This is a genomic window from Amycolatopsis sp. NBC_01307 (genome assembly GCF_035975215.1).
GTDB lineage: Bacteria > Actinomycetota > Actinomycetes > Mycobacteriales > Pseudonocardiaceae > Amycolatopsis.
The window spans coordinates 281,676-337,860 of sequence record NZ_CP108403.1 but is presented as its reverse complement, the minus strand read 5'-3'; the positions used below and the strand labels follow the sequence as shown (position 1 = coordinate 337,860).

The window sequence follows — 56,185 nt, the reverse complement described above, 5'->3', positions numbered from 1 at the left end:
CGCTGTGGCTGCACGAGCTCGCCGAGGAGGCCGGGCTGCCGGCCGGGACCTGGCAGATCGTGCTCGGCCGCGGCTCGAAGATCGGCACTGCGCTGGTCGAGGAGTCGGACTACCTGTGCTTCACCGGGTCCACGCCGACCGGCAAGGAGCTGGCCGGGCAGGTGGCGAAGCGGCTGACGTCGTACTCGCTCGAGCTCGGCGGCAAGAACCCGATGATCGTGCTGCCCGACGCCGACGTCGCGAAGGCCGCGACGGGCGCGGTGACCGCGTGCTTCTCCTCGGCCGGGCAGCTGTGCGTGTCGGTCGAGCGGATCTACGTCCACGAGTCGATCCGCGAGGAGTTCACCCGCGCGTTCGTGGCCCGCACCGCCGCGGTGAAGCTGGGCGGCGCGCTGGACTACCACGCCCAGATGGGCTCCCTGACGTCCGAAGACCAGCTCGAGACGGTGTCCGCGCACGTCGAGGACGCCCGTGCGAAGGGCGCGTCCGTGCTCACGGGCGGCCGCGCCCGGCCCGACCTCGGCCCGCTGTTCTACGAGCCGACCGTCCTTTCCGGCGTCACCGCGGAGATGGTGCCGTTCGCCGCGGAGACGTTCGGGCCGGTCGTCTCGATCTACGGCTACACCGACGTCACCGAGGCCATCGACCGCGCCAACGACACGCCGTTCGGGCTCAACGCCAGCGTCTGGTCGCGCAACGGCCACGCGGGCTGGGAGGTCGCGGCCCGGCTCAAGGCGGGCACGGTCAACGTCAACGAGGGCTACGCGGCGACGTTCGGCAGCGTCGGCGTCCCGATGGGCGGCATGAAGGACTCGGGCGTCGGCCGCCGCAACGGCGCCGAAGGCCTGCTGAAGTACACGGAGTCTCAGTCGATCGCGCTACAGCGTGGCCTGGCCCTGCGCCCACCGCGCGGAATCTCGGGTTCCCTGTGGTCCCGCGGCATGACGCTGGGCCTGAAAGCCCTCCGCCGCCTCCCCCGCTGACCCGTAACTCGCGTGATCCGGGCCGGATCTCGCGTGATTGAAGCCGTGACGGCCCCGATCACGCGAGTTCCGGCTTCAATCACGCGAGTTACGCGTTTTGGCCTGCGGTGGGGGCTGTGAGCAGGCCTCGGTCGTAGGCGATCGCGACCGCTTCCGCGCGGCGGCTCGCGCCGAGTTTCGCCATCACCCGGGACAGGTGGACGCTGACCGTCTTCTCGCTGATGTACAGCTCTTCGCCGACCTGGCGGTTCGTGCGGCCCAGGGCCACGCGCTCGAGGACGTCGCGCTCGCGGTCGGTCAGCGGGTCGACGACCGCGCGGGCCGGGGCCGCCGGTTCGACGCCCGGCAGGTCCACCCGCGCGCGGTGCGCGAGGTCGCGGACGGCGTCCCGCAGCGGGATCGCGCCCAGCCGGGTCGCCACCGCGTGGGCCGCTTCCAGGGCGGTCCGGGCCTGGTCGACGTCGTCGGCCAGCAGCAGGGCTTCCGCCTCGTGCCGGCGGCAGATCGCCTGCTCGTACACCGCGCCGTAGCCGAACGCGGCCGCCGCGGCCGCCCACTTCTCCGGGTCGCCCTTGCCGCTCAGGCCGGACGCCGCCGCTTCCAGCCGGGCCAGCCAGGCCCGGCCTTCCGGCCCGAGCGTCCCCGAGCGCGGCTGCCCGACGATCGCGCACATCCGGCCGTGCGCCAGCATCCGCTCCCCCGCCGCCAGCGCGGCGTCGACGGCCGCCGCGTCGCCGCGGATCCGGGCCTCGGCGGCCAGCGCGGCCGCGGCGGTCGTGCCGAGCGCGGCCACCCGGATGCCGGGCAGCAGACCGGGTTCGATCCGTTCGAGCCAGCCGATGAGGTCTTCCGCCTGCTTCACCGCGGCTTGGTGATCACCACGCCAGTAGGCCAGCTCGATGCCGGCGTCCCCGGCGGACAGCGGGATCTGCATGTCCGCCGTCCAGTGCTGCCGCAGCCCGGCGACGAGCTTCGCGGCCTCGTCGAACCGGCCGCGGGCGACGACGAACAGCGACCAGATGGCGAGGATCCGCGCGGCGACCGCGCCGGACACCCCGCGCCCGGCGCGGCCGGCGCTCTCGTCCGGCCAGTCGCCCATCAGGTACCGCAGGGTCATCTGCCGCGCCCGCAGCTCCAGGCCGTAGACGCTCCAGCTGAGCCCGGACTCCTCGGCCCGGGCGAACCCGCGTGAGGCGTGTTCGAGCGCCTCGGCGAACTCGGCCTGGTCGTCGTGGCTCAGCGCGAGGAAGTAGGTCGCGCGGATCTCGGTGTTCAGCGCCCCGGAGTCACGCGCCTTGCGCTCGGCCTGGCGCAAACGTTCGCGGGCCTCCGCGGCGTCGCCCGCCGAGTCGGCCAGCGTGCCCAGGGTGACCAGCGCCGACGCCTCCGCCCCGGCCGCGTCGACCTCCTGCGCGTCGGCGACCGCGGTGAGCGCGCTGTCCAGCGCCGCGTCCGGCTGGTCGAGCAGCCGCAGGAACCCGGCGCGGCTGGCCAGCACCCACGCGCGGGTGCCGCTGGGTTCGGTGTCCTTGACCAGGTCCCACGCGCGGTCGATCGCCGCGACGGCCTCGTCGAGCGTGCCTTCCAGCGCCAGCAGCGCTTCCGCCAGCCGCCGCCACGTCTTCGCCGCGCTGTCGGCCGGGCTGTCGGCGGTCAGGGCCTGGGTGGCCGAGCGGGCGAACGCGGCGGCCCGCTCGGGCTCGCCGGACGTGCCCGCGAAGTACGACGCCTCGTGCAGCAGCCGCAGCTCGTCGAACCCCTCGGGCCGGTCGGCGGCCGGGACGGCGTCCCAGATGGACAGTGCCTGCTCGACGTGCCGCAGCGCCGACCCGGGCGCGCCCAGCTTCTCGGCCTCGTCCATCGCGCGCAGCAACGCCGGCAGCGCGGTGACCAGGTCGCTGCTCTGCATCGAGTGGTAGGCCAGCTTCGCGTCGTGCCCGCGACCCTGCGGCCGCGACCGGATCCGCGTCGCGTAGGCCGCGTGCGTGCGCGAGCGCTCCCCCGGCAGCAGGTCGCCGTACACCGCTTCCTGCAGCAACGCGTGCCGGAACCAGTAGGCGCCGTCCGGCATCACCACCAGCACGTGGTGCTGGACGGCCTCGCGCAGCGCTTCGTCCAGCTCCAGCTCGCCGAGCGCGGAGATCTCGGCGAGGGCCGCGTGCATCACCGGCTCGTTCGCCACCGATACGACGCGCACGACGCGACGGGCGTCCGGCGAGAGCCGCTCCAACCGGGAGAGCAGCACCTCGGCCAGGCCCGCGGGCAGGTCGTTGCACTCGGTCTTGGTGGCGAGCAGCTCCTCGGCGAAGAACGGGTTGCCCTCGGAGCGGCTGACGATGTCGGCGACGACATCCGCCGGGAGCGGCTCGTCGGCCAGCGCCTCGACGAACGTGCGCGCGTCGGCGGTGCCGAACGGCTGCAGGTCCACGCGCTCGACGGTGGCGAGCCGGAACAGCTCAGAGAGGAGGCCGCGCAGCGGGTGGCGCCGGTGGACGTCCTCCTCGCGGTAGCTGCCCACGACCAGGAGCCGTTGCGCGCGCAGCCGGCTGAGCAGGAACGAGAGCAGGTTGCGGGTCGAGGCGTCGGCCCAGTGGAGGTCCTCCAGCAGGATCACCACCGGCCGGGACTCGGCGATCTCGGTCAGCACCCCCAGTACCGCGTCGAACAACTGCAGCTGACCGAGATCCTGCTCCGGCCGGGGACGCACCATCGTCTCGCGGTCGTTCGAGGTCATCGGGGCGTGCTCGGCCGCCCGGGGCTCCTCGAGGCCCTGGCCCTGCGGCAGCAGCCGGCCGAGCGCGGGCCGGGCCCGCACGGCGGCGGCGATCGCCGGTTCCGTCGCGGTGCCGAGCGGGGCGAGCGCTTCGGCGAAGGGAAGATAAGGAAGACCGCCTTCGCGGACGTCGATGCAGCGTCCGGTGAGCACCAGCGCACCGGACGCGGCGACGTGCTCGGCGAGCGCGGTCAGCAGCCGGGTCTTGCCGACCCCGGCGTCCCCCGAGAGCAGCGCCGCGCCGGCTTCGCCCCGGTCGGCCCGGGCGAAGGCGGCGCGGAGCCGCCGCATCTCGTGGGTACGGGCGACGAGCGGGATTCCGGAGCCGAGTCGGGGCACAAGCAGCATTGTTGCTCACCCCACCGACAAGTTCCGCACGCTTATCGCCTTGGACACCATCACCCGCCCCTTACCGGGCGGTCTCGCCGACGGCCGCGGTCTCCCGCGACACCTCCCGGCGCTCCTGCGCCGGCACGTCGACGACGCTGCGCCCGGCCCGCACGTGGCGGACGGCGCGGCGGGCGCGGGCGGCCCAGGCGCTGCGCCCGGCCTTGTGGAGTTCCTCGGCCCGGTAGGCCGCTTCGGCCCGGACCGCGTCCAGAAGCAGATCGCTGTGCATCGTGTTCACCTTGTTCCTGAGGTCACCGGTTGGTAGCACTCAGAGTCGTCCTGAGGGGATCCCTCAGGCATCGGGTGATCACGTACCCCTGACGCGCAAAGACCCCTTACTCCCGGCCGAGCCCAGCTCGGCGGGGGTAAGGGGTCTTCGAAACCGCCTCAGTCTTCGAAACGCCTCAGTCTTCGAGATCGCCTCAGTCGCGCGCGGGGCCGTCCGGCCGCACCGCGGCCAGCAGCCCCCGCCAACCCGACGCGGGCAGGCGGAAAGCACCACCTTCGGGGTCTTTCGAGTCGCGCACCGCGGCACCCCCGGCGACGAACGCGACCTCGACGCAGTCGTTGCCGCCGCCGCTGTGGCTGCTCTTGCGCCACCGCGCGCCGGAAAGCTCTCCGGAAAGCTCGGATTCCATGGTCCCCAACTCCCTCACTGTGTCCTCGGATCCAGATGGTGCACTGCCGCCGGAACGGCCGCCCGTTCGGCGAACCGTCCGGCCGCCTCGGCGATCAGCTCCACCGAGTCGTCCGGTTTGAGTGCCGCCGCGCGCAGATGGTCGAACATCAGCCCGTAGCGCCGGACGTCTGTGGGTTCCTCCAGGTAGAGGCCGCTGGACGTGCTGTCGTCGACGTAGACGACGTCCGGGTCGGCCTGCTCCGGGAACCCCATGATCAGGAACGGGCCTTCCATCCCGGGGTGCGCGCCGGCGTGGAACGGCACCACCTGGATGGTCACGTTCGGCTTCTCGGCGACGGCGACCATCCGGTAGAGCTGCTCGGCCATCACCTCGGGGGTGTCGACGACCCGGTGCAGCACGGCCTCGTCGATGACGGCCCAGTACTCCGGCGGCGGCGTGTCCGACAGCAGCTCCTGCCGCGCCATCCGCGCGGCGATGCGGCGGCGGATCTCGGCTTCCTCGGCGTCCGGGCGCAGGGCCCGGATCACGGCGCGGGCGTACCGCTCGGTCTGCAGCAGGCCCGGCACGAGCAGGGCCTGGAACGCGCGCAGCGAGCTCGCGTCGGCTTCGAGCCCGACGAATGTGCCGGTGAAGACCTCGTTGTAGGCGTGCCACCAGCCGCGCTTGCGGGCTTCGCGGGCCAGCTGGACGAGCGCCTCCTGCTCGTCGCCGATGATCCCGTAGAGCGCCAGCATGTCCCGCGCGTCACGCGGGGTGACCCCGACGTGGCCGGTCTCGATCCGGCTGATCTTCGACGCCGAGCACTCGAGCTTCTCACCGACCTCGTCGATGGTGAGGTCCGCGGCCTCGCGGAGCCGGCGCAGCTCGCCGGCGAGCCTCCGGCGGCGAACCGTGGGGCTCTGTCCCCTGGCCATTCGGCACCTCCGGATGTCGACGGCGTCGTAGCCGTTCGCTTGCTCCCAGTATCTAACCAGGACAGTGGAGCATTAACACCGCACCGATTCCCGACCCGTCGCGCGCGTCGAACCTGCAATTTGCAGAATGCTCTTGTATCCTCGCACTCTGCACTGCGACAGGACGCGGCACGGGCCCGGGTCGTTCGGCCCTCAGGCCCGGTCCGGCCTGTTGAGCAGCGTAGACGATGACTTCGCGGTCCGCCGCGTGGTCATTCGGAGAAGGGGTCCGGGGCCGTCCCCCGATCGGTCCCGGCCCCCTTCCCCGCCCCGAATGCCCCATTCCGACGATGAATACGCCGACTATTTGTCGCCCGTAAGGGTGATTTCCCGTCCGCGTTCAGAGGACGCGCAGGAGTCCTTCTTGGACGACCGTGGCGATGAGGGTGCCGTCCGCGCCGAAGAACCGGCCGGTGGCCAGACCGCGCGCTCCGGAGGCGGTCGGTGACGCGCTGTCGTAGAGGAACCACTCGTCGGCGCGGAAGGGCCGGTGGAACCAGAGCGCGTGGTCGAGGCTCGCGCCGAGCACCTTGTCGGTGTCCCAGTAGACGCCGTGGCGCGCGAGGACCGAGTCCAGCAGCGTCATGTCGGAGGCGTAGGTCAGCACGCACACGTGCAGCAGCTGGTCGTCGCCCAGCTTGCCGTCGGCCCGCATCCACACCTGGTTGCGGGCGGGCGGCTCGCCGGTCTGGCGGGTGACCCACGGCGGGTCGTTGACGTAGCGCAGGTCGATCGGCCGCGGCCGGCTGTGCGCGCCGATCGCGTAGCCCTCGGCGCGTTCCATCAACGTCGGCAGCGACTCCGGCGCGGGCACGCCCTCCGGCATCGCCTCGGCGTGGTCGATGCCCGATTCGTCCTTCTGGAAGGACGCCGAGAGCGAGAAGATCGCCTTGCCGTGCTGGATCGCCACGACCCGGCGGGTGGTGAACGAGCGGCCGTCCCGGATCCGGTCGACCTCGTAGACGATCGGCACGCTCGGGTCGCCGCCGCGGATGAAGTACGCGTGCAGCGAGTGGACCCGGCGTTCGTCGGGCACCGTGCGCCCGGCCGCGACCAGCGCCTGCCCGGCCACCTGCCCGCCGAACACGCGGACCGGCGAGTGGGCGGGCGAGACGCCGCGGAAGAAGTTCTCCTCGAGCTTCTCGAGGTCGAGCAACGCCACCAAGCGGTCCAGCACCGGCTGGCCGCCACCCGGGATCTCCAGCTCGGTGGCGGCCGCTCTGGCCATTTCAGTCATGGCCAGACCCTATGTGGTCGACGTCCCCGACGTCCCTTACGCGTGGTCGTCTTCACCAAGGCGGTGGACGTGGATCAGGTTGGTCGACCCGACGGTGCCCGGCGGGGAGCCGGCCACGATGACGACCAGGTCGCCCTTCTGGTACTTGCCCATCTCCAGCATCGAGTGGTCGACCTGCTGGATCATCTGGTCCGTGGACTCCACCCGCGGCACGATCTGGGTGGTGGTGCCCCAGGTCATCGAGAGCTGGCTGCGGACGCAGTCCTCGGGCGTGAACGCCAGCAGCGGCAGCCGCGTGTGCAGCCGGGCCAGGCGGCGCACGGTGTCGCCGGACTGAGTGAAGGCGACCAGGGCCTTCGCGTTGAGCCGCTCGCCGATGTCGCGGGCGGCGTAGGAGATCACGCCGCGCTTGGTGCGCGGGACGTGCGTCAGCGGCGGGACGACCGGCGAGTCGGTCTCGACCGCCTCGATGATCCGGCCCATCGTCTGGACGACCTCGATCGCGTACCGGCCGACACTGGTCTCGCCGGACAGCATCAGCGCGTCGGCGCCGTCGAGGACGGCGTTCGCGACGTCGGAGGCCTCGGCGCGGGTCGGCCGGGAGTTGTTGATCATCGACTCGAGCATCTGCGTCGCGACGATGACCGGCTTCGCGTTCTCGCGGCAGATCTGGATGGCGCGCTTCTGGACCAGCGGGACCTGCTCCAGCGGCAGCTCGACGCCGAGGTCGCCGCGGGCGACCATCACCGCGTCGAAGGCCAGCACGATGGCTTCGAGGTTGTAGACGGCCTCGGGCTTCTCGATCTTCGCGACGACCGGCAGCCGGCCCTTGCCGACGCGGTCCATCACCTGGTGGACCAGGTCGATGTCGGCCGGCGAGCGGACGAAGGACAGCGCGATGAAGTCGACGCCCAGCTCGAGCGCGAACTCGAGGTCCTCGATGTCCTTCTCGGACATGGCCGGGACGGAGACGTCCATGCCGGGCAGCGAGACGCCCTTGTTATTGCTGACCGGGCCGCCTTCGGTGACCTCGCAGACCACGTCCTGGCCGTCGACCTCCTTGACCACCAGGCCGACCTTGCCGTCGTCGACCAGCAGGCGGTCGCCGGGCTTGGCGTCCTTGGCCAGGCCTTTGTAGGTCGTGGAGACCCGGTCGTGGGTGCCGGCGACGTCCTCGACGGTGATCCGGACGATGTCGCCGGTGTGCCACTCGACCGGCCCGCCGGCGAAGGTGCCGAGGCGGATCTTCGGGCCCTGCAGGTCGGCGAGGATGCCGACCGCCCGGCCGCTCGCGGCGGCGGCGTCCCGGATCAGGTCGTAGACCTGCTTGTGGTCGCCGTGGCTGCCGTGGGAGAAGTTCATCCTCGCCACGTCCATGCCCGCGTCCACGAGTGCCCGCATCTTCTCCGGGGTGGCGGTGGCGGGGCCCAGGGTACAAACGATCTTCGCGCGTCGGCTCACGTTCGCATAGCGTAGACCCTGTCGGCGCGTTCGTCTGTACCGATCCCGAAAAGTTCAGAGAAACGGTTCAGAAACCCTGGGGGTCAGCGGCGCGGCTGCTCACTGGGTCCGACCCGGTCACGGGCCCATTCGTTGAACTCGCGCAGCTGCCGCCACGACTTCCGCACCCGGTCGAGGGCACCGCGCTCGTGCAGGACGTCGTCCGGCTCCCAGGTGCGCACCGCGTACACCGAGCGGTAGCGCAGCAGGTCGAGGCGCGGGTGCTCGGCGTCGAAACCGCGCGGCTTCGACTTCAGCCGGTCGCCGGCGACCGTCCAGCCGGCGCGCTCGAGCTTCTTGATGATCTTCTGGAGCGCCTCGCCGTGCAGGTCCGTGTCGACGGCCTGGCGGAACCGGGCGAGCTGGTCGGACGCGAGGTGGAAGCACCCGCCGCCGACGCGCAGGCCGTCCGGCCCGACCTCGACGTAGTAGGCGCCGCCGCCGCGGCCCTGTTCGAGCACGCCGCCGCAGTGGGTCTTGTAGGGCGTCTTGTCCTTGGCGAACCGGACGTCCCGGTACGGGCGGAACACCTTGGGCTCGCCGAGGCCGTCGCCGAACTCGCCCTTGAGCTCGTCGAGCAGGGCCTCCATCGGCGCCCGGACGTCGGCCTTGTAGACGTCGACGTGGTCGTCCCAGTAGGGCTTGGAGTTGTCCTCGACGAGGCCGTCGAAGAAGTCGACGGCGTACTCGCCGAATCCGCTGAACGTCACGGCGGGAACGATAATCGGGGGGACCGACGGTTTCCCGCCGGTCCCCCCGCTGTCGAAGCCCCTTACTTCGCGACGGCCGTGATCAGCTCGCCGTTGGTGGTGTCACCCGAGAGCTCCCAGAACATCGCGCCGCCGAGGCCCTGGGTCTTGGCGTAGCTCACCTTGCCCGCGATGGTCGAGGGGGTGTCGTAGCTCCACCAGTTGCTGCCGCACTTGGCGTACGCGGTGCCCGCGACGGTGCCGGTCGCCGGGCAGGACGTCTTCAGCACCTTGTAGTCCTCGATGCCCTGCTCGTACTTGCCGGGCGCCGGGCCGGTCGCGGTGCCGCCCGGGGCGGCCTGGCTGACGCCGGTCCAGCCGCGGCCGTAGAACCCGATGCCCAGCAACAGCTTGCCCGCCGCGACGCCCTTGCTCTTGAGCTTCTGGATCGCGGCGTCGGAGTAGAAGCCGGCGGTCGGGATGCCCGAGTAGCTGTTCAGCGGCGAGTGCGGGGCCGTCGGGCCCTGCGCGGCCCAGGCGCCGAAGTAGTCGTAGGTCATCACGTTGTACCAGTCGACGTACTGCGCGGCGCCCGCGTAGTCGGCGGCGTCGATCTTGCCGCCGCTGGTGCCGTCGGCCGTGATCGCCGCGGTGACGAGCTTCGAGGAGCCGAACTTGGCGCGCAGCGCGGCCATCACGTTCTTGTACGCGGCGGCCCCGCTGGTGTCGCAGGTCAGGCCGCAGGCGTTGGGGTACTCCCAGTCGATGTCGATGCCGTCGAAGACGCCGGCCCAGCGCGGGTCGTTGACCAGGTTGTAGCAGGAGTTCGCGAACGCCGTGGGGTTCTTCGCGGCCTGCGCGAACCCGCCCGACCAGGTCCAGCCGCCGAACGACCAGATCACCTTCAGGCCGGGGTGCTTGGCCTTGAGCTTCTTGAGCTGGTTGAAGCTGCCGGCGAGGGGCTGGTCCCAGGTGTCGGCGACGCCGTCGACGCTGCCCGCGGCGTCGTAGGTCTTCTGGTAGTCGGCGTAGGCGTCGCCGATCGCGCAGCCGCCGTTGGTGACGTTGCCGAACGCGTAGTTGATGTGCGTCAGCTTGCTCGCCGAGCCCGACGTCTCGATGTTCTTGACGTGGTAGTTGCGGTCGTAGACCCCCCATTCGGTGAAGTAGCCGACCACCTTGCCGACGGAGGCTTCGGTCGCGGCCGTCGCGGTGGCGGTGACGGCGGGGACCGCCGAGCCGGCCGCGATGAGACCCGCGGCGGCCGCCAGGGTCAGCAGCGCAGAGAAGCTCTTCCTGCGGAAACGGGACATGCCTTCTCCCTCGGAGAATTACTGACAACCAATGGGGACAACGTGGTGGAGACCACACTTACCGTAAGTGGACTAGACCACTAGGTCAATGGTTCAGACCAGCTGCCCGACGAGAGTAGGTGCGCATTCCTTGACAGGCATATGCCTGCCGGGGCACATTTCCGGGGTGATGCAGACCTTCGACGTCCTCGCCGAACCCCGCCGGCGCACCATCCTCGACCTGCTCCGGGACGGCGAACGCTCGGTCGGCGAGCTCGTCGAGGAGCTGGCCCTCAGCCAGCCCGCGGTGTCCAAGCACCTGCGGGTCCTGCGCGAAGCGGGGCTCGTGACGGTCCGGATCGCGGCCCAGCGCCGGTGCTACGCGCTGCGCCCGGAACCGCTCGCCGAGGTGGACGCCTGGCTCGCCCCCTACCGTCGCTTCTGGACGGACCGCCTCGACGCGTTGGAGCGACGGCTGGACGAGACGCCCTAGCCCGCCGGCGGCGGCTCGAACGTGATGCCCGCGGCCGCCGCGCGGCGCTCGCCCCACTCGTAGAGCGCCGTGAGCGCCGGGCGCAGCTCCTCCCCCACCGCCGTCAGGTGGTACTCGACGTGCGGGACGCGGCCGGCGCGTTCCTCGCGGCGGACGATGCCGTCCGCCGCCAGCTCGCGCAGCTGCTGGGTCAGCATCTTCTCGCTCACCCCCGGCATCCGGCGGCGCAGCTCGCCGTAGCGGTGGGCGCCCTCCTTGAGGTGCGCGAGGATCACCGGCTTCCACTTGCCGCCGATCAGGTCGACCGCCAGCTCCGTCGCGCAGTGGTAGCGCTTCATCCCGTTCCCCCTGCGCACCGGAAAGTACGTGGTTGCCCGACCGGGCCGCCGCTGGTTGCCTTGCCCGGTGATCGTGCCAGAAAACCCGCCCGCCACGCCCACCCTCTACGAGTGGGCGGGCGGCCACGAAGCCCTCGTGAAGCTCCTCACGATCTTCTACGGCCACGTCCTCGAAGACCCGCTGCTCGAGCCCGTGTTCCGGCAGATGGACCCGCAGCACGCCGAGCACGTCGCGGTCTGGCTCGGTGAGGTCTTCGGCGGCCCGGCCGCCTACTCGGCCGGCCACGGCGGGCACGCCCACATGATCGGCCGCCACCTCGGGCGCGGCATCACCGAGCCGCAGCGCCGCCGCTGGGTCACGCTGCTGCTCGACGCCGCCGACGAGGCCGGCCTGCCGGGCGACCCGGAGTTCCGCGCCGCGTTCGCCGGCTACCTCGAGTGGGGCAGCCGGCTGGCCGTGATCTTCTCCGCGCCCGGCGCCGAGCCGAACCTGCACGAGCCCGTCCCGCACTGGGACTGGCCGATGCCGCCCTGGCCGCCCGCGCCGTCCTAGCCCCACCGGCGTCCTAGCCGCATAGTGAGGGCAGTCGAAAGGAGGCTGCCCTTGATCCGGGTGGACGGTCGGACCCTGCGGTGCGCGGACGTCGTGACGGCGGCGCGCACCGAGGGACCGCTGGGTATCGACGTCTCGATCGCCGCGCTGCGCGGCGCCGAGCACGCCTGGAAGCTCGCCGAGGAGCTCAGCACGCGGCGGGTGGTCTACGGCCGGACCACCGGCGTCGGGGCCAACAAGGACGACACGGTCACGAGCTCGAAGGAACACGGGCTGCGCCTGCTGCGCAGCCACGCGGGCGGCAGCGGCGACCCGATGCCGCCCGGCCAGGTCCGCGGGATGATGCTGATCCGGCTCAACCAGCTCCTCGCGGGGCGGTCCGGGATCAGCCCCGAGCTGATCGGCGCGCTGGCCGAGGCCGTCCGCACCGGCGCGCTACCGCTGGTGCACCGGCTCGGTGCGATCGGCACCGGCGACCTGGCGCCGCTGGCCGAGACGGCGCTGGCGCTCACCGGCGAACGCGACTGGCTCACCGGGCACGTCCCGCCGGTACCGGTGGTCGCGGGCGACGCGCTGGCGTTCATGAGCAGCAACGCCGCGACGCTGGCCGAGGCGACCTTGGCCGCGATGCGGCTGGACACCCTGACCCGGGCCAGCCACGCCATCGCCGCGCTGACCTACATCGCGCTCGACGGCAACCCCGAGGCGTACGCGACACCGGTGCACGAGGCGCGCCCGCACGCCGGGCAGGTCGCCTGCGCGGCGGAGATGCGGCGGCTGCTCGGCATGCACCAGACGCCGAAGCCGGGGCGGCGGATCCAGGACCCGTTCGGGCTGCGGGCGTTCCCGCAGGTCCAGGGCCCGGCACTGGACGCGATCCACTACCTGCGCGACGTGCTGGCCGTCGAGATCAACGCGAGCACCGAGAACCCGATGATCTCGACGGTGCACGGCGACGCCTACCACCACGCGCACTTCCACACGGCGTACGTGTCGACGGCCCTGGACCAGGCCCGCGCGACCGTGCACCAGGTGGCGGAGCTGTCGGTGGCACGCCTCGGCGACCTCGTCGAGCCGGAGTTCACCGGCCTGCGCCCGTTCCTGGCGGCCGGCCCGGCGGGCAGCTCGGGCGTGATGATCCTGGAGTACGTGGCGCACGACGCGCTCACGGAGCTGCGTCAGGCGGCGCTGCCGGCGACGCTCGGCACGGCCGTCGTGTCGCGCGGCATCGAGGACCACGCGAGCTTCTCGACCCAGGCGGCCCGCGCGGCGACGGCGGCTTGCACGTCGTACCAACAGGTGCTGGCCTGCGAGCTGGTCGCGGCGGTCCGCGCGCTGCGGATGCGGGACGCCGACCTGGTCGACCTCCCGGTCCGCGACGCCTTCGACGTCGCGTCCGAGGTCCTGGACGAGAGCACCGACGACCGCCCGCTGACCGACGACATCGCCCGCGCGATCACGGTCCTGGACACCCTGGCCCGCATCTAGCGCCCGCATCCGAAAGCCGTGAAGGCCTCCTTCCCGGCCATAAGAGCCGGTAAGGAGGCCTTCACGGACGAACAGGCTGCTCAGCCGAAGAAGACTTCGGCCTCTTCGTAGCGCTCGGTCGGGACCGTCTTCAGCTCGGCGGTCGCCTCCGAGAGCTTCACGCGGACGATGTCGGTGCCCTTCAGGGCGACCATGACACCGAAGTCGCCGTCGGCCACCGCGTCGACGGCGTGCAGGCCGAAGCGGGTCGCGAGCACGCGGTCGTACGCGGTCGGCGTGCCGCCGCGCTGGACGTGGCCCAGCACGACCGCGCGGGACTCCTTGCCGGTGCGCTTCGCGATCTCGTCGGCCAGCCAGGTGCCGATGCCGCCGAGGCGGACGTGCCCGAAGGCGTCCTTCTCGCCGGTGAGCAGGCTCTCCTCGCCGCCCTCGGGCAGCGCGCCCTCGGCCACGACGATGATCGGCGCGAACTCCTTCTCGAAGCGGCGCTCGACCCAGGAGACGACCTGGTCGACGTCGAAAGCCCGCTCCGGCACCAGGATCACGCTGGCGCCGCCGGCCAGGCCGGAGTGCAGCGCGATCCAGCCGGCGTGCCGGCCCATGACCTCGACGACCAGCGCCCGGTGGTGCGACTCGGCGGTGGTGTGCAGCCGGTCGATCGCCTCGGTCGCGATGGAGACCGCGGTGTCGAAGCCGAACGTGTAGTCGGTGGAGCCCAGGTCGTTGTCGATCGTCTTGGGCACGCCCACGACGCCGACGCCGTCGTCGGTCAGGCGCTTCGCGACGCCGAGGGTGTCCTCGCCGCCGATCGCGATCAGCGCGTCGACGCCCTGCTCGGCGAGGACCTTCTTGATCTGCTCGACGCCGCCCTCGACCTTGTACGGGTTGGTCCGCGACGAGCGCAGGATCGTGCCGCCACGGGTCAGGATGTCCTCGACGTCGTTCAGGCCGAGCGGGCGGCTGTCGCCCGTCAGCGGGCCGTTCCAGCCGTTGCGGAAGCCCACGAAGTCCCAGCCGTGCACCTCGATGCCCTTGCGGACCACCGCGCGGATGACCGCGTTGAGACCCGGGCAGTCGCCGCCGCCGGTCAGCACACCGACACGCATGAGAATCCTCCGTTTGTGTTCGCTGGAGATGACAGTCACATTTCGCCAGGGCCAAGCGTAGCTGGCTTCGTCTGGATCGGTGCAGCCCGTACCACCTGCCGAATCGGTCCGCGCCGTCGTTGTGCTAACTTGGTCACGTGCAGCGCTATTACTGGTTTACGAAGCCGGCCCCGGGTGGGCACGGCGGCGTGAACCTGCGCTGACCTCCACCCCCGAGCCGGATTCTCCTACCGGCTCGGCGAGGGTCCCCCGCGCGGGTCGGTGTCCATCAGGAAGGAACACCCCCGCCATGACGCTCTCCGCAGGCCCGGCCGCCATCGGTGACCTCGACGCCGCGCGCACCACGTCGATCAGTCCGCTCATCTCGCCCGCCATGCTGCGCGAGGATCATCCGGTCGACGCCGCCGTCGCGAAGGTCGTGCAGCACGGACGCGCCGAAACCGTCGACATCCTCGAAGGCCGCGACGACCGGCTGCTCGTCGTCGTCGGCCCGTGCTCGGTGCACGACCCCGAAGCCGCCCTCGACTACGGCCGCCGTCTCGCCGAGAAGGCCGAAGAGCTGCGCGGTGAGCTGCACGTCGTGATGCGCGTGTACTTCGAGAAGCCGCGCACCACGCTGGGCTGGAAGGGCCTGATCAACGACCCGGACCTCGACGGCACCTTCGCCGTCAACAAGGGCCTCCGGATGGCGCGCCGGCTGCTGCTCGACGTCTCCGAGCTGGGCCTGCCGGTCGGTTGTGAGTTCCTCGACCCGATCACGCCGCAGTTCATCGCCGACATCGTCACGTGGGGCTCGATCGGCGCGCGGACCGCGGCCAGCCAGGTGCACCGCCAGCTGTGCAGCGCGCTGTCGATGCCGGTCGGCATCAAGAACTCCACCGAGGGCGACGTCCAGGTCGCGGTCGACGCGACCCGCGCGGCCGCGGCGAGCCACGTGTTCCCCGGCATCAACACCGACGGGCTGGCGGCGCTGCTCACGACGTCGGGCAACCCGGACTGCCACGTGATCCTGCGCGGCCACGCGGGCGGCCCCAACTACGACGCCGAAACGGTCACCGACACCCTGGCCCGGCTGGCGAAGTCGGGCCTGCCGGAGCGCGTGATCATCGACGCGAGCCACGGCAACAGCGGCAAGGACCACATCCGCCAGGCGGCGGTGGTCCGCGAGCTGGCGGCGCGGATCGGTGCGGGCGAGCGCGGCATCGCCGGCCTGATGATGGAGAGCTTCCTCGCGGGCGGCCGCCAGGAGCTGGACCTGGGCCACCCCGAGCAGCTGACCTACGGCCAGTCGATCACGGACGCCTGCATGGCCTGGGACGACACCGCTCCCCTGCTGGACGAGCTGGCCGAGGCGGTCCGGGCGCGCCGCTGACAGTCCGTGAATGCCACATCCAGGGACGCTATGTCCCTCGATGTGGCATTCACGGCCTTCCAGCAATCCTCAGCGGCGGGGGAAGTACGACTCGATGACGTCCCAGCGGGCCAGGTTGTGCTTGGCGTCCGCGAGGGCGTCGTGCTGGTCGGTCGGGGCCGCCGGGAGCTTCGGCTTGCCGGCGTCCTCCCAGCGCTGACGCAGGTCGCGGGTGAACCGCGGCAGCTGTCGCGGCAGGGCGGGCATCGGGCCCCACAGCTGCGCGAGCGCGACGTGGTCGTAGGCGGCGAACCAGGCCCACAGCTCGATCCCGCCCGGTGGCTTCCCGAAGAACTCCAGCAGGTCGGCGCGGATCTTCTCGCGGCTGCGCCAAGCCGGGTCGGCGGGAGAGGGCAGCTTCGGCAGCACGTTGTCGCGGACCCACGCCCCGGCACGAGCCGGGTCGAAGTCCGTGGAGACCGCGTAGAACTCGCGGCCACGCTCGTCAACGACACCGATCGACACCAGGTCGATCGTCACGCCGTCCTCGATGAACTCGGTGTCGTAGAAAAAACGCACCGGTGAACCCTAGTGGGCTAGCCGACCTTGCTGTCGGGCACCCGGGTCGCGTCCCGCGCGGTGGGCTGCGCCGGCACCTTCGGCTTGGCTCCGGCGGCCTCCGCGGCGAGCAGTTCCTTGGCCTTCGCCGCGTAGATGTCGACGTACTCCTGGCCGGACAGCTCCATCAGCGCGTACATGATCTCGTCGGTGATCGACCGCTCGATGAAGCGGTCGCCCGCGAGTCCCTCGTAGCGGGAGAAGTCCAGCGGCTTGCCGAAGCGGACCTCGAGGCGGCGCGGCCACCACATCTTCGAGCCGATCGGGTTGACCTTGTCGGTGCCGATCATCGCCACCGGGACGACGACGCCGCCGGAGTCCAGGGCGATCCGGGCGACGCCGGTCTTGCCCTTGTACAGCCGGCCGTCCGGGGAGCGGGTGCCCTCGGGGTAGATGCCGAGCAGGTGACCGGCCTTGACCAGCCGGGTCGCGGTGTCGAGCGCGGCCTGGGCCGCGTTGCCGCCCGAGCGGTCGATCGGGAACTGGCCGACGCCGGTGAAGAACCACTTCTTGAGCAGGCCCTTGAAGCCCGGCTCGGTGAAGTACTCGGACTTGGCCGGGAAGGTCACCTTGCGCTTGACCCGCAGCGGCATGAAGAACGAGTCGGCGACCGCGAGGTGGTTGCCCGCGAGGATCGCGCCGCCGGTCTCGGGGATGTTCTCCGCCCCGACGACCTTGGTCGGCCACAGCGTCTTGAGCAGCGGACCGATGAACACCCACTTCATGAGCCAGTACAGCACCGGTGCCTCAGTCCTCCATCGCAGCTCAGCCCCTGTCACCCGCGTCGACCAGACTACGAAGCCGGGTGGCCTCCGCACAACGGCGACCACCCGGATACCCGCCGGGCAGCGATCGATCTCACAGAGAATTACGGGTCCGGGCGGACCCCCACAACGCCCTCGACCCGTGAGAGCATGGACGGTCTACACCGCTCACACGGAAGGCGATCGCATGGGCGTGCTCGCCGGCGCGGAACCGTTCGGCCACACCGGTTCGGCCGAGACCGGGTTCCTGCTCTGCCACGGGTTCACCGGTACCCCCGCGAGCATGCGGGCCTGGGGGGACCACCTCGCCGAGGCCGGGTTCACCGTGCGCTGCCCGCTGCTGCCGGGCCACGGCACCCGCTGGCCCGACCTCAACCGCACGACGTGGCAGGACTGGTACGGCGCGATCCGCGAAGCGCTCCTCGAGCTGCTGTCGACGTGTAGGACGGTCTTCGTCGGCGGGCTCTCGATGGGTGGGACGCTCACGCTGCGCCTGGCCGAGGAGTTCGGCGACCGGATCGCCGGGATCGTCCTGGTCAACCCGTCGGTGACGCGGCTGAAGTGGGACACGAAGCTGCTGCCCGTGCTGGGCAAGATCGTGCCTTCGGTGCCGGCGATCGCGAACGACATCAAGAAGCCGGGCGAGACCGAGCTGGCCTACCCGCGGACTCCGGTGCGGGCCGCGGCGAGCCTGGCGAAGCTGTGGGCGCTCGTGCGCGCCGACCTGCCGAAGGTGACGCAGCCGGTGCTGCTGCTGCACTCGGCGGTCGACCACGTCGTCGAGCCGGAGAACTCGCGGCTGGTGCTGGCCGGGATCTCGAGCGCCGACGTCACCGAAGTCGTGCTGGAGAACAGCTATCACGTGGCGACCCAGGACAACGACGCGGAACTGATCTTCACCCGCAGCGTCGAGTTCGCGAAGGCGCACGCCGGGCAAGCGGAGGAGACCGCATGAGCCGAGGGAAGGACGGGCCGGAGGACGTCGACGCGACGTTCGCCGAGATCGTCGCCGACCTGCGGGCCGGCGGGTTCGGGCTGCCCGAGCTGGACACCGCCGACACCGCGGACAACGCCGACAGCGCCGGTGGTGCCGCCGGCAGTGCCGCGGGCCGCGGGGTGGCCGAGGAGAGCGAGCCTCGCAAGGCCCCGGACCGGCCGGCCGAGCCGAAGCCGCCCGCCGCGGCCGACCCGCCGGACACCGGCTGGCGGTCGGGCGGCACCACGTGGGACAGCACGATGTTCTCCGACGACCCGGCGGCGGACGACGAGCACTTCGTCCCGCCGGACCCGCCGCCGTTGCCGCGGCCGAAGATGGGCGCGTTCCTCATCCTGCTGCTGTTCCTGGCCGGGCTGTTCCTGCTGATCCTGCCCGGCGTGATCGGCGTGGGCCCGACGGTGGCGACCCCGCTGGGCATCCTCGCGCTGGCGACGTCGATCGCGTTGCTGCTGCTCCGCGTCCGGCAGGGGCCGCCGCCGGGCGCCGACCCGAGCACCGGCGCGCAGGTCTGACCGGACGTCGATGACCATCGAATTCACGCCTTCGCGGCGCTCCACCGTCGGCGTGGAGTGGGAGCTGGGCCTGGTGGACCGGCGCAGCGGCGACCTGTCCTCGACCGCCGAGCGGATCCTCGACGCCGTGCGCCCGGACGGCGAAGCCGAGCACCCGAAGATCAAGCAGGAGCTGCTGCTCAACACCATCGAGATCATCACCGGCGTCTGCGAGACGATCGGCGAGATCAAGGCGGACCTCAACGAGTCGCTCGACGTCGTGCACGGCGTCGCCGACCCGCTCGGCGTCGAGATGTTCTCGGCCGGCACGCACCCGTTCTCCAACTGGTACCAGCAGAAGGTCACCGACAAGGCGCGCTACGCCAAGCTGATCGACCGCACCCAGTGGTGGGGCCGGCAGATGCTGATCTACGGCGTCCACATCCACGTCGGGCTCGACCACCGCGAGAAGGTCCTGCCGGTGCTCGACGCGCTGCTCAACTACGCGCCCCACCTGCAGGCGCTGTCGGCGTCGTCGCCGTACTGGGGCGCCGAGGACACCGGGTACGCGTCGAACCGCGCGCTGATCTTCCAGCAGCTGCCGACCGCCGGGCTGCCGTTCCAGTTCCGGAAGTGGGCCGAGCTCGAGAACTACGTCGACGACATGTTCACCACCGGCGTGATCGACAGCTTCTCGGAGATCCGCTGGGACATCCGGCCGTCACCGCAGCTGGGCACGATCGAGATGCGGGTCTGCGACGGCCTGCCGACGCTGGAGGAGGTCGGCGCGATCGCGGCGCTGACCCAGTGCCTGGTCGACGACTTCAGCGAGCGCCTCGACGACGGCGAGATCCTGCCGTCACTGCCGCCGTGGCACGTCCAGGAGAACAAGTGGCGCGCGGCGCGCTACGGCACCGACGCGATCGTCATCCTGGACGCGGCCGGGCGCGAGCGGCTGGTCACCGACGACGTCGCCGACCTGCTGGACCGGCTGCAGCCGGTGGCGCGGCGGCTGGGCTGCGAGGCCGAGCTGCGCGACGTCGAGACGATCCTGGAGTACGGGCCGAGCTACCAGCGGCAGCGGGCGGTCGCGACGCGGCACAAGGGCAGCCTCAAGGCCGTCGTCGCGTCGCTGGTCGCGGAGATGCGCGACGGGATCCTCAAGGATTGAGCCGGTCCAGCTGGGTCCGGAGCGTGCCGGGGCCCATCGCGGACGCGCCGAGCGCTTCGACCCGGCCACGCAGCTCGCGGTCGGCCGTCGCGACGAGGACCTTCGCCTCGCGGTGCTGCCCGGCGACCTCGACGATCTTCGTGTCGCCGTCGGTGTCGGCCGGCACGACCTCGACGCCCTTCGCCGGCTGCACCCCGCCGGCCTTGCCCTCGACCACCAGGATCACCCGCGGCCACCAGGTCAGCGCGGGATCTTCGGGGTCTTCGAGGCCGGTTTCGGCGAGCCGGGTGAGCTGGTCGCGCAGGCGCTCGGTGGCGCCGTGGCGGTCGCGCCACCAGCCGTCCGGCCGCGAGCCGACGACGTTGGCCGCGTCGACGACCAGCACCAGCTCCTGCCCGACCCGCGGCCGCAGCGCCGGCCAGGCCGCCGCGAAGTCGCGGTGCAGCCGGAAACCCGGGACGTCGTCGGGGTCCACCCAGCGCACCTCCGCACTTTCGGGGTTCGCGACCTTGGCGTCGATGTCGCCGGCCAGCGCGAGAACGGTCGTGTAGCTCCAGTCGCCATGGTCCACCACGGAGGCGGAAAGCGCCCGGAACGCGTCGGCGGGGATCGCCGCCTCTTCGAAGGCTTCCCGCGCCGCGGCCCCGACGGCGGTCTCCCCCGCCTCGATAGCCCCGCCGGGCAAGGCCCAGGTACTGCCGTTGTGCACCCACCAGGCCCGGCGCTGCAGCAGCACCCCGCGAGCCGGATCGAAGAGCAGCAACCCGGCGGCCCCGTACCGCCCCCAGTGCAGCCGCCCGCAGGAACACCGGACGAACACACTCGCGGACGGCAGGCTCACCCCATCCACCTTGGCACACTCGCCGACGGAGTCCACGGAACGGACACAGAGCCGCCGGCGGCTCGGGATCAGACCGGGGTCTTGGCCGCCTCCACCGCCAGGGCCGCCGCGCCGACGATCGCCGTGTCGTCGCCCAGGTGGGCCGTGCGGATCCGCGCCAGCGGGCGGTGTCTCGCGCCCGTGATCGCACCCGCGTAGTGCTCGCGGGCCTCGTCCAGGAACAGCGGGGCCGACTCCGACACTCCGCCGCCGATCACGATGATCTCCGGGTCGAAGACGTCCGCGACCAGGGCCAGGCCCTCGCCCAGCCACTTGGCCAGCTCCGCCATGGCCAGCTGGGCGATCGGGTCGCCGTCGCGGGCCGCGCCCGCGACCCGCCGCCCCGTGACCGAGCCCGGGTCGCCCGCGACCTGCGGGGCCAGCACCGTGGAGCGGCCCGGGTGCCGCGCCAGCAGCTCCACCGCCGTCGCGGCGAGGGCCGTTCCGCTGCAGTACCGCTCCCAGCAGCCGTACTTGCCGCACGGGCACGCCCGGCCGCCGCGGACCACCGTCAGGTGACCCAGCTCCGGGGCGACGCCGTACGCGCCGCGGTACAGCTTGCCGTCCAGCAGCAGGCCGGCGCCGATCCCGGTGCCGAGCGCCACCAGCGCGGCGATCTGCGCGCCGCGCGCCGCGCCGAACCGGTGCTCGCCCACGATCGCCGAGTTGACGTCGTGCTCCAGCAGCACCGGCAGGCCGACGCGCTTCTCGATCCGGTCGGCGACCGGCGCGCCGCGCCACGCCAGGTGCGGCGCGAACATCACCGACCGGCGGTCACGCGCGACGAAGCCCGCGACGGCCAGGCCGACCGCCGACACCTCGTGCCGGTTGCGCAGGTCCTCGATCACGCCCGCGATGGCGTCCTCGAGGGCGCCTTCCTCCGTCGGCGTCGAGACCCGGGCCGTGTCGAGCAGCGAGCCACGCTCGTCCACCACACCGGCCCGGATGCTCGTCCCGCCGACGTCCACCCCTATCGTCCGCACTCAGCTCTCCCGATCCGGCCGCCACTCGTCCCGTCTGCGGACGGTGATGTGCTGCACCCTCGCCGACGCCGTCGCATCCGCCGGTGGTCGCGGTGCGGGCCGGAACCCGGGCATGTGGACGCCCTCATCCGGCTCCCAGCGATCCGCGAGCACCGCTCGGAGCAACGCCACGAGCTGGGCCAGCTGTTCCAGCAGCCGCGCAGCAAACTCCGGACGCTCACCCCGCACCACGGCGACGATCGCACACAGCGGACACCACCCGCACGCCGAGGCCTCGGGTTTCGCCTGGTCAGGGTCACCGTGCCCGGCCGCGACCACGCCTTCGAGCCACGGCGCGGCCTTCTCGACGACCATCTCGACGAGCAGCCGGAGCTCTTCGGCCAGGCGCAACCCGTCGGCGACCTCTTCTTCGCTCATCCGCGGCCCCGGTTCCCGGCCAGGCTCACGAGCAGGCCGTCGGCGTCGGATTCCGCGCCGGTGATCCGGCACGGCCGCAGCGACTCCGGCAGGGCGATGAGCCTGCGGAAGCCGTCCACGGTGATCGCCAGGTCGTCGTCGACGCGAGCGAGGTCCACTTCGGCGTCCCGCCCCAGCGGGATCGCGACGCGCAGCGTGTAGCCCCCGGGCGCGGGCCGGACCCGCAGCAGCGGGGTGACCGGGGTGCCGTCGCCGGCCAGCGGGTCGCGGTCGCCGTAGAGCTCGTCGGCGATCCCCAGCAGCGCGGGCAGCCCGACCGGTTCGACGGCCCGGTGCTCGACGCGGGCGACCCGCGTGAACCCGGCCGCGGTCAGCTCGGCGAGCACGGTGTCCTGCTGGGTGCGGCGGGTGCGCAGCCACGACGCGGCGCCGCCGCGCCAGATCCCGGGCGCGGGCATCAGCCGGTTGGCGATCAGGCCGTCGACGGCGATGCCGCGCAGGGCGAGCGAGCTGAGCGTGCGCCGCGCTTCGGCGACGACGACCCGTTCGGGCGTCAGGACGAGCCGGACGGTGGTCACCGACGGCTCGGTGAGCAGCGCGCGCAGGCCTTCGAGGTGCGTGCCGAGGCGGCGCACGGAGTCGGTGACCCGGCCGCGGCGGCCGAACACCCTGGTCAGGTAGCCGGAAACGGCTTCGGGCAGCGCCAGCAGCCGCAGCGTCTCGGCCGTCGGGCCGCAGTCGACGACGATGGTGTCCCACGGGCCGTGCTCGGCCAGCCGCCGGACCTCGCTCAGCGCGAGCAGCTCGTCGACGCCCGGGAGCACGGTCAGCTCTTCGGCGTCGAGGGTGTCGAACCCGGCACCGGACAACGTCGTCTGCAGCTCGGCGCGCAGCTGGTGCCAGGTCGTGTCGACGAGCGTCCGCGAGTCGATCTGGACGGCCGAAAGGAGTGCGTCCACTTCGGACGGTTCGGCGCCGAGGGTGTGGCCGAAGGCGTCGCCGAGCGAGTGCGCCGGGTCCGTGGACGCGACGAGGGTCTTCCTGCCGCGGCCGGCCAGCGCGGCGCCGGTGGCCGCGGCCAGCGTGGTCTTCCCGACACCCCCCTTGCCGGTGAACAGCAGGATCCGCACGTGGTTACCCCTCGGCCCGCTTCTTGAGCTCCTTGAGCGCGGTGTCCATGACCATCTTCTCGGCCTTGCGGCGGAGCAACCCGATCATCGGCAGCGCCAGTTCCACCGAAAGCGTGTACGTCACGCGGGTGCGGCCGCCGAGGTCCTCGAGCGCGTACCGGCCGTTCTGCGCCTTCTGCATCTGGCCCTTGACCAGGTGCCAGCTGACGCCGAGGCCGTCGCCGTCCCACTCGTAGGAGAGGGTGTAGACGTCCTTGATCGGGCCCGCGTCGAGGGTCAGCTTGACCTGCTTGGCCCGGCCTCCGGCGTCGGTGTCCAGGACCTCGGTCTGCCGGACGGCCTTGGCCCATTCCGGGTAGGCGGGGAAGTCGGCGATCACGGCCATCACCCGGCTGGGCTCGGCGTCGACCTCGATGGACTGTGTGGACTGCTCGGCCATGGACGAAGCGTAGCCGCCGCGGCCGGTCACCAGCGCAGCACGTAGGGCTGCCCGGTCTCCTTGAAGTGACCCACGTTACGGCACTCGGTCAGGCCGACCCGGGCGCGGGCGGCCAGGGGCTGGTGCACGTGCCCGAACACCGACCAGCGCGGCCGCTGTTCCCGGATGAGGTCCAGCAGGGCCGCCGAGCCGAGCTCGCTGCGGCGCGCGACGACGTCGTAGGTCAGCTCGGGCAGCGCCGGCGGGGCGTGCGTGCAGAGCACGTCGACCTCGGTGAGCGCGGCGACGCCGGCCTCGTAGTCCGCGCGATCCCGCAGGTAGGGGCGCCAGGCGGCGCCCTTGCGGCGGCGCGGGACGACGCCGTCGGGCAGCAGCGCGCCGCCGACGAACCCGAACCGCAGGCCGCCGATCTCGGCCACTTCGCCGTCCAGCACCCGGATGCCCTCGCCCGCGAACTCGGGCCACAGCGCCGGGGTGTCGACGTTGCCGGGGGTGGCGTAGGTCGGCGCGGTCATCGCCGCGAACAGCGTCGCGTACTGCTCGCGGATGGCCTCGTCGACGGCCGCGCCCGGGTCGTCGAGGCTCGCCCAGAGCGTCCGGGAGTAGGCAACGGTTTCGTCACGGGTGCCCTCGCGGCGCAGCCGGGCGAACTCGCCGACCTTCTCGGCGCCGAAGAGGGCGCCCATGATGCCCTTCTCGTGCTCGCGGTAGTCGACGAAGTCGAGCAGGTCACCGAGCACGACCAGCGCGTCGGCCCCGTCCCCGGCCCGCTTCAGCGCGTCCGCGTTGCCGTGCACGTCCGAGACGACGTGTACCCGCACCCCTGATCCCCTTACTCGTCACCCCGCGGAGGAACTCCGGGCTCGCGCCCGTCCTCCAGGATCTCCTTGAGCCCGAGGGCGATCGCCTTCGCCGCACGGGCCCGCCGGTCGAACTCCCGGCGCAGGTCGCGCGGCGCCAGCGCCCGGGGCGTCCCGGCCGCGTCGGCGGGGGTCGCCCGCAGGAAGTAGTGCAGCAGGGTGCCGTCGAGCACCGGCTCGAGCCAGACCTCCATGGTACCGACGAGCGCTCCACGCACGGTCCAGCGCAGGCCCTTGTCCCCCCGGTCGGTGTAGACCTCGAGCACCAGGTCCGGCCAGTAGCGCGTCCAGGACCTCGGATCGGCGAAGACCGCGGCCACGGTGGCGGGCGGGACGACGAGGAACGTCTCGTCGACGACGTCGAGAGCGGGTGGCGCCTGGTTCACGGAGCGAAGAATGTCACGCCCTCGCCGTGCGACGGCGATCAGCATGGTCTTAAGGTGCTCCTCACGCTAAGTTGACTGGCGGGTAACAGCGGTGTCATCTGCCGCAGCACGCGTTGAACACGGAGGTCCCACGTGCGCGAATACAGCGCTCCCGCCGGCAAGCCGGTGGCCGACGACGAGAACATGGCCGATGTCGTCTGGGCGAACGCGGAGCGGTTCTCCGACGTGGTCAGCTTCCGTCGCCAGGTCGACGGCAGCTGGCTGGACGTCACCGCGAAGGAGTTCGCCGGCGAGGTACTGGCCGTCGCCAAGGGCATGGCCCAGGCCGGGATCGGCCGCGGCGACCGCGTCGCGATCATGTCGAAGACGCGCTACGAGTGGACGCTGATCGACTTCGCGATCTGGGCGGCCGGCGCGGTGACGGTCCCGATCTACGACACCTCGTCCCCCGAACAGGTGTTCTGGATCCTCTCCGACTCGGCCGCGAAGGGTGTGTTCGTCGAGACGAACGGCCACGCCGGCGCCGTCGACGAGATCCGCGACCGGCTCACCGAGCTGAACCACACCTGGCAGATCGAGGGCGACTCCCCCGCCGTCGAGGAGCTGTCCGCGCTCGGCGCGACGCTGTCCGACGACGAGCTGCACGAGCGCCGCCGCGAGGTCGTCGCCGACGAGCTCGCCACGATCGTCTACACCTCGGGCACCACCGGCCGCCCCAAGGGCGTCGAGCTGACCCACCGGAACCTGCTGGCCGAGATCCGGGCCGACATCGAGGCGTTCCCGCAGCTGATGGAGCAGGGCAACTCGCTGCTGGTCTTCCTGCCGCTGGCGCACGTGCTGGCCCGCGCGATCGCCGTGACGGCGCTGTCCGCCCGGGTCACCCTCGGGCACACCCCGGACGTCAAGAACCTGGTCCCCGACCTGGGCACCTTCCGGCCGACGTTCGTGGTCGCCGTGCCGCGCGTGTTCGAGAAGGTCTACAACTCGGCGAAGCAGAAGGCCCACGGCGACGGCAAGGGCAAGATCTTCGACGCCGCCGAAGCCGTCGCGGTCGCCTACAGCGAGGCGCAGGACAAGGGCGGCGCCGGGCTCGGCCTGAAGGCCAAGCACCTGGTGTTCGACAAGCTCGTCTACGGCAAGCTGCGCGCGGCCCTCGGTGGCCGCTGCGTCGCCGCCGTGTCGGGCGGGGCCCCGCTCGGCGCGCGGCTGGCGCACTTCTTCCGCGGCATCGGCGTCCCGGTCTTCGAGGGCTACGGCCTGACCGAGACGTCGGCGGCGGCCAACGTCAACACCCAGTCGGCGTTCCGCGTCGGCACGGTCGGCAAGCCGGTCAACGGCACGTCGGTCCGCATCGCCGACGACGGCGAGGTCATGCTCAAGGGCGACGTCGTCTTCCGGGCGTACTACAACAACCCGCAGGCGACGGCCGAGTCGCTCACCGACGGCTGGTTCCACACCGGCGACATCGGCGAGCTGGACGTCGACGGCTTCCTCAAGATCACCGGCCGCAAGAAGGAGATCATCGTGACGGCGGGCGGCAAGAACGTCGCCCCGTCCGGCCTCGAGGACACCATCAAGGCGGCCCCGCTGGTGAGCCAGGCGATGGTGGTCGGCGACCAGCGCCCGTTCATCGCGGCGCTGGTGACGGTGGACGAGGAGTACTTCCCGTCCTGGAAGTCCCAGCACGGCAAACCCGCCGGCGCGTCGGTCGCGGACCTGGCCACCGACGCCGACCTGCTGGCGGAGATCCAGACGGCGGTCGACGAGGCCAACAAGACGGTCTCGAAGGCCGAGGCGATCAAGAAGTTCACCGTGCTGGCCAACGACTTCACCGAGCAGGGCGGCGAGATCACGCCGAGCCTGAAGCTGAAGCGCAACGTGGTGACCAAGAACTACGCGACCGACATCGAGGCCCTGTACAAGAAGTAGCCGAATGCCGTGAAGGCCTCCTTACCGGCTCTTATGGCCGGTAAGGAGGCCTTCACGGCATTACGGGGTGTGCTGGGCCGCGATGTGGTCGCGGTACCAGCGGTAGCTCGCCCTCGGCGTGCGGCGCTGCGTCGTGTAGTCGACGTGCACCAGGCCGAAGCGGTGCTTGTAGCCGTGGGCCCACTCGAAGTTGTCCAGCAGCGACCAGGCGAAGTAGCCGCGCAGGTCGACGCCGGCGTCGAGGGCCTCCTGGGCCGCCGCCAGGTGGTCGCTCAGGAAGCTGATGCGCTCGTAGTCGGCGAAGTCGCTGCGGTCCGGGTAGACGCAGCCGTTCTCGGTGACGTACACCGGCGGCAGGTCCGGGTAGCCGTTGTGCAGCGCGACCAGGGCTTCGGTGAGGCCCTCCGGCTCGACCGGCCAGCCCATGCCGGTGCGCGGGACGTCCGGCAGGCGCGTCGTGTCCACCCCGATGTCGGCGAGGGTCCGCCGCGCCGGGTCCGGCTCGCGCGGGGGCGCGTCGGCGACGTGCTGCCGGTAGTAGTAGTTGACGCCCAGGTAGTCCAGTGGCTGCCCGATCGTCGCCAGGTCGCCGTCGTGGCGGAACGAGAAGTCCGATGCCGCCCCGAACATCGCCTTCAGGCCCGGCGCGTAGCGGCCGCCGAACAACGGCTCGGTGAACTGCCGGCGCAGCAACGTGTCCTGCCGCGCCGCGGCCGCGGCGTCGGCCGCCGAGTCCGTGACCGGCACCGCCGGGGACTGGTTGAGCACGACGCCGAACCGGTGCGTGTGCGCGGCCTGCGCCCGCATCGCCTGCACCGCCAGGCCGTGGCCGAGCAGCAGGTGGTGGGCGGCGGCCAGCGCGCCGTGGCCCTCCTTCGCCCCGGGCGCGTGCCGGCCCTCGCCGTAACCCGCGACCGCGCACGGGTACGGCTCGTTCAGCGTCGTCCAGTGGTCGACGAGGTCGCCGAGCTCCTCGTGGACCAGGGCGGCGTAGTCGGCGAACCGGTGGGCCGTGTCCCGCGCCCGCCAGCCGCCCTCGTCCTCCAGGGCTTGGGGCAGGTCCCAGTGGTAGAGCGTCAGGAACGGCTCGATCCCGTGGTCCCGCAGCCCTTCCACCAGCCGCCGGTAGAAGTGCAGGCCGCGCCATTCGACGCGGCCGCGGCCCTCCGGCTGCACCCGCGGCCACGACACGGAGAACCGGTAGGAGTCGACGCCGAGCTCGCCGAGCAGCTCGAGGTCCTGCTCCCAGCGTTCGTAGTGCTCGGCCGCGGGCTCGCCGGTGTCACCACCGGCGATGGCGCCCGGCACGGCGGCGAAGGTGTCCCAAATGGACGGTCCGCGGCCGTCTTCGGTGGTGGCGCCCTCGATCTGGAACGCCGATGTGGCCACACCCCAGCGGAAGCCGGGCGGGAAACTGGAAGTCACGGATCTCTCCCGGGAGGCTCAGCCCTTGAGGGCGCCCTGCATGATGCCGCCGACGATCTGGCGGCCGAACAGCAGGAACACGAGAAGGACGGGGATGGTGCCGAGGGTCGCGGCGGTGAGCACGAGCGTGTAGTCGGTGGTGTAGCCACTGGCCAGTGTGGACAGTGCCGTTTGGACGGTCGGGTTCTCCGGCACCAGCACCACCAGCGGCCAGAAGAAGTCGTTCCACGCCTGCATGAACGTGAACAGGCCGAGCACCGCCGCGGCCGGGCGGGCCGTGGGCAGCGCGACGTGCCAGAACAGCCGCAGCGAGCCGCAGCCGTCCATCCGCCCGGCTTCCAGCAGTTCCAGCGGCAGCGCCCGCTCGAAGTACTGGCGCATGAAGAACACACCGAACGCGGTGACCAGGCCCGGCACGATGACCGCCTGCAGCTGCCCGGCCCAGCCGAAGTCGGCCATCATGATGTAGAGCGGCACGACACCCAGCTCGGTCGGGATCGCCTGGGTGGCGACCACCAGGAGCAGCAGCAGGGTGCGGCCGCGGAAGCGCATCTTGGCGAAGGCGAACCCGGCGAGCGTCGAGAACAGCACCACCGACAGCGTGATGGTGCCCGAGACGATCACCGAGTTCGCCAGCGCCAGCCCGAAGTTCGTCTCGTCGAAGACCCGGGCGATGTTCTCGAACAGGTGCCCGCCCGGCACCAGCACCGGCGGCACGCTGCCCACCGCGTCCGGCGTCTGCGACGAGACGACGAACGACCAGTAGACCGGGAACGCCGAGCCGGCCAGGATCGCGACCAGCGCGGCGTAGGTCCACGGGCTGGTGACGCGCTGGGTGAACCGCCGCGTCCGGCTCGGTGGCCGGGCCTCGGCGGGTGCCGAGGTCGAGGTCAGCACGGTGGACATGTCCGCTCCTCAATCGGTCTGGATGCGCCGGGTCACCAGGTACGCCACGCCCGCCACGAGCATCGTGGCGATCGCCAGCAGCAGCGCCACCGCGGAGCTGTAGCCGAAGTCGTACTTGCTGAAACCCTGTTCGTAGAGGTAGAGCGCGGCGGTCTGGAACTGCCGGTCGGACCCGCCGGTCGCGGCCGCGGTGCCCGGGTTGAACAACAGCGGCTCGGCGAGCAGCCGCATGTTCCCGGTCGTCGCGATCACCGTGGAGAAGATGATCTGCGGCCGCAGCAGCGGCACGGTGATCCGCAGGAACTGCTGGTGCCCCTTCGCGCCGTCGAGCGTCGCGGCCTCGTACAGGCTCGACGGGATCGCCTGCATCGACGCCAGGAAGATCAGCGCGTGGTAACCGGTCCAGCGCCAGACGACCATCGACGCGATCGCGGCGTGCGAGCTGGCCGTGCCCGCCTGCCAGTCGACGTGCCCGGCGCCGAACCAGCTCAGCACCCAGTTCACCAGCCCGAAGTCCCGGCCGAACAGCTGCGCGAAGATGATCGTGACCGCCGCCACCGAGGTGATGTTCGGCAGGATCATGCCGGTCCGGAACAGCGTCCGGCCGCGCAGCCTGCGGTTGAGCAGGTGCGCGATGCCGAGCGCGAACAGGATCTGCGGGATCGTGGTCAGCAGCCACAGGCTGACCGTGTTCCCCATCGCGTTCCAGAAGTACGGGTCGTGGAACAGCAGTTCCCGGTAGTTGTCCAGCCCGATGAACTTCGCGCCCTCGGCGTCGAGCAGGTTGCGCTTCTGCAGCGACACGAAAGCCGTGTACAGCAACGGGAACAACCCGAAGACACCGAAGATCAGGAAGTACGGGCTGATGAAGCCGAACGGCGAGAGCTTGACGTCCCAGTGCGCCCGCCGGTCGGCGAAGCTCAGCTTCGGCACGGAAGCCGTCACTTGAGCTTCGAGACGTCACCGACCAGCTGCTGCCAGGCCGCCGCGCCGTCCTGCTTGCCCTGCTCGACGCGCTGCATCGCGTTGCCGAACTCGGTCTGCACGTCGCCGGCCTTCGGGCCCTGGTACTGCGGGTTCAGGTTCTTCGCCGCGTCGGTGAAGAGCTTGCCGACGGGCGCGTTGTTGAAGAACGGGTTCGTGTAGGAAGTGATCTTCGGGTCGGTGTAGAGCGACGGCGTCGAGGGCAGCAGGCCCTGGCTGGTGAACACCTTCGCCTGCTGCTCGGGCGCGGTCAGCCAGGCGGCGAGGTCGGCGGCCTCGGCGGTGTGCTTGCCCTGCTTGGGCACGGTCAGGTACGAGCCGCCCCAGTTGCCGCCGCCACCGGGCACGCTGGCGACGTCCCACTTGCCGGCGGTGTCCGGCGCCTGGTCCTTGATCTTGGTCATCATCCAGGCCGGGCAGGTCACGGTGGCGAACTGGCCCTGGGTGAAGCCGGTGTTCCAGGTCGGCGTGCTGTAGAGCAGGCCGGCGCTCAGGTTCGCCTTGACGGCGTCGACGACCTGGTCCCAGCCGGTCCGCAGCGCCGGGTTGCTGTCGACGACGAGCTGGTCACTGGTGTCGTAGTAACCGGTCGGGGCCTGGCCGAAGATCGCGTTGAGCACGGTCGGGCCGCCGTCCATCCACTTGACGCCGTTCGGCGCCTTGGCCTGGAAGCGCTTGCCGGCGTCGAAGAACGCCTGCCAGGTGGGCCAGAGCGCGGAGACGGCCTCGCGGTCGGCGGGCAGGCCGGCGGCCTGGAGCAGGTCACGGCGGTAGCAGATGGCCAGGCCGCCGACGTCGGTGCCGTAGCCGATCTGCTGCCCGCCCTTGGCGAGCGACGCCGACCACTTCCAGCCGAGCCAGCGGTCCTTGAGCTTGTCGCCGCCGACGGTGTTGAGGTCGACGAACTTGTCCGGCGTCGCCTTGAACTGGGCGACGTAGCCGGTGTCGATGGCCTCGATGTCCGCGGCGCCGCCCCCGGTGGCCAGGTGCGCGGCCAGGTTCTTGTGGTGGTCGGAGTAGGCCGCGGTACGCTCGGTGATCTCGATGTTCGGGTGCGCCGCCTGGTACTCCTTGATCAGGTCGGTGTAACCGAAGTTGCCGAAGAGCCCGAGGCTGAGCTTGACCTTGCCGCCGCCGCTCCCGCCGTCGCCGCCGCTGCAGGCGCTCAGGGCGGTGACGGCGGCCAGCACGGCCACCAGGACCATGCGGGTTCTCGTGTTCGGGCGCATGAGATCTCCGTTGTTCTGCTGAAAGCGCGCGGAAACACCGCGGCCACCGGGAACGTGTCTCCGGGGCCGGGCGAGAATGTGGCCTCTATGAGAGCGCTCCCAGGCTCGTGCGTCAAGTAACGAAGAGATAACAGCACCGCGAATTTTTCGAAGCAGGGGTCGATGTGCTAGTTATGTAACCGGTTACAGCCGAAGGAGCCGCCATGGTCACCGCCCGCGAAATCGCCGAGCTCTGCGGCGTCTCCGTCGCCACCGTTTCCCGGGTTTTCAACCAGCCGGCGTCGGTCAGCGGGCCGACCCGCGAACGCGTCGAGCGGGTCGCCCGCGAGCTGGACTTCTCCCCCAACGAGTCGGCGCGCGCGTTGTCGCGCAAGCAGTCGGCGATGATCGGGCTGGTCTGGGACACCGACCACCGGCGGCCCGGCTGGCGCCACCCGTTCCTGCAGGACCTGTTGCTGGGCTTGAAGTCCGCACTCAGCTCGCACGGGTACCACCTGCTGATGCTCGCCACGAGCGACGACGCGCGCAGCCGCACCCCCGGCGTCTCCCTGGCCGACCCGGTCGCCTACGTCCGGATGACGCGCCGGCACCACCTGGCCGGGCTGGTGCTGATCGACAGCGGTTCGGACGCGGAGGCGTTCACGGCGTTCGCCCGGTCCGGCCTGCCGTGCGTCGCGCTCGACGTCGCGATCTCCGGTCCCAAAGCGACGTACGTGACGTCCGACAACGTCCGCGGCGCGGCGGACGCCGTCCGGCACCTGGCCGGGCTCGGGCACCGCCGGATCGCGACGCTTACCGGCCCGCGCGACAACGCCCCGGCCGCCGAGCGCACCCGGGGCTATCGGGAGGGCCTCGCCGCGGCGGGCCTCGAGGCGCGCGACGACTACGTCGTGTCCGGGGACTACTACCGCGAAAGCGGTTTCGTCGGCATGCGCCGGCTGCTGGCCCGCAAGGAACCCCCGACGGCGGTCTTCGCGGCGAGCGACGAGATGGCGGTGGGTGCCCTGCTCGCGGCCCGCGCGACGGGCCTGCGCGTCCCGGACGACCTGGCGGTGGTCGGCTTCGACGACATCGAGGTCGCGTCCCTTGTGGACCCGGCGCTGACGACGGTGGCCCAGGACAAGCCGGGTTTCGGCACGGCGGCCGCGGAGGCGTTGCTGAAGATGATCGAGACGGACGCGGCCCCGGAACCGGTGCTGCTGCCGACCAGGCTGGTGGTCCGCGGCTCCTGCGGCGCCTAGCGCCCCTTTCCTTGCGTCAGGCCGAAACCAGCGACTTGCGGAGCATGCTTTCGCCGGCGGCCACGACCGCCTCCGCCGACTCCCGCGGCGTCCAGCCCAGCACCGAGCGGGCCTTCTCGTGGGAAATCTTCTTGACGAAGCCGAGTTCGGCCGCGATGGTCCGGAACTCCGCCGAGAACACGGCGCCCGCCCGCACGACGAGGTTCGGGATGGTGCGGGTCGGCACCTTCTTCGCGCTCTCGCCGAAGTTCTCCTTGAGCAGCGCGCCGATCTCCTTCATCGCCATCGAAGGACCGCTGGCGAGCAGGAACCGCTGTCCCACGGCGCCGTCGGCCGTCATCGCCAGGATGTGCGCGCTCGCCACGTCGCGGACGTCGACGATCGGGACGTACATGTCCGGGTAGCCGGGGATCTTCCCCGCGAGAAGCCGCTGCACGATGTGGTTGGCGCCGGACACCTCCCGGCCCATGACCGGACCCATGACGGCGACGGGCAGGACCGTCGTCAGCTCCAGGGCGCCGCCCTCGTCGCGGACGAAGTCCCACGCGGCGCGCTCGGCGAGGATCTTGCTCTTGCCGTAGGCGTCGACGCCGGGCCCGTCGAGCACGGACCAGTCGTCCTCGGTGAAGGCGCGATCGAGGTGCGGGTGCCCGAAGCCGACCGCGTGGAACGCCGAGGTGAGCACCACGCGCCGGACCCCGCCGTCCCGGGCGGCGCGCAGCACGCGGAGGGTGCCGTTGCGGGCGGGGACGATGACGTCGTCGTCGTTCGCGACCTTGCCCGGCTGGACCGGCGACGCGACGTGGAGGACGTAGTCGCAGCCGTCGACCGCCTCGGCCCAGCCGCGGTCGTCGGTGAGGTCGGCGGCCACGAAGCTCAGCGCGTCACCGTGCGTCATGCCGGCGTCGGTCAGCACCGCGCGGACGGCCTGCTCCTTCGCGAGCGACCGCACCGTGGTGCGAACCCGGTACCCCTGCTCCAAGAGCTGGAGGATGCAGTGCCCGGCGATGAAGCCCGAGCCGCCGGTGACGAGAACCCGCTGCGTGCTCATGTGTTCTTTCCCATCGGAGTGTGTGCCGCCATCTTGATCTCGACCACGACGATCCGCCGGGTGAAGCAGCCGTGCCAGTGCTCCGCTCAGCCAGGGGGATGACAGGACCCCCCACATCGGGTGACCTCGGCTTATCGTGGGGCCCATGGCCGACCGGAACCAGCTGGGCGCGTTCCTGCGGGCGCGCCGCGAGCTCGTCACCCCCGAAGAGGCGGGGGTGCCCGTGGTGGGGCTGCGCCGGGTGCCCGGGCTGCGACGCGAGGAGGTCGCGATGCTGGCCGGGATCAGCGCCGACTACTACCTGCGGCTGGAACGCGGCCGCGACCGCAGCCCGTCCGCGCAGGTCCTGCGGTCCCTGGCCCGGGTGTTCCGGCTGGACGACGACTCGACGGCGTACCTGCTCGGCCTCGCCGGGGACGCGCCTCGCCGGCCCCGGCGGCGGCGTCGGGAGACCGTGCCGCCCAGCACCGCCGCGTTCCTGGCGATGCTGCCCGTGCCCGCCTTCGTCGAGGGCCGCTACCTGGACGTCCTGGCCGCAAATCCCCTGGCCACGGCCCTGTCACCCTGCCTGGTCCCCGGGGCCAACCGGCTCCGCGACGTCCTGCTCGACCCCGGCGAGCAGGCTCTGTTCGTCGGCTGGGAGAGGGCGGCCGAGGTCCTGGTCGCGCACCTGCGCGAGGCGGCCGGCACCGACACCGACGACGCCCGGTTCGTCGAGCTCGTCGGCGAGCTCTCCCTGGCCAGCCCGCTCTTCCGCCGCCTGTGGGCCCGCCACGACGTCCGCGCCCGCGGAGCGGCCGCGATCACCTTCCACCACCCGCAGGTCGGCGAGATCACCCTGAACCGCGAGAAACTCCTGGTCAGCGGGACCGACGGGGTCATGCTGGTCGCCTACCACGCCACGCCCGGCACCGAGGCGGACAAGCTGGCGTTGCTCAGCGCGACGGTCGCGGACCGCGTCAGCCGGTGATCTTCGCGTCCCAGTCGATGTGGTGCGAGTACAGCCAATCCCGCTCTTCGCCGACGTCCTGGCCCGCGCTCGCCGCCACCAGCTTCTCGACGCGCTCGCGCCGCAGTCCTTCGTACGCGGCGAACGCCGAGACCGGGTCCGGCAGGTCACGCAGGCACTTCGCCAGCACGACGCTGTCCTCCAGGGCCATCGACGCGCCCTGGCCCGCGGCCGGGGACGCCGCGTGGGCCGCGTCGCCGGCCAGCACCATCTCCGGCGTCGACCACAGCCGTGTCTCGGGGACGTCGTAGGAGTGACCGCCGAAGACCTCGTCGCCCGTGGCCGCGATGATGTCCGCGCAGGGCAGCGGTTCCCCGGCGAACGCCGCGTGTGCGAACGCGCGCCAGCCGGCCGGGGTGACCGCCGCGATCTCGGCGCGGGGCCGCTCCTCGTCCGGGATGCGGGCGAACCAGAACGTCGCGCCGTCCGGGTCGGTCGTGAAGCCGAAGGCCGCCTTGCTGCCGCGGACCATCCGGTAGATCCCCGGCGCCGCGGGCAGGCCTTCGGCGCGCGTGTAGCCGTAGACGACGGTCAGCCCGGTGTAGCGCGGCTCGTCGGCGGCCGGGTCGATCAGGCGCCGCACCACCGAACGCAGGCCGTCGGCGCCGACCAGGACGTCACCCGTTTCGGTGACGCCGTCGGCGAACTCCGCCGTGACGCCGCCTGGGACGGTCTTGGCGCCGGTCAGCCGCCGGCCGCGCTCGATCGCGATCCCCCGGCGCGCCGCTTCGTCCTGCAGGACGCGGTAGAGCGTCGCGCGGGTCAGCGTGCGCGGGCCGTCGAGCCCCTCGGTGTCGAACTCCCGCCGTCCCACGGTTTCCCCGGTCGGGACGACGAGCTCGACGCCGAACGCGGCGAAGGACGCGTCGATCACCGGGCCGTCGGCACCGATCGCCCGCAGGGCGTCCATGCCGTTGTGCATGAGCGTCAGGAACGCGCCGATGTCTTCCCCGCCCGAAGCGTGGGCCTCGAACACGACCGGGTCGTGTCCCGCCAGCTTCAGCGCCATCGCCGTGACCGTGCCGGAAATCCCGCCACCCGCGACCAGTACCCGCACCCCGCGCCCCCCGAGAAACTCCGCCGTGAACTCCGCATGCCGCCGTGCACGACGTTACCGTGACGGCGGCACGCGGCGCTCACTCCTTGGCACCGCTGGTGGCGATGTCGCCGTTGAGGCCGCGCGGGAAGAAGCCGCCCGAGGAGACCTTGTCCGGGTTGAGGTAGGCGATGTTGAGCACGCGGTCGGCGGAGCGGCCGAACGCGATGCCGTTGGCGTCGGCGGGGACGAGGTTGGCCTTGCCGTCCTTGAGCACGCCCTCGTCGTCGTCCGCCTTGCCGTCGAGGCTGTCACGGGCGTCGGAGATCTTGTTGGTGACGTCGCCGAGGCCGCGTTCGAACAGCTGCGAGCGCACGATGCCCGCGTGGTACGCCTCGACCGCGAGGATGCCGGCCGCCGCGTCGAGGAACGTCTTGTTGTTCACCAACGGGGCCGCGCCCTTGTACGCCGAGACGCCGACGTCCTCGAAGAGGTAGGCGGCGAGCAGGAAGTTGTTCTCGCTCGCGAACGGGTCGAACGTCTGGTACTGGTTGATGATCCCGGCGGCCTGCATGGCCGCGGTGAAGCTGTTCTGGAAGTCGATCTCCGGCTGCGCGACGGCGGCCTTGTCGAGCGCCTTGCGCAGGAAGGTGACGTGGGCGACCTCGTCGCCGGCGATCTCCTGCGCGATCTGCTTGGTGTGCTCGCTCTTGAACTGCACCGCGTGCCCGCCGGAGACCTTGCCGAGGTTGCCGACGCCGTTGATGTACTTGTCGTTCAGCCCGTAGCCGTAGACCGCGAACGAGTAGAGGTTCGCTTCCAGGTACTCCAGGTTGAGCGCGAAGTTCAGCACCGCGGCGTCGCTGGCCGCCTCCTTCGCGGCGTCGCCCTGCTCCGGGTACTGCGAAGTCGCGCCGGCCGAGCCGAGGCCCAAGGACAGCGCGGTACCGAGCGCGCCGGCGCCCGCGACGCCGAGCCCCGCCGCTCCCGCAGCCTTCAGAAAGCGGCGGCGGTCGGTCGCGTTCTCCGCGCTGCGCTCGATCAGCTGCTGTGTGTAGCGTTTTCCGAACACCGGGGGACGTCCTCTCGTGACGAGTTCGTCCACCTCACCCACCGGTCATACGTACCCGGACGGCCCCCGGCTCGGTCAAAACGGAAAAAAGTTCTTGCCGGTTTTGTTTGCCCTGGTCAGGAGCGCTGCGCCGCGGCGAGCCGGACGCAGACGGCCAGCGCGCGGACAGCCTCTTCGACGTCGGCGAGCTTCGGGAACGTCGGCGCGACGCGGATGACGGCGTCGGCCGGGTCGTCGCCGTGCGGGTGCGTCGCGCCGGCGGGGGTCAGCGCGACCCCGGCCTCCTTGGCCAGCCGCACGACCTCCTTCGCGGTGCCCTCGGGCACGGTCAGCGACACGAAGTAGCCCCCGGTCGGCTTGGTCCAGGAGACCAGGCCGGAGTCGCCGAGCTCCTCGGTGAGGATGCGGTCGACGGCCTCGAACTTCGGGCCGATGACCTCGGCGTGCTTGCGCATGTGCGCGCGGACGCCGTCCTCGTCCTTGAGGAACAGCGCGTGGCGGAGCTGGTTGACCTTGTCGGAGCCGATGGTGCGCTTGCCGATCAGGCCGGTCCACCAGGCGAGGTTGGCCTCGGACGCGCCGAAGAAGCCGACGCCGCCACCCGCGTAGGTGATCTTCGAGGTCGAGCCGAAGACGAACGGGCGGTCGGCGTGGCCGGCCTCGGCGCTGAGCGCGAGGATGTCGGCGAGGGCCGGCTCGTCGTCGGTCAGGTGGTGCACGGCGTAGGCGTTGTCCCAGAAGATCCGGAAGTCCGGCGCCGCGGTGGTCATCGTGGCCAGCCGGCGCACGACGTCGTCACTGAACGTGACGCCGGTCGGGTTGCTGTACTTCGGCACGCACCAGATGCCCTTGATCCCGGCGTCCTCGGCGACGAGCCGCTCGACGACGTCCATGTCCGGGCCCTCGTCGGTCATCGGGACCGGGATGAGCTCGATGCCGAACCGCTCGGTGAGCGCGAAGTGGCGGTCGTAGCCCGGCACGGGCGCGAGGAACGCGACGCGCGGCTCGTCGGCCCAGCGGCGCTCGGCGCCGGGGACCTTGCTGAGCAGGGCGTGCACGACGGCGTCGTGCATCAGCTCGAGGCTGGAGTTGCCCGCGGCGAGCAGCTGCTCGGCCGGCACCTGCAGGGCGCCGGCGAAGATGCGCCGGAGCTCCGGCAGGCCCTTGAGGCCGCCGTAGTTGCGGACGTCGGTGCCGTCCTCGGCCTTGAAGGAGCCGTCACCGGGGAGAGCGAGCAGCGCGTTCGCGAGGTCGAGCTGCTCGGGGGCCGGCTTGCCACGGGTGATGTCGAGCGAGAGGCCGCGGTCGACGAGGGCCGCGTAGTCGGCGCGGGCCGTGTCGACGTCGACGGAAGCAGAGGTCATGGTGTCAACGCTAAACCCGGCGTCGATACCATTTCGGGGCGGGTCCTGGCTAGGGTGGTTGGTGTGCACCTAGTCGTCCACGCCGACCAGCGCCAGTTCTCGGTCCGCGATTCCGGGTCGAAGCTGAACGGCAGCGGCTGGACCGAGCAGGCGGTGGACAACCGCCTGGCCGCGGAGCCGGCCGGCCTCGCGATAGTGACGGCCCGCTCGGACCTGGTGGAGTCATCGGTGACGCTCACGCCCGGTCCGCCGCCGGTGCTGGTCGCGGCCGAGCACGTCGTGGAAGCAGATCTTCCGGTGCCGAGCGGGAAACTCGTGATTTCCGGGCCCGCGGACTACCCGTCGCAGGAAAGGTTCTTTTCGGTACTGCCGGGGCTGTACCGGGCGCGGGTGTCGTACGTCCCGGCAGGCCCGCCGGCGACGGAGTGGAACGAGCACGAGTTCGGCGAGCACTTCCGGTACGTGGTGGAGATGTGGCCGACGTCGGCGCCCTCGGAGGTCGAGGTGCTGAGGCAGGGCGCGACCGTCTGGGATGGCTAGTGCCGCGGGTCTGGCAATGTGTTTGGTCCAGGCCACTACGGCATGGAGAGCGACCGCGGAGCGGTAGACGATGGCGAGTTCGCAGTAGCGGGTGGGCGCCCGCCGCGGGAACCGCGGCGTTTGCGGTGCCCGGCCTGGTCAGCTGGCTCAGGCCTCGCCGCAGTGATGCCCGCGGGCACGCAAATGTCCGCGGATCGCCCGAGACGAGTAAGCCTTGTCTCCGCGGACACAGTCGGGGCGCCTGCGGGCTCGGTTCGACGGATTGCCAAGTGCCGCATCAAGTGCGGGAACATCGATGCGTCCGCGGCTTGCCCGGGACCGGTCAACGTCACCAGTGGTCGGCCGTCCCCGTCGACGAGGTGGTGCACTGTGGTGCTTCAAGCGCCCCGGAACGCCTGATCGCGTGATCAGGCGGATCGCTGAGCAGATCAGCGCCGCGGGTCTGAGGTGGCCGCGGGTGTCGATGGAGGATTCGGGACGCTGGGCGTCCAGAAAGCTCCATCCACGAACGCTGACGACTCGGCCGCTGCGGGGCTCTGACGGCGGCACCTTCAGGAAGCCTGGCGTTGCGCGTCGACAGCGGTCTGGCATCGCGTCCCGGGGCGGGGCCCGTTGATAGGGCTCGGCGAGCGAACCGTTCCGCTCGCCACCGGCGAGGAGGGATCTTCGGCTCGGGCCGAACACCGGGCATGGGTTTGGGCCCGGAGCCGGTGGCTTCGGGCCTTTCCCTGTTGGTTGGTCAGGCTGCGAATGGGAGCGGTTGGTGGATGTTGTTGCGTCTGGGTCTTCGGTGCTTGTCCAGGAACTCCGGTGGCAGGAACTCGGGTAGGCCGTCGGCGGCTGTGCGGACTTCCCAGCCTGAACGGTGCAGTAGCCGGTGGTGGTGGGCGCACAGCAGGACCAGGTTGGTCAGGTCCGTGGGGCCGCCGTCGGCCCAGTGGCGGATGTGGTGGCCCTGGCAGTGCCGCGGCGGGCGGTGGCAGCCGGGGAAGGCGCAGCCTCGGTCGCGTAGGAACAGCGCTCGGCGCAGCCCGGCGGAGATCAGGCGGCGTAGGCGGCCCAGGTTCAGGGGTTCGCTCTTCTCGCCCAGGACCGCCGGGATGAGCATGGCGTCGCAGGCGTGGACCCGGGCTTCGTCCGCGGTCATGGTGCCGGTGTCGCCGAGGGTGGCCTGGCCGACCCCGGACTTCAGGTCCGCCAGCGAGACCGCGACCATCACGTGGGCTCGTTCGCCGGCCTGCGTCGGCAGGTCCGGGGAGTTCAGCGCGAGGTCGACGGCGTCGGAGAAGGCGTCGCCGTAACGTTCCTGCGGAGAGCGGAAGTCCGCGCCCTCGTCGCTGCAGCGACGCTCGGCCAGCGAGTCGAGCAAGGCACTGGCCCGGGTGCCGGTCTCGTCGTCAAGGCGACCGTTCAGCTCCCAGACCCCGGATCTCTTACGCCGCAGCGAAAGCTCCCGGGTGGGCAAGGACGGTTCGGCCTCATCGGGTTCGGCACCATCAGGATCGAGGTGGGCCACAATCCGCGCCCCTAAAGCAGCAACCTGCTTGTGCCCAGCCTCGGAAGCAAAGGAAAGCAGGCTCTGTTCGACGTCATCACGATGCTCGGACGAAACCTGAGCCAACACTTCGACGACGGCGTCGATCATCGGATTGCTCAACGATCCACCAGCAGCAAGAACCCCAGTAGCCGAAGCAACAGCGGACACCGGACTGCCATCAACAGCACGCCCAGCATTTAGAGCGGAAGCTCGTTTCACCACACGATCGGCAGAAGCCTTGGGAACATCGGCAAGATGCTCGAACAACCGGGCAACAGAACGATACCCAAACAGCTCCATCACACCACGAGACTCGATTTCAACCAGCAGCGAACCAATCGCAGCCTCAGCAGACCGCACCACACCGAGCAGCGAGCTGACGCGATCGGCCAAGGCCACCGCATCCGCTCTCCACACCGCTTCACCGTCCACACACCAAGATTACCGCCAGACGAACACATGTTCATCACACGAACGGATGATCACGGCAGGGGTACCCGCTGCGTGGGGAATCGGCGCTGCCGAACACATCGAGAAGCAACCATGAGAAGCGCCGATTTCCTACGCCACGGCGAAGCCGCATCTTGAAAGAGAGGAACCCGGTGGCCCTAAAGCGCAGTCAGCGTAGCCAACTTCCAACGACCGTCCACACGCTTAGCAGTCACAGAGAGCTGAGCCACCGAAGACGACGGCGCACCCCCACCCTGGGTAACCGTCTGCTGGTCAAGAAACAACAGCACCGAAGCCTCATCCCCGACCAACGAACGAACCCCGACAGCCCGAACCGTAGTAGTACGGATCAGCTTCCCGGCAGCAGCCCGAGTACGAGCCGAGGCGAACTGAGCCTGGTACTGACGAACCGCATCACCGACCAGATACTCCGACGCCGCGCGCTCCGTACGAGCCAGATTCGCGTAGTCGTAAGAGAAAACCGCCTTCACCGCTTCGCTGACATCAGCCGAAACCGAAGCAGTCGCCGCAGTATCGACCAAGGCCGCGTTGTCGGACGACGACAGCGAAGCCGTCTCGACGCCGAACCAGACCGCGCAGCCCAACGCCACGACCACCACCGCCGCAAGGAAACGTTTCATGAGCCCGCCGCCTGAACACCCGCGATCTTCCAGTCGGCGCCGGACCGCGTCACGTCCACCGTCAGGCGGCTCATGCGCGCAGCGGCAGGAGAACCACCCGTCGAGACCCGGACATCCAGCACCGCGAGCAACCGCGCCGAGCCCGCAGAGACGTCGATCTCCGTCACCGCCGCCTCCACCAGCGACGCCGTCGACACGGTGCGCGCCGTCGACGCGCGGTCGATCTGCAGCTGCCGGTCGCCCGTGAGGTCCTTGCCGTACTGGCCCGCCGTAGCGGCTATCCAGCGGTCGACGTCCGCGCCCGCGTTGCGGTAGTCGATCGTGTTCAATGTGACCAGTTCCGGCCCCGCCGCCGCCAGCACGGCGTCACGCGCGCGCCCGCGCGCCAGGGAGTCGTCCGACGCCGCGTGCCACCACGACCAGCCGGCGAAAGCGGCCACCAGCACGGCGACGACGGCCAAGATCTTCACGACACGCCCAGCAGCTTGCCCAGCCCGCCCGCCGACGGCCCGGTCAGCAGGCTCAGCATCCCCGGCAGCTGGGCCTGCGAAGGGGCCGACGCGGTCTGCGAAGGCGCGGCCGGGATCGACGGCGGCTTCCCCGCGTACGGCGCGTTCTGCGACCCGCGCACCCCCGTCGGGCTGCCCGGCGGCTCCGCGCAGTAGGCGTTCATGTTCACCGGCGCCTCGGACGTGTCGTTCGCCGGACGCTCCTTTGTGCCTTCGTAGCCCTTCGTGCACGAAGCCGGGTCGAAGAAGTTGAACACCACTCCGAGGTGGCCCGTGCCGTCCGGGGACGTCGACGGCGAGAACGCCGAGATGATCGGGTACGCCACCAGCAGCTCCTCGACGGCGTCCTTGCGCGACGACGTGATCTGCGCGGTGGTCAGCAGGTTCGCGAACAGCACGCCCAGGTCGGTGCCGGACGCCGCGAGCACGTCGCTGATCTGCCGGCTCAGCTGCGGGGCCTCGGAGATCACGCGCCGCAGGTCCGGATCGGACGTCTTGAGCTGGCCCGCGATCGTGCGCAGCCCGCTCGCGAAGTCGGTGATGTTCGCGGCCTGCCGTTCCTGCGTGGTCAGCACGATCCGCGAGTTCGCCAGCAGCCCTTGGGTCTGCGGGACGTACTGCGCGGCCTCCGCGGTGAGCGAACCCGTGCTGTCCAGCAGCTGCTGCAGCTGCGGACCCGCCCCGGCGAACGCGTTGTACGTCTCGTCGACGACCGTGCGCAGCGAGTCCGGGTGGACGCTCGCGACGAGGTCGTCGAGGTGGGTCAGCACGGTGTCCGGTGACGGCGGCAGCGACGTCTTGTCCGGCGTGATCACCGAGCCGTCCTGCAGGTACGGGCCGCCGTCGTGCTGCGGGAGCAGGTCGACGAACTGCTCCCCCACCGCCGAGCGGTTCGCGACCTGCGCGTGCGCGTCGGCCGGGATGTCCGGTCCGCCGGAGTCGATGTCGAGCGCGACGTCGACGCCGTGGTCGGTGAGCGTCATCGACGTCACCCGCCCGACCGTGACGCCGCGGTAGGCGACCTCGGAGTTGACGAAGATGCCGCCGGAGTCGGTCAGCTGCGCGGTGACGACGTACCCGCGGCTGCCGAAGAGCCGGTCCAGCCCGGCGTACTTGCCGCCCGCGTACACGACTGAAACGACCGCGATGACGACGAACGCGATCAGCTGGACGCGGGTCTTGCGCGTGATCACTTGCCACCGCCGATCAGGCCCAGCAGGCCGCCCAGCAGCTCGGTGCCGCCGCTCTGCCCGGTCACCGCCCCGAGGTCGGGCAGGGGCAACGGCGGCGGTGCGGCGGTGCCGGTGCCGGTGGACGGCACGCCGCCGATCGTGTTGGGCAGCGCGATCGGCGGCTGCGACGAGTTCGTGAAGTTCTGGATCAGCTTGTCGAGATCCAGGTTCACGGTCGCGTCGACGTTCGCGTAGTCGCCCTTGACGACGTTGCCCGCGTAGTCCGGGAGCGGGTAGGTGAGCAGGATCTGCAGCGCGTTCGGCAGGTCCTGACCGGCTTCGCCGAGCTTCGTCAACGTCGGCTGCAGCGTCCTGAGGTTCGCGACCAGCTGGTCACGGCTCTTCGTCACGGTGTCGGTCGCGACGCCGGACAGCGTGGTGAGCGCGTTCAGCATCCCGACGAGCTGGTCGCGCTGGTCGGTGACGATCTTCAGGCCCGGCGCGAGGTTGTCGAGCGCGTTCGACAGGTTCTGCGTCTGGCCCGAGAGCGTCGCCGACAGCTTGCCGAGGCCGTCGATCGCCCGCAGGATCTCGGTTTTGTGCCCGTCGAGCTGCGTCGCCAGTTCGTCCACTCGCGACAGCAGCGCGCGGATCTCCGGCTCGTTGCCCGACAGCGCGTCGTTCAGCTCGTGGCTGATCTTCTGGATCTGCTCGACGCCGCCGCCGTTGAGCAGCAGGGACAGCGCGCCGAGCACCTCCTCGACCTCGGGGTTGCGGTTGGTGCGCCCGAGCGGGATCTGCGCGCCGTCACCCAGCTTCCCGGAGGCCGGCTCCGCGGCCGGCACGCTCAGCTCGACGAACTTCTCGCCCAGAAGCGAAGACTGCTTCAGCTCGGCGTGCGAGTTGGCGGGCAGCGCGACGTCGCCGTTGACGGTCATCGAGACGAGCGCGGACCGCGTGTCCGGCGTCAAAGTGACTTTGTCGACCCGCCCGACCGCGACGTCGTTGACCTTGACGCTCGACTGCGGCACGAGGTCCAGGACGTCGGTGAACAGCGCGGTGACCTGGTAGGGGTGGTCGCCGACGTCGGCGCCGCCCGGCAGCGGCGTGCCGTAGAGGCCGTTGAACCCGCCGTCGCTGCAGGCCGCCAGCACGAGCACCCCGGCGAGCACGCCCGCGAGCCGCTTCACTTGGCACCGCCGGAAAGCTGTTGCATCACGTCGACGAGCGGGAGTGGCAGCGGTGGCAGTTCGCCGTTCTGCAGGGAGTTCAGCACCTGCGGGATGGTGGGGAGCTTCAGCGCGCCGTCGAGGATCGGCGCGAGCTGCTTGCAGATGCTGCCCAGCGTGTCCGGGATCGGCTTGGGCGTGCCCGCGCTGATCAGCCGGCACACGGTGAGGATCGGCGGGTTGGTCAGCTCGTTGAGGTTGTCGCGCACGGCGATGGTGCCCGACGCCGCGTCGTAGGAGTTGATGAAGTTGGTGGCGCCGGTCGGCGCGATGTCGAGCACCTCGGCCAGCGACGCCCGCTGGTCGACGAGCACCTTCGACAGCGACGCCAGCTTGTCCACATTGGACTCCAGCGCCGTCTTGTTGTCGTTGACGAACTGCTGGACGTCGCCGAGCGCGCCGCCGAGCGACTGCAGCGCGGCGCCGACGTCGGAGGAGTCGTCGGCGAGGAACCGGCTGACGTCGGCGACGCGGCCGTAGAACTCGTTGAGCTGCTGGTCGCTCTGGGCCAGCGCGCCGGTGAAGGAGTTCAGGTTCTGCACGGTCGAAAACAGGTCGTCCTTCGAGCCGTCGAGGGTCTTGGCGAGGTCGGCGAGCTGCCCGACCGTCGAGTTCAGCGAAGCGCCGTTGCCGCGCAGGGCGTCCGCGGCGGTGTCCAGGACGCCCGACAGCGCGCCGTCCTTGTTCGCACCGTTCGGGCCGAGCGCCGTCGACAGCTTGTCCAGGCTCGAGTACAGGTCGTCCAGCTCGACCGGCGTGGCGGTCCGATCGCGCGGCAGCACCGTGCCGGTGGCCAGCACCGGACCGCTGTCGTAGGCCGGGGTGAGCTGGACGTAGCGGTCGCTGACCAGGCTCGGCGCGACGACGACCGCGCCGACGTCGGCCGGCAGCCGCACCTCGTCGACCTGCATGTCGACGCGCACCGCGTCACCCTGCGGCGTGACGTCGGTGACCCGCCCGACCGGCACGCCGAGCACCCGCACCGACGAACCCGCGTAGAGCCCGACGGTCTTGCCGAAGTACGCCGACAGCTTCGTGCCGGAGGACTCGCGGAACACCAGCCACAGCCCGGCGGTGAGGACCAGCGCGACGACGCAGGCGAAGGCCACCCACGTCGCGAGGCTGCGGCCGCGGTACGTCCGGATCGTCATCGGCGACCCACCCCCTGGTTCGGCGCCGCGATCGGCGGGGTGCAGCCTTCGGGGTTGATGGACAGGCCGCCCACGGTGATCGTCGGCGGGAGCAGCCCGCACAGGTAGCCCTCGAACCAGCGGCCGTTGCCGGTCGCGTTCGCGCCGACGCGGGCGAACGGCGCCATCAGCTGCAGGCTCTTGTCGAGGTTGCCCTGGTTGCGCTGCAGGATGTCGGTCACCTTCCCGAGCTTGTCCAGCGTCGGCTTCAGCTGCGTGCGGTTGTCCGCGACCAGCCCGGACAGCTGCTGCGAGAGCTGCTGGGTGCCGGTGAGCAGCGCGTGGATCGCGGTCTTGCGGTTCTGCAGCTCGGTGAGCAGCAGGTTGCCGTCGCTGATCACGCGTTGCAGCTGGGCGTTGCGGTCGGACAGCGTCTTCGACACCTTGCTGGTGTTGGCCAGCAGCGTGTGGAGGTCGGCGTCACGCGAGGACACCGTCTTGGCCAGGGAGGACAAGCCGTTCAGCGTGTCCTTCAGGTACTGCGGGCTGTCCTTGAGGCTGTCGGACAACGCGTTGAAGCTGTCGGCCAGCTGCTTCGTGTCGATGTCGCCGACCGTGGTGGACAGCTGGTCGAACGCGTCCTGCAGCTGGAACGGCGTGCGCGTGCGGGCCTGCGGGATGGTCGCGTCCGGCTCCTGGGTGCCGTGGCCCTTGGTGTCGAGCGCGAGGTACTTCTCGCCCAGCAGCGTCTTGATCTCGATGGACGCCGTCGTCGCGTCGCCGACGCGGACGCCCTTGACGCGGAACCGGACGAGCACCTGCTTGCCCTTGAGCGTCACGGAAGACACCGTGCCGACCTTGACGCCGGCGATCTCGACCTCGTTGTCCGACGCCAGACCGGCGGACTCGCCGAAGTACGCCGAGTACGTCGTGCCGTTGCCGAAGAACGGGAGCTGGTCGGAGAAGTACGTCGTGGCCGTGACGAGCACGATCAGCACGAGCGTCACCGCGCCGACCGCGGCCTGGTTGCGATCCTTCAGCCGTTTCACGGACCGCACCTCTCCGCGCGCTGGGTGCCCGGGATCGGGATGATCGGCAGCGTGATGTCGAGCGAGGAAATGCCGATGGTGCCGTTGATCCCGCACAGGTAGTAGTTGAACCAGCTGCCGTAGCTCAGGGTCCGGGTGAACTTCTGCAAGTTGCCCGGCAGCACCTCGAGGAGGTGGTTGAGCAGCTCGCCCGAGTCGCCGAGGTTCTGCGACAGCGTGCCGAGCTGCGCGACGTCGTCCTTGAGCGCCGGGCGCGCGTCGGCCAGCAGGCCGGTGGTCGAGACGGCGAGGTCGCCGAGCGCGGTGACGGCGTCGCCGATCGGCTTGCGCTGCTCGGCCAGGCCGCTGACCAGCTTTTGGGTCTGCTCGATGAGGTCGCCGAGCTGCGGGCCGTGGGCGTTGACGGTGCCGAGCACGGTGTTGAGGTTGGCGATCACCTGGCCGATCACCTGGTCCTTGCTCGCGATCGCGGTGGTGAGCGACGCGGTGTGCTGCAGCAGGCTGGTGATCGTGCCGCCCTCGCCCTGGAAGACGCTGATGATCTCGGCCGACAGCTGGTTGACGTCGTGGGGGCTCAGGGCCTTGAACAGCGGCTTGAACCCGTTGAACAGCACCGTGAGGTTCAACGCGGGCTTCGTGCGCTCGGGCGGGATCGTGCCGCCGTCCGGCAGGGCCTTGTCCCCCGGGACGTCGGTGCCGAGCGCGAGGTAGCGCTGGCCGACCAGGTTCCGGTACTTGATGGTCGCGGTCACCGACTCGGGCAGCCGGTAGGTGTGCTCGACGTCGAACCGCACCTCGGCGAGGTTCCGCTCCCCGACGGCTACGTCGATCGTGTCGACCTGGCCGACCTTGACCCCGGCGATGCGGACGTCGTCGCCCTCCTTGAGGCCGGACGCGTCGGTGAACTTCGCCAGGTACCCCGAGGTGACGCCGAAGTTGGTGTTCGCGATGGTGGCCGCGAGGACGCCGGTGAACAGGACCGTGACGACGGCGAACACCAGCAGCTTCACCAGCGACGGGACGAAACTCCTCACTTGAGCTCCACCTCCGCTCCGCGGTAGAGCGGCCCGACGAGCAGGCCGGCCCAGCCGGGCACCTGGTCCGGCGTGGCGCCGAGCGCGGGTGACGCGAGCAGGGCGATCAGCTCCGACTCGTCGGCCGAGCCGACGATGCTGCCGGACCCGCCGACCGCGCCACCGCCGGCCGTGACCGGGCCGGGCAGGCTGCCGTCGGGCGACTTCGGCGGCGCGGGCTTGCTGGAGCCGTCCTCGATCGCGCCGTCCGGCGGGTACTGCGGCCAGTGCCCCGGTTTCGGCACCTGCGGGTAGCAGCGGGGGCCGCGCTTGTCGTCGTACTTCGGCTCGTCGACGCCCGGCAGGTACTTGCCGCGGCTGGCGCTGAACTCGATGGTGACGCGGCTGACCTCGGGGTGCGCGGTCCCCTTGCCGAACGCCAGCTCGGCCGGGCCGACCTCACCGGCCAGCTGGTCGAACAGGCACGGGTACTCCGGGGCGTACTTCGCCAGGACGTCCAGCGTCGGCTGGACGGCGGTGGTGAGCCGGATCAGGTTGTCCTTGTTGACCACCAGGAAGTTCGTGAGGTCGACGGCCGCTCCGGTGACGGTCGCGTAGAGGTCGCTCAGCTGCGTGCGCTTCTCGACGATCGTGCGGCTCGTGGTCGTCAGGTCCGACAGCGCCTGCAGCAGGTCCGGCGCAGCCTTGTCGTAGGTGGCCGAGACGTTCGCGAGGCCGGTGATGTCGGCCTTGATGTCCGGCAGCGACGGGTTGAGCTTGCCGAGGTAGTCCGACAGCTGCGAGAGGGTCTGGCCGAGCTGCTTGCCGCGGCCGTCGAGCGCGGTCGCCACGGCGGTGAGCGTGCTCGACAGCTTCTCCGGCTGGACGGCCTGCAGCAGCGGCATCACGTCGTCGAGGACCTTCTGCAGCTCGATCGCGCTGCTGCTGCGGTCCTGCGGGATGACGTCGCCGGCTTTGATCGCGGACCCGGGCTTTTCCGGCAGCTGCAGGGCGACGTACCGCTCGCCGAACAGCGTCTTCGGCAGCAGCCGCGCGGAGACGTTCTTCGGGATGACCGACGTCTTGTCCGGATCGAGAGCCAGCTCCAGCTCGGCGTGATCGCCCTTCGCGAGCACCGACCGGACTTCGCCGACGACGACGCCGCGAACCTTGACGTCGCCGCCCGTGCGCAGCTGGCTGCCGACGTGGTCCGTCTCGAGCTTCACCAGCGTCACCGCCGTGAACGCCTTGTTGTAGACGGCCAGGGTGAAGGCGATGAACAAGGCGGCGACGAGCAGGAAGGCGAGCCCCAGCACCTGGTACCGGAGCCGCTGCCAGAGTGCCTTCCTCATCCGGAGATCCTCACCGTGGTGTTGGCGCCCCAGATCGCGAGGGACAGGAAGAAGTCCAGGACCGAGATCAGCACGATCGACGTCCGCACCGCGCGGCCCACGGCCACGCCGACGCCGGCCGGGCCGCCGCTCGCGGTGTAGCCGTAGTAACAGTGGGACAGGATCACGAGCACGCTGAACACGATCACCTTGCCGAACGACCAGAGCACGTCGCCCGGTGGCAGGAAGAGCGTGAAGTAGTGGTCGTAGGTGCCCGCGGACTGGCCGTAGAGCCAGATGGTGATCTGCCGGGACGCGAGGTAACTCGACAGCAGGCCGACCGCGTAGAGCGGGATCACCGCGGCGACCCCGGCGAGGACGCGGGTCGTCACCAGGTACGGCATGCTCGGCACGGCCATGACCTCGAGCGCGTCGATCTCCTCGGAGATCCGCATCGCGCCGAGCTGGGCGGTGAAGCCGCAGCCGACCGTCGCGCTCAGGGCGAGCCCGGCCGAGAGCGGCGCGACCTCGCGGGTGTTGAAGTAGGCGGAGATGAACCCGGTGAGCGCGGCCGTGCCGAGCTGGTTGAGCGCGGAGTAGCCCTGGAGGCCGACGATCAGGCCGGTGAACAGCGTCATCCCGATCATCACGCCGAGCGTGCCGCCGATGACCGCCAGGCCGCCGGTGCCGAAGCAGACTTCGGTGAGCAGCCGCAGCGTTTCCCGGCTGTAGCGGCGGATCGTGCGCGGCGACCAGGCGAGCGCCTTCGCGGCGAACGAGAGCAGCTGGCCGAGGCCTTCGAGGCTCTGGCCCGGGCGCGCGAGGTACTCCAGCGTCCGGTCCTGGTCGGCGCGGTCGATCGGCTCGGCCGTCATCACATGGCCTTCGGCGGGACGATCCGCAGGTAGATCGCGGTGAGCACGACGTTGATGAGGAACAGCAGCAGGAACGTGACGACGACGGCCTGGTTGACGGCGTCGCCGACGCCCTTCGGCCCGGGCGGCGGGTTCAGGCCGCGGAACGCCGCGACGACGCCGGCGACGAAGCCGTACAGCAGCGCCTTGATCTCGCTGATCCAGAGGTCCGGGACCTGGGCGAGCGCGTTGAAGCTGGCCAGGTACGCGCCGGGCGTGCCGCCCTGCAGGACGACGTTGAAGAAGTACCCGCCGAGCACGCCGACGACGCTGACCAAGCCGTTGAGCAGCACCGAAACCACCATGGCGGCCAGCACCCGCGGCACGATCAGGCGCTGGATCGGGTTGACGCCCAGGACCTCCATGGCGTCGATCTCTTCGCGGATCTTGCGCGCGCCGATGTCCGCGCACACCGCGCTGCCGCCGGCGCCGGCCACGAGCAACGCCGTGATCAGCGGGCTGGCCTGCTGCACGATGGCCAGCGCGCTGGCCGCGCCGGTGAAGGACTGGGCACCGATCTGCGCGGTCAGCGAGCCGAGCTGCAGCGCGATCACCGCGCCGAACGGGATGGCCACCAGCGCGGTCGGCAGGATGGTGACGCTGGCGAAGAACCAGCACTGCTGGATCCACTCGCGGGTCTGGAAGGGGCGCTTGAAGATCGCGCGCAGGACCTCCCAGGAGAGCGTCGCGAGGCGGCCGACCTGCGTCAGCGCCGCGGTTCCCGGGAGCGTGCCAGTGCTGTCGCTCACCACACCTCCCCGAAGTAGTCGCTCACCCCCGAGTGTTCTCCATACCCGGTGTCCGCTTTTCGTTAGCGGTGTTAACCAATGTCGTTCCGTCTAGAAGTTGAGCGCGTGGGACGCCGTCGCCCCGCCGTCGGCCACGAACTCCGAACCCGTGCAGTACGAACTTTCTTCGCTGGCCAGGAACAGCACCAGCTTCGCGATGTCTTCGGGCTGCCCGACCCGGCCGAGGGCCACCTTCTTGCCGACGTACGACATGTCGACTTTCTGGCCGCCGGCCGCGGTCGAAACCATCTGCGTGTCGATCGCGCCGGGGTGCACCGAGTTGACCCGGATGTGCTTCTTGCCGAGTTCCATCGCGGCGACCTTGGTCATCCCGCGGATCGCGAACTTGCTCGCGGTGTAGGCGATGAGGTACGGCATCCCGGCCAGTCCCTCCACAGAGGACACGTTGACGATGGAGCCACCGCCGGCGGCGGTCATGGGTTCAACGACCGAGCGCATCCCGAGAAACGCCCCGATCTGGTTCACCCGGATGACGCGCTCGTAATCGGCCAGCGTCGTCTTGCCCAGTTCCGAGAAATGGAGGATGCCCGCGTTGTTGACCAGCACGTTCAGCGCGCCGAACTCCGTGGACGCGCGTTCGATCGCTGTCGCCCAGTCGTCTTCGCTGCCGACGTCGAGGTGCTGGTAGACGGCGGCGTCACCGAGGTCGGCGGCGAGCTGCTTGCCCTCGTCGTCCAGGATGTCGGCGATCACGACCTTCGCGCCTTCGGCCACGAACGCGCGTGCGGCGGCTTCGCCCTGTCCGCGCGCGGCACCGGTGATGAGGGCGATCTTCCCGTCGAGCCTCACGATTCCTCCAGGATTTCGGTGGCGGCGAACATCCGGCCGGGGTCGCGGCCGGCGAAGTGGTCGCTGACGGTCGTCTCCAGCTCGTCGAGGGACCAGCGCCGCTCGATCCGCGGCGCTTCGACCAGCGCGACCGAGCCGCCGTGCACGACGAACACCTGGCCGTTGACGTGCTCGGCGGCAGGTGAGGCCAGGTAGGCGACGAACGGGGCGACGTGCTCGACCGAGAGCGGGTCGGCGCCTTCGGCAGGGGCGGCGCCGAACACGCCCTCGGTCATCGCCGTCCGCGCCCGCGGGCAGATCACGTTGGCGCGGACGCCGTACTTGGCCAGGCCGCGGGCGGCCGACATGGTGAGCGCGGTGATGCCGGCCTTGGCCGCGGCGTAGTTGGGCTGGCCGGGTGAACCGATCAGGAAAGCCTCGGACGCGGTGTTCACCAGCCGCCCGTACACCGGCTTGCCGTCCTCTTTGGACTTGTCACGCCAGTGCTTCGCGGCGTTGCGGGACAACAGGAAGTGCCCGCGCAGGTGGACGCGCAACACGGTGTCCCAGTCGTCGTCGGACATCGAGAAGAGCATCTTGTCGCGCAGCACGCCGGCGTTGTTCACGACGATGTCGAGCCCGCCGAGGTCGAGCGCGGCCGCCACCAGCGCGTCCGCCGTGGCCCGTTCGCCGACGTCACCGGCGACCGCGACGGCTTTGCCACCAGCGGCTTCGATCTCTTCGACGACGTCCTTCGGCGCACCGATGTCGTTGACGACGACCGTGGCGCCCCGCGCGGCCAGAGCGAGCGCTTCGGCCCGTCCCAGCCCGGCGGCGGCACCCGTGACGATCGCGGTCCGGCCGGTCAGGCTCACGCGAGGCCTCCTCATCGAGTCCTGGTTGACGGGCCTACACTAGAATCTGTTCTCGTTTTGGGCAAGCTTTTCAGTAAACACCGCTAACTGACGATGAACAGGGCGTTCTTCGGGCAGCCCCGCACCGCGCCGGCGACCCGTTCCGCCTGGTCGCCGGGCACCGGACCGGGCTGGATGACCAGTTCTTCGTCGTCGTCGAGGTCGAAGATGTCCGGTGCGAACCCCAAGCACACCGCGTTCGCCTCGCAGAGCGAACGATCGACGCCGATCTCCATGCTTCCTCCGCCGCGTCAGTCCTGGTACAACTAGAACAGGTTCTACTATAACGCCGGATCGAGGTGACGGGTGCGGATCGACTACACGCCGGAGCAGCGCGCACTGGCCGCGGAGCTGCGGGAGTACTTCGCCGAGCTGATGACGCCGGAGCGTCGTGACGGCCTCCGCATGGGCAGCGGCGAGTACGGCGACGGCCTGGTCTACAAGGACATCGTCCGGCAGCTGGGCAAGGACGGCTGGCTCGCGCTCGGCTGGCCGCCGGAGTACGGCGGCCAGGGCCGGCCGATGCTCGACCAGCTCATCTTCACCGACGAAGCGGCGGTCGCCGGGGTGCCCGTCCCGTTCCTGACGGTGAACACCGTCGGGCCGACCATCATGCGCTACGGCACCGACGAGCAGAAGGCGTTCTACCTGCCGAAGATCGCCGCCGGCGAGCTGCACTTCTCGATCGGCTACTCCGAACCGGAGGCCGGCACCGACCTCGCATCGCTGCGGACGCGCGCGGTGCGCGACGGCGACGAGTACGTCGTCACCGGGCAGAAGATGTGGACGAGCCTGATCGAGCACGCCGACTACGTCTGGCTCGCCGTCCGGACCGACCCGGAGGCGAAGAAGCACCGGGGCCTGTCGATCCTGATCGTGCCGACGACGGCGCCCGGGTTCTCGTGGACCAAGGTGCACACGGTGGCGGGCGCGGGCACCAGCGCGACCTACTACGACGGCGTGCGCGTACCGGTGTCGGCGCGCGTGGCCGAGGAGAACGCGGGCTGGCCGCTGATCACCAACCAGCTCAACCACGAGCGCGTCGCGCTGACGTCGTCGGCGCCGATCCGCAAGGCCCTGTCCGACGTCCTGGCGTGGGCGAAGGAGACCGGCGCCATCGACCAGGAGTGGGTGCGGCTGCACCTCGCGCGGGTGCACGCCGGCGCGGAGTACCTGAAGCTGCGGAACTGGCGGATCGCCTGGGCGGCCGCGGCGAGCGAGCTGGGGCCGGCCGACGCGTCGGCGACCAAGGTGTACGGCACCGAGTTCGCGATCGAGGCGTACCGGCTGCTGATGGAGGTGCTCGGCGCGGCGGCCGTCGTCCGCGACGGCTCGCCGGGCGCGCTGCTGGCCGGGCGGATCGAACGGCAGCACCGCTCGGCGCTGATCCTCACCTTCGGCGGCGGCACCAACGAGATCCAGCGGGACATGATCGCCGCGACCGCCCTCGGCCTGCCCGTCACGCGCTAGGAGCGTCTCAGTTAGGAGCTGTATGGACTTCACCCCTTCGGAGGCGTCGGCCGACCTCGCCGCGCTGGCCCGGCGGATCCTGGCCGACAAGGTCACCCACGACCCGCACGGCACCGGCGGCTTCGACGCTCCACTGTGGACGGCGCTGGGCCAGGCCGGCGTGCTCGACGCGGCCCTGCCGTCGTCACTCGGCGGCGGCGGGTTCGGGCTGCTGGAGCAGTGCGCGGTGCTGACCGAGATCGGCCGCGCGGTGGCCGCGGTCCCCTACCTGACGTCGATCACGATGGCGGCGGCGGCGCTGGCGGAGTTCGGCACGCCGGAGCTGGTGGACCGCTGGGTGCTGCCGGTGCTGCGCGGCGAGCGCGTGCTCACGGTGGCGCTGCCGGACCCGGGTGCGCCGTGCGGCTTCCGGGTAACCGGCGGCCGGCTGACCGGCGCCCAGTCCGCGGTGCCGTTCGGCGCGTTCGCCCACGGTTTCCTGGTGGCAGCGCCCGACGAGGTGTTCCTGGTCGACGCCGCGGCCCCGGGGGTCACCGTGCAACCGCAGCAGACGGTCGACCACGCGGACGCGGCGTTGCTGGAACTGTCCGACGTGCCCGGGACTTCCCTCGGTCCGATCGGCGAGTGGCTGCGTCTGCGCGGCACGGCCGGGGTGTGCGCGCAGCAGCTGGGCGTCGTCGAACGGGCCCTGGAGCTGACGGCGGCGTACGCGGCCGAGCGCAAGCAGTTCGACCACGTGATCGGCGGCTTCCAGGCGGTCCGCCAGCGTCTCGCGGACGCGTACGTGGACGTAGAGGCCGTGCGGCTGACGTCACTGCAGGCGGCGTGGCGCCTCGCGTCGGACCTCCCGGCGACGGAAGCGGTGGCGACGGCCAAGTTCTGGGCCGCGGAGGCGGGCCACCGGGTGGCCCACACGACGGTCCACGTCCACGGCGGCGTCGGCATCGACGTCGAGCACGTGGTGCACCGGTATTTCGTGGCGGCGAAGCGCCTGGAGTTCCTGCTGGGCCCGGCCACCCCGCAGCTGCTCACCCTGGGCGACGAACTGGCGGCCCTGTAATACCGAAGTCCGTGAATGCCACATCGAGGGACATAGCGTCCGTGAATGTGGCATTCACGGACTGCTACCTCGCCGCGTAGGTCCAGAACTCCTGCATCAGCGCGGTGGGCGCCGGATCGGTCATCTGGAGCTGGGTCAGCAGGACCGTGACCGTGCCCGTCGCCGGGATCAGGTGGGCCGCCGTGCCCGCGCCGCCGATCCAGCCGTAGCGGCCCGGGGTGTGCCACGGCCGCGTCGGCGCCACGTCGACCGAACCGCCGAACCCCCAGCCCTGGCCCTGCAGGAACAGGCTGGCCGCCGCGCGCTGCGCAGCCGTCAGGTGGTCGCTCGTCAGCAGGCGCACCGATTCCGGCGCGAGCAGCCGTCGCCCGGCCACCGCACCTCCGGCCAGCAGGCAACGGGCGAACGCGAGCAGGTCGTCGGCCGTCGAAACCAGGCCGCCCCCGCCGGACGGGAACACCGGCTCGGCACTCCACCGGCCCTCCGGCGGGTCGGCCAGCACGAGCCCGGCCGCGCCCTGGCGGTAGGCGCTGGTGAACCGGCCCAGTGCCGGTGTCGGCACCGAGAACCCGGTGTCGGCCATGCCGAGCGGCCCGAACAGCCGCTCCGCCAGGAACTCCGGCAGCGACCGGCCCGACACCCGCGCGATCAGCACGCCCTGCAGGTCCGACGGGGTGTCGTACAGCCACGCCTCACCGGGCTGACGCAGCAGCGGGACCTGGCCCAGCGCCGCCAGCCACTCGTCCGGCGGCAGCGCGCGGGACGCCTCGGCCGGGTGGCCCAGCACCTGGAGCAGCAGGTCCACCGCGGGCAGCCCCATGTCGGCGGCAAGGCCGTACCCACAGCGGAAGCTCAGCAGGTCCTCGACGGTGATCGGCCGGGCCGCCGGCACGACGTCGTCGACCGGCCCGGCCGGCGTCCGCACGACCACCGGAGACGCCAGTTCCGGCAGCCAGCGCGCGATCGGGTCGTCCAGCGCGAGCTCGCCCCCGTCGACGAGCAGCATGACCGCCGCGGCCACCAGCGGCTTGGTCAGCGACGCGATGCGGAACAGCGAGTCCCGGGCCATCGGCACGGTGCCCCCGGCGTCGGCCGAGCCGACCGCCGCTACCTCGACCTGGTCGCCCCGCGCGACGAGGGCGACTGCGCCGGGCAGGCCCGCGGCGTGCCGGGTCAGCAGTTCGGTGAGCATGCTCAGTCCTGGGGGTTGATGGCGCGCAGGCGCCGCGGGCCGGTGTCGGGCCGGGACGGCGGCGGGCCCAGCACCAGGCGGGCGTTCGCGACGAACGCGCCGTCGGGCGAGGCCAGGATCGGGTCCAGCGTCAGCGACCGCACCTCGGGGTTGTCCTCGGCGAGCGCCGCCACGCGCAGCACCATGTCCTGCAACGCGGCGAGGTCGGCGGGATCGTCACCGCGGTAGCCGGTGAGCAGCGGCGCCGTCCGCGGCTCGCGCAGCAGCGTGGCCGCGTCGACGTCGGTG

General features: G+C 71.0%; 57 protein-coding genes (2 of these 57 only partly in view). 14 read left to right on the top strand and 43 right to left on the bottom strand.

All coding sequences use genetic code 11. From position 1 onward, the window contains the following. A protein-coding gene (locus OG439_RS01655) for a succinic semialdehyde dehydrogenase (protein ID WP_326947567.1) crosses the window boundary here: on the top strand, positions 1-983 show its 3' portion. 628 nt of this gene lie to the left of the window's left edge; only the last 983 of its 1,611 coding nucleotides appear in the window; its start codon lies off the left edge, out of view; its stop codon occupies positions 981-983. Positions 984-1,071: 88 nt separating this feature from the next. Here the strand turns inward: OG439_RS01655 and OG439_RS01650 are convergent, their stop codons facing one another. The 8 genes from OG439_RS01650 to OG439_RS01615 form a co-directional block, all read right to left on the bottom strand. Beyond that, a complete protein-coding gene (locus OG439_RS01650; protein ID WP_326947566.1) occupies positions 1,072-4,104 on the bottom strand; it encodes a helix-turn-helix transcriptional regulator in 3,033 nt (1,010 codons plus the stop codon). Positions 4,105-4,165: 61 nt separating this feature from the next. Further along, on the bottom strand, positions 4,166-4,375 hold the full coding sequence (locus OG439_RS01645; protein ID WP_247063269.1) for a hypothetical protein: 210 nt from the start codon (positions 4,373-4,375) through the stop codon (positions 4,166-4,168). Positions 4,376-4,568: 193 nt separating this feature from the next. Beyond that, on the bottom strand, positions 4,569-4,784 hold the full coding sequence (locus OG439_RS01640) for a DUF397 domain-containing protein (RefSeq protein ID WP_247063267.1): 216 nt from the start codon (positions 4,782-4,784) through the stop codon (positions 4,569-4,571). A 14-nt stretch (positions 4,785-4,798) separates the two neighbouring features. Next, complete coding sequence (locus OG439_RS01635; RefSeq protein WP_247063259.1) at positions 4,799-5,701, bottom strand: helix-turn-helix domain-containing protein; 903 nt, start codon at positions 5,699-5,701, stop codon at positions 4,799-4,801. Between the two features lie 379 nt (positions 5,702-6,080). Then, positions 6,081-6,977 (bottom strand): acyl-CoA thioesterase, encoded by an 897-nt coding sequence (locus OG439_RS01630; protein ID WP_247063257.1) that lies wholly within the window; start codon positions 6,975-6,977, stop codon positions 6,081-6,083. A gap of 36 nt (positions 6,978-7,013) precedes the next feature. Beyond that, a complete protein-coding gene (pyk, locus tag OG439_RS01625; protein WP_326947565.1) occupies positions 7,014-8,438 on the bottom strand; it encodes a pyruvate kinase in 1,425 nt (474 codons plus the stop codon). Between the two features lie 83 nt (positions 8,439-8,521). Next, positions 8,522-9,187, bottom strand: coding sequence for a DUF2461 domain-containing protein (locus OG439_RS01620; protein WP_247063254.1), 666 nt, complete (start codon positions 9,185-9,187; stop codon positions 8,522-8,524). Between the two features lie 62 nt (positions 9,188-9,249). Next, a complete protein-coding gene (locus OG439_RS01615; protein WP_326947564.1) occupies positions 9,250-10,479 on the bottom strand; it encodes a glycoside hydrolase family 18 protein in 1,230 nt (409 codons plus the stop codon). Positions 10,480-10,648: 169 nt separating this feature from the next. On the opposite strand from OG439_RS01615, the gene OG439_RS01610 reads away from it, so the two are divergent. Beyond that, on the top strand, positions 10,649-10,951 hold the full coding sequence (locus OG439_RS01610) for an ArsR/SmtB family transcription factor (RefSeq protein WP_326951465.1): 303 nt from the start codon (positions 10,649-10,651) through the stop codon (positions 10,949-10,951). Here the strand turns inward: OG439_RS01610 and OG439_RS01605 are convergent. Further along, positions 10,948-11,289, bottom strand: coding sequence for a winged helix-turn-helix transcriptional regulator (locus OG439_RS01605; protein ID WP_326947563.1), 342 nt, complete (start codon positions 11,287-11,289; stop codon positions 10,948-10,950). The two genes, OG439_RS01610 and OG439_RS01605, sit on opposite strands and share 4 nt — an antisense overlap. A gap of 67 nt (positions 11,290-11,356) precedes the next feature. Here OG439_RS01605 and OG439_RS01600 point away from each other — a divergent pair, with 67 nt between their 5' ends. Together OG439_RS01600 and OG439_RS01595 are read left to right on the top strand one after the other, a co-directional pair. After that, positions 11,357-11,842 (top strand): group II truncated hemoglobin, encoded by a 486-nt coding sequence (locus OG439_RS01600; RefSeq protein WP_326947562.1) that lies wholly within the window; start codon positions 11,357-11,359, stop codon positions 11,840-11,842. Positions 11,843-11,893: 51 nt separating this feature from the next. Further along, entirely contained in the window at positions 11,894-13,330 is a 1,437-nt protein-coding gene (locus tag OG439_RS01595) for an aromatic amino acid ammonia-lyase (RefSeq protein ID WP_326947561.1), read from the top strand. 80 nt (positions 13,331-13,410) lie between these two features. Here OG439_RS01595 and OG439_RS01590 read toward each other — a convergent pair whose 3' ends face one another. Continuing rightward, on the bottom strand, positions 13,411-14,436 hold the full coding sequence (locus OG439_RS01590) for a 6-phosphofructokinase (RefSeq protein ID WP_326947560.1): 1,026 nt from the start codon (positions 14,434-14,436) through the stop codon (positions 13,411-13,413). Between the two features lie 289 nt (positions 14,437-14,725). Here OG439_RS01590 and OG439_RS01585 point away from each other — a divergent pair, with 289 nt between their 5' ends. Further along, positions 14,726-15,808, top strand: a complete 1,083-nt coding sequence (locus tag OG439_RS01585) for a 3-deoxy-7-phosphoheptulonate synthase (protein ID WP_326947559.1) — start codon at positions 14,726-14,728, stop codon at positions 15,806-15,808. A 69-nt stretch (positions 15,809-15,877) separates the two neighbouring features. On the opposite strand, the gene OG439_RS01580 is transcribed toward OG439_RS01585, so the two are convergent. Then, positions 15,878-16,366, bottom strand: coding sequence for a polyadenylate-specific 3'-exoribonuclease AS (locus OG439_RS01580; RefSeq protein WP_247063239.1), 489 nt, complete (start codon positions 16,364-16,366; stop codon positions 15,878-15,880). 17 nt (positions 16,367-16,383) lie between these two features. Next, positions 16,384-17,145: a lysophospholipid acyltransferase family protein gene (locus OG439_RS01575; RefSeq protein ID WP_247063237.1), complete on the bottom strand. Its 762-nt coding sequence runs from the start codon at positions 17,143-17,145 to the stop codon at positions 16,384-16,386. A 211-nt stretch (positions 17,146-17,356) separates the two neighbouring features. Between OG439_RS01575 and OG439_RS01570 the strand changes: the two genes are divergently transcribed. The 3 genes from OG439_RS01570 to OG439_RS01560 are packed head-to-tail and all read left to right on the top strand — an operon-like array spanning position 17,357 to position 19,828. Next, on the top strand, positions 17,357-18,124 hold the full coding sequence (locus OG439_RS01570) for an alpha/beta hydrolase (RefSeq protein ID WP_247063230.1): 768 nt from the start codon (positions 17,357-17,359) through the stop codon (positions 18,122-18,124). After that, the gene (locus OG439_RS01565) at positions 18,121-18,678 is read left to right on the top strand and encodes a hypothetical protein (protein ID WP_326947558.1); all 558 of its coding nucleotides are present in this window, start codon (positions 18,121-18,123) and stop codon (positions 18,676-18,678) included. Before OG439_RS01570 ends, OG439_RS01565 begins: the two co-directional genes overlap by 4 nt. 10 nt (positions 18,679-18,688) lie before the next feature. Next, positions 18,689-19,828: a glutamate--cysteine ligase gene (locus OG439_RS01560; RefSeq protein WP_326947557.1), complete on the top strand. Its 1,140-nt coding sequence runs from the start codon at positions 18,689-18,691 to the stop codon at positions 19,826-19,828. On the opposite strand, the gene OG439_RS01555 is transcribed toward OG439_RS01560, so the two are convergent. From OG439_RS01555 to OG439_RS01525, 7 genes are all read right to left on the bottom strand, one after another. Next, entirely contained in the window at positions 19,818-20,669 is an 852-nt protein-coding gene (locus OG439_RS01555; protein ID WP_326947556.1) for an NUDIX hydrolase, read from the bottom strand. The two genes, OG439_RS01560 and OG439_RS01555, sit on opposite strands and share 11 nt — an antisense overlap. 68 nt (positions 20,670-20,737) lie before the next feature. Further along, complete coding sequence (locus OG439_RS01550; protein ID WP_326951464.1) at positions 20,738-21,676, bottom strand: ROK family protein; 939 nt, start codon at positions 21,674-21,676, stop codon at positions 20,738-20,740. Positions 21,677-21,691: 15 nt separating this feature from the next. Then, positions 21,692-22,108, bottom strand: a complete 417-nt coding sequence (locus OG439_RS01545; RefSeq protein ID WP_326947555.1) for a hypothetical protein — start codon at positions 22,106-22,108, stop codon at positions 21,692-21,694. Beyond that, a complete protein-coding gene (locus tag OG439_RS01540; RefSeq protein ID WP_326947554.1) occupies positions 22,105-23,238 on the bottom strand; it encodes an ArsA family ATPase in 1,134 nt (377 codons plus the stop codon). The genes OG439_RS01545 and OG439_RS01540 overlap by 4 nt, the downstream gene beginning before the upstream one ends. A gap of 4 nt (positions 23,239-23,242) precedes the next feature. Next, positions 23,243-23,677: an SRPBCC family protein gene (locus OG439_RS01535; protein WP_326947553.1), complete on the bottom strand. Its 435-nt coding sequence runs from the start codon at positions 23,675-23,677 to the stop codon at positions 23,243-23,245. Positions 23,678-23,703: 26 nt separating this feature from the next. Further along, positions 23,704-24,498 carry a metallophosphoesterase family protein gene (locus OG439_RS01530; protein WP_326947552.1) on the bottom strand — a complete coding sequence of 265 codons (795 nt, stop codon included), beginning with the start codon at positions 24,496-24,498 and terminating at the stop codon, positions 23,704-23,706. Between the two features lie 11 nt (positions 24,499-24,509). Further along, a complete protein-coding gene (locus tag OG439_RS01525) occupies positions 24,510-24,923 on the bottom strand; it encodes a polyketide cyclase / dehydrase and lipid transport (protein ID WP_371827641.1) in 414 nt (137 codons plus the stop codon). A gap of 132 nt (positions 24,924-25,055) precedes the next feature. Between OG439_RS01525 and OG439_RS01520 the strand changes: the two genes are divergently transcribed. After that, positions 25,056-26,852: an AMP-dependent synthetase/ligase gene (locus OG439_RS01520; protein ID WP_326947551.1), complete on the top strand. Its 1,797-nt coding sequence runs from the start codon at positions 25,056-25,058 to the stop codon at positions 26,850-26,852. A gap of 60 nt (positions 26,853-26,912) precedes the next feature. Here the strand turns inward: OG439_RS01520 and OG439_RS01515 are convergent, their stop codons facing one another. From OG439_RS01515 to OG439_RS01500, 4 genes are read right to left on the bottom strand one after another with little or no spacing between them, the layout of a single operon-like run. Beyond that, positions 26,913-28,277, bottom strand: a complete 1,365-nt coding sequence (locus OG439_RS01515) for a GH1 family beta-glucosidase (RefSeq protein ID WP_326947550.1) — start codon at positions 28,275-28,277, stop codon at positions 26,913-26,915. A gap of 18 nt (positions 28,278-28,295) precedes the next feature. Continuing rightward, positions 28,296-29,183, bottom strand: a complete 888-nt coding sequence (locus tag OG439_RS01510; RefSeq protein WP_326947549.1) for a carbohydrate ABC transporter permease — start codon at positions 29,181-29,183, stop codon at positions 28,296-28,298. Between the two features lie 9 nt (positions 29,184-29,192). Next, positions 29,193-30,128 (bottom strand): carbohydrate ABC transporter permease, encoded by a 936-nt coding sequence (locus OG439_RS01505; protein ID WP_326947548.1) that lies wholly within the window; start codon positions 30,126-30,128, stop codon positions 29,193-29,195. Then, on the bottom strand, positions 30,125-31,396 hold the full coding sequence (locus OG439_RS01500) for an ABC transporter substrate-binding protein (RefSeq protein ID WP_326947547.1): 1,272 nt from the start codon (positions 31,394-31,396) through the stop codon (positions 30,125-30,127). Before OG439_RS01500 ends, OG439_RS01505 begins: the two co-directional genes overlap by 4 nt. Before the next feature lie 203 nt (positions 31,397-31,599). Between OG439_RS01500 and OG439_RS01495 the strand changes: the two genes are divergently transcribed. Then, a complete protein-coding gene (locus tag OG439_RS01495) occupies positions 31,600-32,637 on the top strand; it encodes a LacI family DNA-binding transcriptional regulator (protein ID WP_326947546.1) in 1,038 nt (345 codons plus the stop codon). A gap of 16 nt (positions 32,638-32,653) precedes the next feature. On the opposite strand, the gene OG439_RS01490 is transcribed toward OG439_RS01495, so the two are convergent. Beyond that, positions 32,654-33,688, bottom strand: a complete 1,035-nt coding sequence (locus OG439_RS01490) for an SDR family oxidoreductase (RefSeq protein ID WP_326947545.1) — start codon at positions 33,686-33,688, stop codon at positions 32,654-32,656. A gap of 145 nt (positions 33,689-33,833) precedes the next feature. Here OG439_RS01490 and OG439_RS01485 point away from each other — a divergent pair, with 145 nt between their 5' ends. Beyond that, positions 33,834-34,658, top strand: a complete 825-nt coding sequence (locus OG439_RS01485) for a helix-turn-helix domain-containing protein (RefSeq protein ID WP_326947544.1) — start codon at positions 33,834-33,836, stop codon at positions 34,656-34,658. On the opposite strand, the gene OG439_RS01480 is transcribed toward OG439_RS01485, so the two are convergent. The 3 genes from OG439_RS01480 to OG439_RS01470 form a co-directional block, all read right to left on the bottom strand. Then, positions 34,648-35,754 (bottom strand): FAD-dependent oxidoreductase, encoded by a 1,107-nt coding sequence (locus OG439_RS01480; protein WP_326947543.1) that lies wholly within the window; start codon positions 35,752-35,754, stop codon positions 34,648-34,650. The two genes, OG439_RS01485 and OG439_RS01480, sit on opposite strands and share 11 nt — an antisense overlap. Before the next feature lie 79 nt (positions 35,755-35,833). Continuing rightward, positions 35,834-36,805, bottom strand: a complete 972-nt coding sequence (locus OG439_RS01475) for a ferritin-like domain-containing protein (RefSeq protein WP_247063207.1) — start codon at positions 36,803-36,805, stop codon at positions 35,834-35,836. A 116-nt stretch (positions 36,806-36,921) separates the two neighbouring features. Then, entirely contained in the window at positions 36,922-38,169 is a 1,248-nt protein-coding gene (locus tag OG439_RS01470) for an aminotransferase class I/II-fold pyridoxal phosphate-dependent enzyme (protein WP_326947542.1), read from the bottom strand. 63 nt (positions 38,170-38,232) lie between these two features. On the opposite strand from OG439_RS01470, the gene OG439_RS01465 reads away from it, so the two are divergent. Then, the gene (locus tag OG439_RS01465) at positions 38,233-38,709 is read left to right on the top strand and encodes a hypothetical protein (RefSeq protein WP_326947541.1); all 477 of its coding nucleotides are present in this window, start codon (positions 38,233-38,235) and stop codon (positions 38,707-38,709) included. 739 nt (positions 38,710-39,448) lie between these two features. On the opposite strand, the gene OG439_RS01460 is transcribed toward OG439_RS01465, so the two are convergent. The 14 genes from OG439_RS01460 to OG439_RS01395 form a co-directional block, all read right to left on the bottom strand. Beyond that, positions 39,449-40,678: an HNH endonuclease signature motif containing protein gene (locus OG439_RS01460; protein WP_326947540.1), complete on the bottom strand. Its 1,230-nt coding sequence runs from the start codon at positions 40,676-40,678 to the stop codon at positions 39,449-39,451. Between the two features lie 176 nt (positions 40,679-40,854). Next, positions 40,855-41,337: a hypothetical protein gene (locus OG439_RS01455; protein WP_326947539.1), complete on the bottom strand. Its 483-nt coding sequence runs from the start codon at positions 41,335-41,337 to the stop codon at positions 40,855-40,857. Beyond that, entirely contained in the window at positions 41,334-41,807 is a 474-nt protein-coding gene (locus OG439_RS01450; RefSeq protein ID WP_326947538.1) for a hypothetical protein, read from the bottom strand. Before OG439_RS01450 ends, OG439_RS01455 begins: the two co-directional genes overlap by 4 nt. Next, positions 41,804-43,039, bottom strand: a complete 1,236-nt coding sequence (locus tag OG439_RS01445) for an MCE family protein (RefSeq protein WP_326947537.1) — start codon at positions 43,037-43,039, stop codon at positions 41,804-41,806. Before OG439_RS01445 ends, OG439_RS01450 begins: the two co-directional genes overlap by 4 nt. Then, on the bottom strand, positions 43,036-44,208 hold the full coding sequence (locus tag OG439_RS01440; RefSeq protein WP_326947536.1) for an MCE family protein: 1,173 nt from the start codon (positions 44,206-44,208) through the stop codon (positions 43,036-43,038). The genes OG439_RS01445 and OG439_RS01440 overlap by 4 nt, the downstream gene beginning before the upstream one ends. After that, positions 44,205-45,398, bottom strand: coding sequence for an MCE family protein (locus OG439_RS01435; protein WP_326947535.1), 1,194 nt, complete (start codon positions 45,396-45,398; stop codon positions 44,205-44,207). Before OG439_RS01435 ends, OG439_RS01440 begins: the two co-directional genes overlap by 4 nt. Further along, a complete protein-coding gene (locus tag OG439_RS01430) occupies positions 45,395-46,426 on the bottom strand; it encodes an MlaD family protein (RefSeq protein ID WP_326947534.1) in 1,032 nt (343 codons plus the stop codon). Before OG439_RS01430 ends, OG439_RS01435 begins: the two co-directional genes overlap by 4 nt. Then, positions 46,423-47,460: an MlaD family protein gene (locus OG439_RS01425; protein ID WP_326947533.1), complete on the bottom strand. Its 1,038-nt coding sequence runs from the start codon at positions 47,458-47,460 to the stop codon at positions 46,423-46,425. Before OG439_RS01425 ends, OG439_RS01430 begins: the two co-directional genes overlap by 4 nt. Further along, the gene (locus OG439_RS01420; protein WP_326947532.1) at positions 47,457-48,791 is read right to left on the bottom strand and encodes an MCE family protein; all 1,335 of its coding nucleotides are present in this window, start codon (positions 48,789-48,791) and stop codon (positions 47,457-47,459) included. Before OG439_RS01420 ends, OG439_RS01425 begins: the two co-directional genes overlap by 4 nt. Then, positions 48,788-49,645, bottom strand: coding sequence for an MlaE family ABC transporter permease (locus tag OG439_RS01415; protein ID WP_247063191.1), 858 nt, complete (start codon positions 49,643-49,645; stop codon positions 48,788-48,790). Before OG439_RS01415 ends, OG439_RS01420 begins: the two co-directional genes overlap by 4 nt. Continuing rightward, positions 49,645-50,433 (bottom strand): MlaE family ABC transporter permease, encoded by a 789-nt coding sequence (locus OG439_RS01410; RefSeq protein ID WP_247063189.1) that lies wholly within the window; start codon positions 50,431-50,433, stop codon positions 49,645-49,647. Before OG439_RS01410 ends, OG439_RS01415 begins: the two co-directional genes overlap by 1 nt. A 90-nt stretch (positions 50,434-50,523) precedes the next feature. Beyond that, a complete protein-coding gene (locus OG439_RS01405; RefSeq protein ID WP_326951463.1) occupies positions 50,524-51,285 on the bottom strand; it encodes a glucose 1-dehydrogenase in 762 nt (253 codons plus the stop codon). Next, complete coding sequence (locus OG439_RS01400; protein ID WP_326947531.1) at positions 51,279-52,136, bottom strand: 3-oxoacyl-ACP reductase; 858 nt, start codon at positions 52,134-52,136, stop codon at positions 51,279-51,281. The genes OG439_RS01405 and OG439_RS01400 overlap by 7 nt, the downstream gene beginning before the upstream one ends. An 83-nt stretch (positions 52,137-52,219) precedes the next feature. Beyond that, on the bottom strand, positions 52,220-52,411 hold the full coding sequence (locus OG439_RS01395) for a ferredoxin (protein WP_326947530.1): 192 nt from the start codon (positions 52,409-52,411) through the stop codon (positions 52,220-52,222). A 70-nt stretch (positions 52,412-52,481) separates the two neighbouring features. Here OG439_RS01395 and OG439_RS01390 point away from each other — a divergent pair, with 70 nt between their 5' ends. Then, positions 52,482-53,645, top strand: a complete 1,164-nt coding sequence (locus OG439_RS01390) for an acyl-CoA dehydrogenase family protein (RefSeq protein ID WP_326947529.1) — start codon at positions 52,482-52,484, stop codon at positions 53,643-53,645. A 22-nt stretch (positions 53,646-53,667) separates the two neighbouring features. After that, positions 53,668-54,705: an acyl-CoA dehydrogenase family protein gene (locus OG439_RS01385; protein WP_326947528.1), complete on the top strand. Its 1,038-nt coding sequence runs from the start codon at positions 53,668-53,670 to the stop codon at positions 54,703-54,705. Between the two features lie 64 nt (positions 54,706-54,769). Here OG439_RS01385 and OG439_RS01380 read toward each other — a convergent pair whose 3' ends face one another. After that, positions 54,770-55,903 (bottom strand): serine hydrolase domain-containing protein, encoded by a 1,134-nt coding sequence (locus OG439_RS01380; protein WP_326951462.1) that lies wholly within the window; start codon positions 55,901-55,903, stop codon positions 54,770-54,772. Continuing rightward, positions 55,900-56,185, bottom strand: the end of a protein-coding gene (locus OG439_RS01375; RefSeq protein ID WP_326947527.1) for a bifunctional acetate--CoA ligase family protein/GNAT family N-acetyltransferase. 2,396 nt of this gene lie beyond the right edge of the window; the window shows 286 of its 2,682 coding nt (coding positions 2,397-2,682); the start codon falls outside the window, past its right edge; the stop codon is at positions 55,900-55,902. Before OG439_RS01375 ends, OG439_RS01380 begins: the two co-directional genes overlap by 4 nt.

What these genes read in the sequence shown, in the direction of transcription:
- OG439_RS01650 (WP_326947566.1), bottom strand. Translation starts at nt 4,104, where the DNA reads ATGCTGCTTGTGCCCCGACTCGGCTCCGGAATCCCGCTCGTCGCCCGT.
- OG439_RS01645 (WP_247063269.1), bottom strand. Translation starts at nt 4,375, where the DNA reads ATGCACAGCGATCTGCTTCTGGACGCGGTCCGGGCCGAAGCGGCCTAC.
- OG439_RS01640 (WP_247063267.1), bottom strand. Translation starts at nt 4,784, where the DNA reads ATGGAATCCGAGCTTTCCGGAGAGCTTTCCGGCGCGCGGTGGCGCAAG.
- OG439_RS01635 (WP_247063259.1), bottom strand. Translation starts at nt 5,701, where the DNA reads ATGGCCAGGGGACAGAGCCCCACGGTTCGCCGCCGGAGGCTCGCCGGC.
- OG439_RS01630 (WP_247063257.1), bottom strand. Translation starts at nt 6,977, where the DNA reads ATGACTGAAATGGCCAGAGCGGCCGCCACCGAGCTGGAGATCCCGGGT.
- OG439_RS01615 (WP_326947564.1), bottom strand. Translation starts at nt 10,479, where the DNA reads ATGTCCCGTTTCCGCAGGAAGAGCTTCTCTGCGCTGCTGACCCTGGCG.
- OG439_RS01610 (WP_326951465.1), top strand. Translation starts at nt 10,649, where the DNA reads ATGCAGACCTTCGACGTCCTCGCCGAACCCCGCCGGCGCACCATCCTC.
- OG439_RS01605 (WP_326947563.1), bottom strand. Translation starts at nt 11,289, where the DNA reads ATGAAGCGCTACCACTGCGCGACGGAGCTGGCGGTCGACCTGATCGGC.
- OG439_RS01590 (WP_326947560.1), bottom strand. Translation starts at nt 14,436, where the DNA reads ATGCGTGTCGGTGTGCTGACCGGCGGCGGCGACTGCCCGGGTCTCAAC.
- OG439_RS01585 (WP_326947559.1), top strand. Translation starts at nt 14,726, where the DNA reads ATGACGCTCTCCGCAGGCCCGGCCGCCATCGGTGACCTCGACGCCGCG.
- OG439_RS01570 (WP_247063230.1), top strand. Translation starts at nt 17,357, where the DNA reads ATGGGCGTGCTCGCCGGCGCGGAACCGTTCGGCCACACCGGTTCGGCC.
- OG439_RS01565 (WP_326947558.1), top strand. Translation starts at nt 18,121, where the DNA reads ATGAGCCGAGGGAAGGACGGGCCGGAGGACGTCGACGCGACGTTCGCC.
- OG439_RS01560 (WP_326947557.1), top strand. Translation starts at nt 18,689, where the DNA reads ATGACCATCGAATTCACGCCTTCGCGGCGCTCCACCGTCGGCGTGGAG.
- OG439_RS01545 (WP_326947555.1), bottom strand. Translation starts at nt 22,108, where the DNA reads ATGAGCGAAGAAGAGGTCGCCGACGGGTTGCGCCTGGCCGAAGAGCTC.
- OG439_RS01535 (WP_326947553.1), bottom strand. Translation starts at nt 23,677, where the DNA reads ATGGCCGAGCAGTCCACACAGTCCATCGAGGTCGACGCCGAGCCCAGC.
- OG439_RS01510 (WP_326947549.1), bottom strand. Translation starts at nt 29,183, where the DNA reads ATGTCCACCGTGCTGACCTCGACCTCGGCACCCGCCGAGGCCCGGCCA.
- OG439_RS01500 (WP_326947547.1), bottom strand. Translation starts at nt 31,396, where the DNA reads ATGCGCCCGAACACGAGAACCCGCATGGTCCTGGTGGCCGTGCTGGCC.
- OG439_RS01495 (WP_326947546.1), top strand. Translation starts at nt 31,600, where the DNA reads ATGGTCACCGCCCGCGAAATCGCCGAGCTCTGCGGCGTCTCCGTCGCC.
- OG439_RS01490 (WP_326947545.1), bottom strand. Translation starts at nt 33,688, where the DNA reads ATGAGCACGCAGCGGGTTCTCGTCACCGGCGGCTCGGGCTTCATCGCC.
- OG439_RS01485 (WP_326947544.1), top strand. Translation starts at nt 33,834, where the DNA reads ATGGCCGACCGGAACCAGCTGGGCGCGTTCCTGCGGGCGCGCCGCGAG.
- OG439_RS01470 (WP_326947542.1), bottom strand. Translation starts at nt 38,169, where the DNA reads ATGACCTCTGCTTCCGTCGACGTCGACACGGCCCGCGCCGACTACGCG.
- OG439_RS01455 (WP_326947539.1), bottom strand. Translation starts at nt 41,337, where the DNA reads ATGAAACGTTTCCTTGCGGCGGTGGTGGTCGTGGCGTTGGGCTGCGCG.
- OG439_RS01435 (WP_326947535.1), bottom strand. Translation starts at nt 45,398, where the DNA reads ATGACGATCCGGACGTACCGCGGCCGCAGCCTCGCGACGTGGGTGGCC.
- OG439_RS01420 (WP_326947532.1), bottom strand. Translation starts at nt 48,791, where the DNA reads ATGAGGAAGGCACTCTGGCAGCGGCTCCGGTACCAGGTGCTGGGGCTC.
- OG439_RS01415 (WP_247063191.1), bottom strand. Translation starts at nt 49,645, where the DNA reads ATGACGGCCGAGCCGATCGACCGCGCCGACCAGGACCGGACGCTGGAG.
- OG439_RS01395 (WP_326947530.1), bottom strand. Translation starts at nt 52,411, where the DNA reads ATGGAGATCGGCGTCGATCGTTCGCTCTGCGAGGCGAACGCGGTGTGC.
- OG439_RS01385 (WP_326947528.1), top strand. Translation starts at nt 53,668, where the DNA reads ATGGACTTCACCCCTTCGGAGGCGTCGGCCGACCTCGCCGCGCTGGCC.